At 39.4% G+C, this 57,671-nt stretch carries 48 protein-coding genes, 1 tRNA gene, 1 pseudogene and 1 CRISPR repeat array (1 of these 51 running past the window's edge); of the genes and pseudogenes, 20 read left to right on the plus strand and 30 right to left on the minus strand.

Features of this window, described 5'->3' with window-relative positions; all coding sequences use genetic code 11:
• Positions 1–227: 227 nt before the first annotated feature.
• Positions 228–301: transfer RNA gene (locus RM553_RS14415), tRNA-Met, on the minus strand.
• 178 nt (positions 302–479) lie between these two features.
• Here RM553_RS14415 and RM553_RS14420 point away from each other — a divergent pair.
• Together RM553_RS14420 and RM553_RS14425 are read left to right on the plus strand one after the other, a co-directional pair.
• On the plus strand, positions 480–866 hold the full coding sequence (locus RM553_RS14420; RefSeq protein ID WP_311535649.1) for an START-like domain-containing protein: 387 nt from the start codon (positions 480–482) through the stop codon (positions 864–866).
• Between the two features lie 50 nt (positions 867–916).
• Positions 917–1,762 (plus strand): aminotransferase class IV, encoded by an 846-nt coding sequence (locus RM553_RS14425; RefSeq protein WP_311535650.1) that lies wholly within the window; start codon positions 917–919, stop codon positions 1,760–1,762.
• Here RM553_RS14425 and RM553_RS14430 read toward each other — a convergent pair.
• The 5 genes from RM553_RS14430 to RM553_RS14450 form a co-directional block, all read right to left on the minus strand.
• Positions 1,759–2,319: a YqgE/AlgH family protein gene (locus RM553_RS14430; protein WP_311535651.1), complete on the minus strand. Its 561-nt coding sequence runs from the start codon at positions 2,317–2,319 to the stop codon at positions 1,759–1,761. The two genes, RM553_RS14425 and RM553_RS14430, sit on opposite strands and share 4 nt — an antisense overlap.
• Before the next feature lie 121 nt (positions 2,320–2,440).
• Entirely contained in the window at positions 2,441–2,713 is a 273-nt protein-coding gene (locus RM553_RS14435; RefSeq protein ID WP_311503165.1) for an HU family DNA-binding protein, read from the minus strand.
• Between the two features lie 186 nt (positions 2,714–2,899).
• On the minus strand, positions 2,900–3,847 hold the full coding sequence (gene fmt / locus RM553_RS14440; protein ID WP_311535652.1) for a methionyl-tRNA formyltransferase: 948 nt from the start codon (positions 3,845–3,847) through the stop codon (positions 2,900–2,902).
• Complete coding sequence (locus RM553_RS14445) at positions 3,834–5,747, minus strand: RecQ family ATP-dependent DNA helicase (RefSeq protein WP_311535653.1); 1,914 nt, start codon at positions 5,745–5,747, stop codon at positions 3,834–3,836. The genes fmt and RM553_RS14445 overlap by 14 nt, the downstream gene beginning before the upstream one ends.
• A 2-nt stretch (positions 5,748–5,749) precedes the next feature.
• The gene (locus RM553_RS14450) at positions 5,750–6,289 is read right to left on the minus strand and encodes an AAA family ATPase (RefSeq protein ID WP_311535654.1); all 540 of its coding nucleotides are present in this window, start codon (positions 6,287–6,289) and stop codon (positions 5,750–5,752) included.
• A gap of 82 nt (positions 6,290–6,371) precedes the next feature.
• Here RM553_RS14450 and RM553_RS14455 point away from each other — a divergent pair, with 82 nt between their 5' ends.
• The 3 genes from RM553_RS14455 to murA all read left to right on the plus strand — a co-directional run bounded on the left by RM553_RS14455 (position 6,372) and on the right by murA (position 8,741).
• Positions 6,372–6,665, plus strand: coding sequence for a DUF493 family protein (locus RM553_RS14455; RefSeq protein WP_311535655.1), 294 nt, complete (start codon positions 6,372–6,374; stop codon positions 6,663–6,665).
• A gap of 111 nt (positions 6,666–6,776) precedes the next feature.
• Positions 6,777–7,409 carry a DUF4290 domain-containing protein gene (locus RM553_RS14460; RefSeq protein WP_311535656.1) on the plus strand — a complete coding sequence of 211 codons (633 nt, stop codon included), beginning with the start codon at positions 6,777–6,779 and terminating at the stop codon, positions 7,407–7,409.
• 15 nt (positions 7,410–7,424) lie between these two features.
• Entirely contained in the window at positions 7,425–8,741 is a 1,317-nt protein-coding gene (gene murA, locus RM553_RS14465; RefSeq protein ID WP_311535657.1) for a UDP-N-acetylglucosamine 1-carboxyvinyltransferase, read from the plus strand.
• Between the two features lie 79 nt (positions 8,742–8,820).
• On the opposite strand, the gene RM553_RS14470 is transcribed toward murA, so the two are convergent.
• The gene (locus tag RM553_RS14470) at positions 8,821–10,296 is read right to left on the minus strand and encodes a TonB-dependent receptor (RefSeq protein WP_311535658.1); all 1,476 of its coding nucleotides are present in this window, start codon (positions 10,294–10,296) and stop codon (positions 8,821–8,823) included.
• Between the two features lie 101 nt (positions 10,297–10,397).
• Between RM553_RS14470 and RM553_RS14475 the strand changes: the two genes are divergently transcribed.
• The gene (locus tag RM553_RS14475; RefSeq protein ID WP_311535659.1) at positions 10,398–11,159 is read left to right on the plus strand and encodes an MBL fold metallo-hydrolase; all 762 of its coding nucleotides are present in this window, start codon (positions 10,398–10,400) and stop codon (positions 11,157–11,159) included.
• A 1-nt stretch (position 11,160) separates the two neighbouring features.
• Entirely contained in the window at positions 11,161–11,658 is a 498-nt protein-coding gene (locus RM553_RS14480; RefSeq protein WP_311535660.1) for a hypothetical protein, read from the plus strand.
• On the opposite strand, the gene RM553_RS14485 is transcribed toward RM553_RS14480, so the two are convergent.
• The 7 genes from RM553_RS14485 to RM553_RS14515 form a co-directional block, all read right to left on the minus strand.
• On the minus strand, positions 11,655–12,314 hold the full coding sequence (locus RM553_RS14485) for an alpha/beta hydrolase (RefSeq protein WP_311535661.1): 660 nt from the start codon (positions 12,312–12,314) through the stop codon (positions 11,655–11,657). The two genes, RM553_RS14480 and RM553_RS14485, sit on opposite strands and share 4 nt — an antisense overlap.
• Complete coding sequence (locus tag RM553_RS14490; protein ID WP_311535662.1) at positions 12,315–12,629, minus strand: magnetosome magnetite crystal formation protein family; 315 nt, start codon at positions 12,627–12,629, stop codon at positions 12,315–12,317.
• A gap of 19 nt (positions 12,630–12,648) precedes the next feature.
• Complete coding sequence (locus tag RM553_RS14495) at positions 12,649–13,899, minus strand: dihydroorotase (protein WP_311535663.1); 1,251 nt, start codon at positions 13,897–13,899, stop codon at positions 12,649–12,651.
• Positions 13,896–15,821: a BatA domain-containing protein gene (locus RM553_RS14500; protein WP_311535664.1), complete on the minus strand. Its 1,926-nt coding sequence runs from the start codon at positions 15,819–15,821 to the stop codon at positions 13,896–13,898. Before RM553_RS14500 ends, RM553_RS14495 begins: the two co-directional genes overlap by 4 nt.
• A gap of 47 nt (positions 15,822–15,868) precedes the next feature.
• Positions 15,869–17,071 (minus strand): sensor histidine kinase, encoded by a 1,203-nt coding sequence (locus RM553_RS14505; RefSeq protein ID WP_311535665.1) that lies wholly within the window; start codon positions 17,069–17,071, stop codon positions 15,869–15,871.
• Between the two features lie 269 nt (positions 17,072–17,340).
• Positions 17,341–18,102 (minus strand): TIGR02757 family protein, encoded by a 762-nt coding sequence (locus RM553_RS14510; protein ID WP_311535666.1) that lies wholly within the window; start codon positions 18,100–18,102, stop codon positions 17,341–17,343.
• A 17-nt stretch (positions 18,103–18,119) separates the two neighbouring features.
• Complete coding sequence (locus RM553_RS14515) at positions 18,120–18,779, minus strand: ABC transporter ATP-binding protein (RefSeq protein WP_311535667.1); 660 nt, start codon at positions 18,777–18,779, stop codon at positions 18,120–18,122.
• A 209-nt stretch (positions 18,780–18,988) separates the two neighbouring features.
• Here RM553_RS14515 and msrA point away from each other — a divergent pair.
• From msrA to RM553_RS14530, 3 genes and pseudogenes are all read left to right on the plus strand, one after another.
• A pseudogene (gene msrA, locus RM553_RS14520) lies at positions 18,989–19,528 on the plus strand (peptide-methionine (S)-S-oxide reductase MsrA); the annotation flags it as partial.
• Between the two features lie 12 nt (positions 19,529–19,540).
• Complete coding sequence (gene folE, locus RM553_RS14525) at positions 19,541–20,137, plus strand: GTP cyclohydrolase I FolE (protein WP_311535711.1); 597 nt, start codon at positions 19,541–19,543, stop codon at positions 20,135–20,137.
• Positions 20,138–20,178: 41 nt separating this feature from the next.
• Positions 20,179–20,484, plus strand: a complete 306-nt coding sequence (locus tag RM553_RS14530) for a hypothetical protein (RefSeq protein WP_311535668.1) — start codon at positions 20,179–20,181, stop codon at positions 20,482–20,484.
• 68 nt (positions 20,485–20,552) lie between these two features.
• Here RM553_RS14530 and RM553_RS14535 read toward each other — a convergent pair whose 3' ends face one another.
• The 7 genes from RM553_RS14535 to RM553_RS14565 form a co-directional block, all read right to left on the minus strand.
• Positions 20,553–22,793: a TonB-dependent receptor gene (locus RM553_RS14535; RefSeq protein ID WP_311535669.1), complete on the minus strand. Its 2,241-nt coding sequence runs from the start codon at positions 22,791–22,793 to the stop codon at positions 20,553–20,555.
• Between the two features lie 379 nt (positions 22,794–23,172).
• Positions 23,173–23,475 carry a DUF6787 family protein gene (locus RM553_RS14540; RefSeq protein WP_311535670.1) on the minus strand — a complete coding sequence of 101 codons (303 nt, stop codon included), beginning with the start codon at positions 23,473–23,475 and terminating at the stop codon, positions 23,173–23,175.
• A gap of 108 nt (positions 23,476–23,583) precedes the next feature.
• Positions 23,584–24,006 carry a DUF6146 family protein gene (locus RM553_RS14545; RefSeq protein WP_311535671.1) on the minus strand — a complete coding sequence of 141 codons (423 nt, stop codon included), beginning with the start codon at positions 24,004–24,006 and terminating at the stop codon, positions 23,584–23,586.
• Between the two features lie 40 nt (positions 24,007–24,046).
• A complete protein-coding gene (locus RM553_RS14550) occupies positions 24,047–24,670 on the minus strand; it encodes a DUF937 domain-containing protein (RefSeq protein ID WP_311535672.1) in 624 nt (207 codons plus the stop codon).
• Positions 24,671–24,761: 91 nt separating this feature from the next.
• Positions 24,762–25,712: an NAD(P)-dependent oxidoreductase gene (locus RM553_RS14555; RefSeq protein ID WP_311535673.1), complete on the minus strand. Its 951-nt coding sequence runs from the start codon at positions 25,710–25,712 to the stop codon at positions 24,762–24,764.
• A 12-nt stretch (positions 25,713–25,724) separates the two neighbouring features.
• Positions 25,725–26,789 carry a 3-phosphoserine/phosphohydroxythreonine transaminase gene (serC, locus tag RM553_RS14560; protein WP_311535674.1) on the minus strand — a complete coding sequence of 355 codons (1,065 nt, stop codon included), beginning with the start codon at positions 26,787–26,789 and terminating at the stop codon, positions 25,725–25,727.
• A 78-nt stretch (positions 26,790–26,867) separates the two neighbouring features.
• Positions 26,868–27,929 (minus strand): acyl-CoA reductase, encoded by a 1,062-nt coding sequence (locus RM553_RS14565; RefSeq protein ID WP_311535675.1) that lies wholly within the window; start codon positions 27,927–27,929, stop codon positions 26,868–26,870.
• 136 nt (positions 27,930–28,065) lie between these two features.
• On the opposite strand from RM553_RS14565, the gene RM553_RS14570 reads away from it, so the two are divergent.
• Positions 28,066–28,416, plus strand: coding sequence for a 4Fe-4S dicluster domain-containing protein (locus RM553_RS14570; RefSeq protein ID WP_311535676.1), 351 nt, complete (start codon positions 28,066–28,068; stop codon positions 28,414–28,416).
• Positions 28,417–28,487: 71 nt separating this feature from the next.
• On the opposite strand, the gene RM553_RS14575 is transcribed toward RM553_RS14570, so the two are convergent.
• Positions 28,488–29,366, minus strand: a complete 879-nt coding sequence (locus tag RM553_RS14575; protein ID WP_311535677.1) for an AraC family transcriptional regulator — start codon at positions 29,364–29,366, stop codon at positions 28,488–28,490.
• A gap of 111 nt (positions 29,367–29,477) precedes the next feature.
• On the opposite strand from RM553_RS14575, the gene RM553_RS14580 reads away from it, so the two are divergent.
• Both RM553_RS14580 and RM553_RS14585 read left to right on the plus strand, forming a co-directional pair.
• Complete coding sequence (locus RM553_RS14580) at positions 29,478–30,176, plus strand: T9SS type A sorting domain-containing protein (RefSeq protein ID WP_311535678.1); 699 nt, start codon at positions 29,478–29,480, stop codon at positions 30,174–30,176.
• Positions 30,177–30,387: 211 nt separating this feature from the next.
• Entirely contained in the window at positions 30,388–31,563 is a 1,176-nt protein-coding gene (locus tag RM553_RS14585) for an aldose epimerase family protein (protein WP_311535679.1), read from the plus strand.
• Between the two features lie 127 nt (positions 31,564–31,690).
• On the opposite strand, the gene glgB is transcribed toward RM553_RS14585, so the two are convergent.
• The gene (glgB, locus tag RM553_RS14590; RefSeq protein WP_311535680.1) at positions 31,691–33,772 is read right to left on the minus strand and encodes a 1,4-alpha-glucan branching protein GlgB; all 2,082 of its coding nucleotides are present in this window, start codon (positions 33,770–33,772) and stop codon (positions 31,691–31,693) included.
• Between the two features lies 1 nt (position 33,773).
• Here glgB and RM553_RS14595 point away from each other — a divergent pair, with 1 nt between their 5' ends.
• Complete coding sequence (locus tag RM553_RS14595) at positions 33,774–34,265, plus strand: hypothetical protein (RefSeq protein WP_311535681.1); 492 nt, start codon at positions 33,774–33,776, stop codon at positions 34,263–34,265.
• Here RM553_RS14595 and treS read toward each other — a convergent pair.
• Positions 34,224–37,550, minus strand: coding sequence for a maltose alpha-D-glucosyltransferase (gene treS / locus RM553_RS14600; RefSeq protein ID WP_311535682.1), 3,327 nt, complete (start codon positions 37,548–37,550; stop codon positions 34,224–34,226). The two genes, RM553_RS14595 and treS, sit on opposite strands and share 42 nt — an antisense overlap.
• 16 nt (positions 37,551–37,566) lie before the next feature.
• Complete coding sequence (locus RM553_RS14605) at positions 37,567–39,543, minus strand: alpha-1,4-glucan--maltose-1-phosphate maltosyltransferase (RefSeq protein ID WP_311535683.1); 1,977 nt, start codon at positions 39,541–39,543, stop codon at positions 37,567–37,569.
• A 181-nt stretch (positions 39,544–39,724) separates the two neighbouring features.
• Between RM553_RS14605 and treZ the strand changes: the two genes are divergently transcribed.
• The 4 genes from treZ (at position 39,725) to malQ (ending at position 48,253) form a co-directional block, all read left to right on the plus strand.
• Positions 39,725–41,527, plus strand: coding sequence for a malto-oligosyltrehalose trehalohydrolase (gene treZ, locus RM553_RS14610; protein ID WP_311535684.1), 1,803 nt, complete (start codon positions 39,725–39,727; stop codon positions 41,525–41,527).
• A gap of 108 nt (positions 41,528–41,635) precedes the next feature.
• Positions 41,636–44,062, plus strand: a complete 2,427-nt coding sequence (locus tag RM553_RS14615) for a DUF3536 domain-containing protein (protein WP_311535685.1) — start codon at positions 41,636–41,638, stop codon at positions 44,060–44,062.
• Positions 44,059–46,710: a malto-oligosyltrehalose synthase gene (treY, locus tag RM553_RS14620; protein WP_311535686.1), complete on the plus strand. Its 2,652-nt coding sequence runs from the start codon at positions 44,059–44,061 to the stop codon at positions 46,708–46,710. Before RM553_RS14615 ends, treY begins: the two co-directional genes overlap by 4 nt.
• Position 46,711: 1 nt before the next feature.
• The gene (malQ, locus tag RM553_RS14625; RefSeq protein ID WP_311535687.1) at positions 46,712–48,253 is read left to right on the plus strand and encodes a 4-alpha-glucanotransferase; all 1,542 of its coding nucleotides are present in this window, start codon (positions 46,712–46,714) and stop codon (positions 48,251–48,253) included.
• Between the two features lie 114 nt (positions 48,254–48,367).
• On the opposite strand, the gene RM553_RS14630 is transcribed toward malQ, so the two are convergent.
• Complete coding sequence (locus tag RM553_RS14630; protein ID WP_311535688.1) at positions 48,368–49,648, minus strand: carboxypeptidase-like regulatory domain-containing protein; 1,281 nt, start codon at positions 49,646–49,648, stop codon at positions 48,368–48,370.
• 303 nt (positions 49,649–49,951) lie between these two features.
• Here RM553_RS14630 and RM553_RS14635 point away from each other — a divergent pair, with 303 nt between their 5' ends.
• Together RM553_RS14635 and RM553_RS14640 are read left to right on the plus strand one after the other, a co-directional pair.
• Positions 49,952–50,380 carry a transporter substrate-binding domain-containing protein gene (locus RM553_RS14635; protein WP_311535689.1) on the plus strand — a complete coding sequence of 143 codons (429 nt, stop codon included), beginning with the start codon at positions 49,952–49,954 and terminating at the stop codon, positions 50,378–50,380.
• Entirely contained in the window at positions 50,377–51,324 is a 948-nt protein-coding gene (locus RM553_RS14640; RefSeq protein ID WP_311535690.1) for a cation diffusion facilitator family transporter, read from the plus strand. The genes RM553_RS14635 and RM553_RS14640 overlap by 4 nt, the downstream gene beginning before the upstream one ends.
• A gap of 49 nt (positions 51,325–51,373) precedes the next feature.
• Positions 51,374–52,027: direct repeats of the CRISPR family, unit length 46 nt; unit sequence GTTGTGAATTGCTTTCAGAATTGTATTTTTAGCTAAGATTCACAGG.
• 141 nt (positions 52,028–52,168) lie between these two features.
• On the opposite strand, the gene cas2 is transcribed toward RM553_RS14640, so the two are convergent.
• From cas2 to cas9, 4 genes are all read right to left on the minus strand, one after another.
• The gene (gene cas2, locus RM553_RS14645) at positions 52,169–52,513 is read right to left on the minus strand and encodes a CRISPR-associated endonuclease Cas2 (RefSeq protein ID WP_311535691.1); all 345 of its coding nucleotides are present in this window, start codon (positions 52,511–52,513) and stop codon (positions 52,169–52,171) included.
• Positions 52,514–52,723: 210 nt separating this feature from the next.
• Positions 52,724–52,972 carry a GIY-YIG nuclease family protein gene (locus RM553_RS19660; protein WP_349254664.1) on the minus strand — a complete coding sequence of 83 codons (249 nt, stop codon included), beginning with the start codon at positions 52,970–52,972 and terminating at the stop codon, positions 52,724–52,726.
• Between the two features lie 227 nt (positions 52,973–53,199).
• Entirely contained in the window at positions 53,200–54,096 is an 897-nt protein-coding gene (cas1, locus tag RM553_RS14655) for a type II CRISPR-associated endonuclease Cas1 (RefSeq protein ID WP_311535693.1), read from the minus strand.
• 11 nt (positions 54,097–54,107) lie between these two features.
• On the minus strand, positions 54,108–57,671 hold the 3' portion of the coding sequence (gene cas9, locus RM553_RS14660; protein WP_311535694.1) for a type II CRISPR RNA-guided endonuclease Cas9. It continues 549 nt past the right edge of the window; the window shows 3,564 of its 4,113 coding nt (coding positions 550–4,113); its start codon lies beyond the right edge, outside the window; it ends in the stop codon at positions 54,108–54,110.

Below are 57,671 nucleotides of genomic sequence, written 5' to 3' on the forward strand. Positions count from 1 at the left end.
CGTTTTTTCTTCACAGATTAACAGGAATATTTGCCTAGTCCACAACTTTTAGGAATGATCCACTTTTTTGAAGAGGTTTTCAAGTGAATTTGCATTAGGTTATGAACAAATGAGTACAAAAACTGGTAATAAATTGGAAATAGAATAAATGAAGAAATGTTGTACCTATGTTGTACCTGAAATAAAAAAGCCGAAAATTAATTTCGGCTTTCCTTAGTGTTTACTAGTAGCGAGACCGAGATTTGAACTCGGGACCTCCGGGTTATGAATCCGACGCTCTAACCAACTGAGCTACCTCGCCAAATTTTCGCAAACCAACATTATACTTGCATTATAGAGTATGACGATCTTTGTAAATGCGGGTGCAAATATAAAAACAATTTGAATTGCCGCAAACATTAAATTCCAAAATATTTAAATCTTTTCTTTTTTATCTTTCCAATTAATATCTATATTGGCGCAAATCAATAAATCAAGAAATGGAAGAAAAGATTAAGTACGAAATGGAGTTTCCTATTCACGCTTCTCCTTCTTTACTATATCAATACATCTCCACACCCTCCGGACTTAGTGAGTGGTATGCCGATAACGTGAATTCCCGCGGTGAGATATTTACATTTATATGGGAAGGAAGTGAAGAAAAAGCCAAGCTGGTTAGTAAGAAAAGCGACGAGCGAATTAAATTCAGGTGGATAGAAGAAGACGATACTTCATATTATTTTGAAATCAGGATACAGGTTGACGATATTACCAAAGATGTTTCCATTATGGTAACCGATTTTGCTGAAGAATCAGAAGTGGAAGAAAGCAAAATGCTTTGGGAGAACATGATTTCAGATTTAAAACAGGTACTTGGTTCGGTTTAATATTCATGATATAAATACTACCTTTGCCCCGCTAAACACGGGGCTTTTTTATGATAAATCTTAACGGAGAAATACTAAAGAAAAAAGACGCCAGTCTTTCAGTTTTCAACAGGGGCTTTGCCTATGGAGATTCGGTATTTGAAACTATAAGAGTAATTAACGGCAAAATAATGTTCTGGGAAGACCATTATTTCAGGTTGATGTCCTCCATGCGTATTATGCGGATGGAAATTCCATCTTCTTTTTCTCCTGAATTCCTGGAAGAAGAAATATCGAATTTGATCGAAGCCAATGAATTATCTAATTCTCCTGCCCGCATACGTTTTGCAGTTTACCGGGAAGAAGGTGGGTATTACACTCCTGCAACAAGAACAATTGGCTACACGATTAGCTGTTCCAAACTGGAAAATGCTTTTTATCTTTTTAATGAAGAGCCTTACGAAATAGAATTATTTAAGGATCATTACATTAACAGCGGGATTCTTTCTACAATTAAGTCGAATAACCGTGCCGTGAATGTGTTGGGAAGTATTTTTGCCAAAGAAAATGATTATCACAACTGCCTGATCCTTAATGAGAAGAAAAGTGTGGTGGAAGCCCTTAACGGAAATATCTTTTTAGTAAAGGGAGATACTATTAAGACACCACCTTTAAGTGACGGGGCTCTAAATGGAATAATCCGAAAACAGCTGAAAGGAATAATTAAAAAGCTGCCGGAGTTTAAGCTGGAAGAAACTTCTATTTCGCCTTTTGAGTTACAAAAGGCAGATGAATTGTTCATCACCAACATAGCCGTGGGAATCCAGCCGGTAACTAAGTACAGGAAAAAGAATTTCAGCAATAAGACCGCGGGACACTTACTGTCTAAGCTTAACGTTAAGGCGCGGTTAGGTTAATTATAGCTGGGATTTTCCGGCGCATTGCACCACAACAAATATTCTCCCCCAAGCTGAAGCATTTTATCTTTCCAAAAGGAATTGTACGGCCGCTCAATAAGGTTTGTTTGATCCTCGTTAGTGGTGACAATCCAGGAATGGGAATCCAGTTCAGCATTTAACTGATTGGCATCCCAGCCGGAGTAGCCAAGGAAAAATTTGATCTGACTTTCCTGAAGAAGATCTTTGGCGATCAATTCCTTCACCGCTTCAAAATTACCACCCCAGTAAATACCGCTGGCAATTTCTATACTGTCCGGTATAAGCTCTGGCACCTTATGTATAAAATAGAGGTTGTCCTGTTCCACAGGACCGCCGTTGTATATTTTGAATGTAACCTGAAGTTCGGGAATCAGGTCTTTGAGAGTAAAATCGAGAACTTTGTTAAGTATAAAACCTACAGATCCGGTTTCGGAATGATTAGCTAACAGCACCACCGAACGGTTGAATGCCACGTCCCCGATAATTGTAGGCTCTGCTACTAGCAGATGCCCTTTGGCTGGTTTTAAAGCTATCATAATGGGTTCTTTTTAACTAATCTACTTATTAATTTAAAAAAAACAAATCATTCTCCCAATTTTTTTAAAAATAAAAGCCTCCCGGAGAGGAGGCTTAAAGATCTTTTACTAATGTAGGATATTAGTTTACAGCTTTTTGTAAATCTGCTCCAGCTTTAAACTTTACCACGTTTTTAGCGGCGATTTTAATAGTTTTTCCAGTTTGAGGATTTCTACCTTCGCGGGCAGCTCTCTTAGATACAGACCAGCTTCCAAATCCTACAAGAGATACTCTATCTCCCTTTTTAAGAGAAGTCTCTATGTTTTCCAGAAAAGACTCCAGGGCTTTTTTTGCTGCAGCTTTAGAAATACCAGCATTCTCAGCCATTGCGTCAATTAAATCAGTTTTGTTCATAATTTGAATTTTAAATTAAGTTGTTGGTTAAACATTCTGTTACATTGCTTTACAAATTTATATGGATTTCCCGGCCACGCAAGTAATATCAAGGGAAAAGCAGGTATTTGTTAATAACTTTAACCTTTTGTTAATAAAGAAGCCTGCAAAAAATTGATTTTTTATAATTTCAGCAACCATAAGGCCTCAGCGCATTTTTGCATCAGAATTAAAGGTATATCCATTTAAAAGTTCCTTTACCTTCATCTTTCGTTTTCCTGGCAACTGAATTTCTTCTACCACAATAAATCCATCCTTTGCCGCAACAATCATCTTTTTATCTTCAATCATAATTTGACCTGTTTCTAATTTATGACTGATTTTTTTCTTTTTAGTCCCAAAGATTTTCACTTTTTTCTCTTCGGAATTGTTCTTCAAAAAGCACCACGCAGCAGGATAAGGATTTAAACCTCTTATAAGATTATGAATTTCATCAACAGGTTTTTCCCAGTCGATTTTAGTATTCTCCCTGTCTAGCTTTGGAGCGGCTTTTAAAGTTTCGCTCTCTTCCTGAAGCCTGGTTCTAACCTGGCCATTCTCTATAAGTTGAAGGGTTTTTACTACCAGGCTGGAACCTGTTTCCATTAACCTGTCATGCAGCAGGCCCACGTTTTCATCTTCTCCAATACTTATTTTCTCCTGAAGGATCATGGCGCCAGTGTCTATTTTCTCATCAATAAAAAAAGTGGAAACGCCAGTTTCGGTATCCCCGTTTATGATGCTCCAGTTTATTGGTGCCGCGCCGCGATACTGGGGAAGGAGGGAGGCATGCAGGTTAAAAGTACCAAATTCGGGTAAAGCCCAAACGGTTTGGGGTAACATTCGGAAAGCCACCACTACCTGTACATTTGGTTCCAGGGCTTTTAATTCATTCTGAAAATCTTCAGATTTAAGATTTACAGGCTGTAATACTTTTAAATTTTGTTCCAGCGCATATTTTTTTACATCGCTTTGCTGAAGTTTTCTCCCCCTTCCGGCAGGTTTATCCGGAGCGGTGATTACGCCCACAACATTGTACCCGGCGCTAAGAATTGCTTTCAGGCTTTGCACGGCAAACTCCGGCGTGCCCATAAATACTATTCTAAGATCTTTCATTTTTGCTTATTTTATACTGATTGGTGGCGGTACGGCTAATTATCCTCTTTTCTATCAATAGCTGTAGCACTTTTAAAATATGTTGTTCAGGAAAAGAAATCTTTTCCACCAGTTCCCTGGAAGACATCTCCCGGTTCTTCAGGAGAGCTTCAATTTCTTTATAAATAGTGTTCATTCCAGTTCTGTCCAGGGGAATATTGCTTTCCAGGCATACTGAACAAATTCCACATGGGTTTTCGGGATTTTCCCCAAAATATTTCAGCAGCTGTAAACTCCGGCAGGTTTTGTTGTTGCTTATATAATCTAAAACGGATTCAATTTTATCTTTTTTATTCTGCTTATGTAATTTAATAAAAGTAGCAACGGGATTTATGCTTGTTTCATCTTCCCGCGGAACCAGAAAAGTTACAGAGGCATCATGTTTGGAGTGGGTGAAGTCTATTACCTCGTCCCTCTCCATAGCTTTCAAGATTTCCAGGGCTTTCTCTTCACTAATATTTGCCTTTTTGCATATCGCACTCAAATTGATATTGATCTTGTTTTCAAAAATTCCACCATAGGTTCTCAGGATCGCTTTCACAAGCTTATCACTGGCAGAGTTGTCACGTAAATAATAAGAAAGCTGCTTATCTGAAATTATAAACTGCATTTCTGTTTTTCTCTGAAATTGTTGTGACATTCTGATTATGCTACAACGGTCCAGCATCTGCAGGGCATTGTAGGTTTTAATAGCATTAAGGTCATACTGATTGCAAAATTCAGAGAAATTAAAGTCGTAGTTCTCATTTTCCCCTTCGCTGTATGCCACCCTGAAGTACGAATTTAGCTTTTTATAAACCACTTTTACGTCCTCCACATCCGGAAGATTTATCAAAAACTGATTTTTAAGAATGGGTATATCTCCCGGGTTGGTAATAATTGTTGAAATTGCAGGTCTACCGTCCCGACCAGCCCTTCCGGCCTCCTGAAAGTAACTTTCCAGGCTTTCCGGAAGGTTAAGGTGAATCACCTGGCGCACATCCGGCTTGTCTATTCCCATTCCAAATGCGGTTGTCGCCACCATTATATTAAAGTTATTCTGAAGCCATTTTTCAAGTTTATCTGCTTTTTCTTCATTTTTCAATCCCCCGTGGAAAGCTTCGGCGCTGTGCCCGTTCTTCTTCAAAAAAGTGGTCGTTTCAATAGTGGCATTTCTGCTACGAACATAAATAATGGCACTTTCCCCTTTATTCTTCAGCAGTTGCAATAGACGATACTGCTTATCTTCCGCAGATAGGACGTTATAGGCGATATTTTCCCTTTCAAAGGAACGTTTTATCAGCAGGGAATCGGGCATTTCAAGTTCTGTTCGCATATCTTCCACCACCTCTGCAGTGGCAGTGGCAGTAAGGGCAACAAAAGGAACTTCTGGTTTGAGGTTCCGAAGCAGGGAAATATTGCGATAGGCAGGACGAAAATCGTGGCCCCATTGCGAGATACAATGTGCTTCATCTATGGCTATTAAATTCACATTCATTTGCTTTATTCGCTCCTGTACAAGGTCTTGTTGCAAACGCTCGGGAGAGAGGTAAAGGAATTTATAATTACCGTAAATGCAATTATCCAGGTTTTTATCCAAATCTTCATAGTGCATGCCCCCTGTAAGCGCCATGGCTTTAATATTTTTTTGCTGAAGCGTATCTACCTGGTCTTTCATTAAGGCAATCAATGGGGAAATTACAATGCAAATTCCCTCCTGAAGAAGCGCCGGAATCTGGAAACAGACCGATTTACCGCCTCCTGTGGGTAGAAGGGCTATCACATCTTTTTTCTCAAGAAGCGCCTCAATTATTGGCCATTGCTGCGGCCTGAATTGGGAATGTCCCCAATGGCGTTGTAGTATGTGAAGTGCTTGCTGCAAATTTAGAACCCAATCTTGTTGAGTATAAAGTTAGCTCTTTCTTCCACACTGGCCTCGGGGACCACTATAGGATCATAACCGTAGTGCTTATAAGTATTTTCCAGATATTCTGAAATCTTCGTGGCTTCCTCAAAAGTTTCGTAACGTTCATTATCACTTTTATAGATCGCTTCCCAGGGAGGAAGAATAAAAATCATTTCATAGCGGTGATCTTTACACGGGAGAATGAAGTCTTCAGCATAACTGGTATTAAAAAAGTCCATATACGCCACCACATCTGGAATTCCGCGGTCTATAAAAATATGGTCTGAAGGAAAATCTTCAGCCTCATGGAACTGTTTAATCCTTCCTTCAAGTAACTTTCTGCTAAATAAAAGCGGGTCCTCTAAAAAAAGCTGTTCAATTCCCTCCAATTGCGCCTCGCGTATTACTTCCCTTGAAACTTCGTGAAGACAATCATGGCCCTTTTCTTCCAGTTTATGAATTACAGAAGATTTTCCGGTACCGGGGCCGCCGGTAATAACTATTTTATTCTTTTTCACGCGGCAAATTTCGGGATTTGAAATTGATTATAAAAATGAAAGCATTCCTTGTATCTTTGCAATCTAAAATGAATGAAAAGTTATGAGTGAAGCGGAAAACAGAGAAGAATTTTACGAAAAACTGAAAAAACAATTGCAGGATACTGCCATGTGGCCTTCAGAATACCTTTATAAATTTATTGTGCCTACCAGCAAAAAGGAAATTGATCAAATAGAAAAGATTTTTGATAATATGGGTGCGGTAATTAATACCAAGAAATCCAAGAATGGCAAGTACACAAGCGTTTCTATCAACGTAAGGATGAAAAATCCGGACGCCGTTATAAATAAGTATAAAGAAATAGGAAAGGAAGTAAAAGGGGTAATTTCGCTTTAAGCCGTTAGAAGGAATAAAAGCCACGCTATTCTTATTTTCTTTAATTTATATTTGCTATTTTGCGACGGTTATTAACTTCTACACTCAAGTATCACCTTATAAATTTAAAATTTGACGAACGCATTAGAATATAATTCTGAAAGGAGCCAGTTAATTATTCCTGAATATGGCAGGCATCTGCAAAAAATGGTAGAGCACGCCGTAAGTATTGAAGATGATAAAGAGCGAAATAAAGTAGCCCATTCTATTATTGCGGTAATGGGCAATATGAATCCGCATCTTAGGGATGTGCCAGATTTTCAGCATAAATTATGGGACCAGTTGTTTATTATAAGCGACTTTAAGCTAAATGTGGAATCTCCTTTTCCGAAGCCCTCCAGGGAACAGCTGGAAGAAAGGCCGGAACCGCTTGCTTATCCCCAGAATTTCCCGAAATACCGTTTCTATGGAAACAACATAAAACGAATGATTGATGAGGCCAAACAATATGATGAAGGGCCTTTAAAAGAGGCATTGGTGTACACTATTGCCAATCACATGAAAAAATCTTTCCTTAACTGGAACAGGGACACGGTAGATGACAAGGTGATTTTCGATCATTTGAAGGAGCTGAGCAATGGGGAATTAAACATGAAAAATTCTGATGAAGACTTAAGCGATTCTTCTAATTTGCTTAGGGGCCGGAAAAAGCATACGAAAAGCAACACGAAAAAATCAGGCAGAAAAAGCCGTAAGCGTTATTAAAATTTAAAGTACTTTATGGGAACTTTCCAGATTGAGGGAGGGCATCGCTTAAGTGGGGAAATTCAACCGCAGGGAGCGAAAAATGAGGCCCTTCAAATACTTTGTGCCGTACTTTTAACTTCAGAAAAAATCAGAATTACCAATATCCCAGATATTCTTGATGTAAATAAGCTCATAAGGCTTTTAAAGAATTTAGGGGTTAAGGTAAATCATGAAGATAAAGGAAGTTACACTTTCCAGAGTGATGAGCTGGACCTGGATTATCTTAGCAGTGAACAGTTTAAAATAGATGGCAGCGGCCTGCGCGGTTCTATTATGATAGTTGGCCCTTTACTGGCAAGATTTGGGAAAGGATATATCCCTCGTCCCGGTGGAGATAAAATTGGGCGTCGCCGGTTAGATACTCATTTTGAAGGTTTTATAAAACTCGGCGCGAAATTCAGATATAATAAAGAAGAGCGTTTTTATGGAGTAGAAGCTCCTGCCGAAGGCCTTAAAGGGGATTATATGCTTCTGGAAGAAGCATCGGTTACCGGAACAGCCAACATTGTTATGGCTGCTGTGCTGGCGAAAGGTACCACTACTATTTATAATGCTGCCTGCGAACCTTATTTGCAGCAATTATGCAAGATGCTGAATTCCATGGGGGCGAAGATCAGCGGGGTTGGTTCTAACCTGCTAACTATAGAAGGCGTGAGCGAACTTGGTGGATGTGAGCACAGGGTTTTACCAGATATGGTTGAAATTGGCTCATGGATTGGCCTGGCTGCAATGACCAGGAGTGAAATTACTATCAAAAATGTAAACTGGGAAATGCTTGGCTTAATCCCCAATACCTTCAGGAAACTGGGAATTACTGTCGAAAAAAGCGGGGACGACATTCACATTCCTGCTCATACTGAAGGCTACGAAGTGCAGAACTTTATTGATGGTTCTATTATGAATATAAGTGACGCTCCCTGGCCTGGTTTTACACCAGATTTGCTGAGCATTATCCTCGTAGTGGCCACGCAGGCAAGGGGAAGTATCCTGGTACATCAAAAAATGTTTGAGAGCCGTTTATTCTTTGTAGATAAGCTTATAGACATGGGGGCCAAGATCATTCTTTGTGACCCTCATCGCGCTACAGTAATAGGGCATGATTTTAAATCTAAGCTGAAAGCCACAACCATGAGTTCTCCCGATATAAGGGCAGGAATTTCATTGCTTATAGCAGCTCTGTCAGCAAAAGGTACTTCTGTAATCCATAATATTGAGCAAATTGACAGGGGATATGAAGATATTGATAAACGATTGAAAGCAATAGGTGCAAAAATTGAAAGAATAGCCTAGTTACTATAGAGATCAGAACAATAAAAAAGGTCCTTGAATTTTTTCAGGACCTTTTTTATTTACCAGAATCTATAAAAAGCTAATGTTTAATTTCAACTTTTTCAGTTTCGGCTTTTTTCTTGTTCTCCTTATAATGGAAAAGGTTCAGGTCTTTAATCATCGCTGTGGTTTTTTCAGGTAGCATATCTTCCCATCCATCTTTACCTTCGCTAATCATTTGTAGTACCTCACGGGAATAGATGTCCAGGATTTCAGGATTATAATTTTCTATATCTTCAACCCTGCCATTATATTTAAAGAACTTGTAAAGTTCTTTCATCCTTGGATGAACTTTCAGGTTATCGCTGGTAGTAATTTCGCCTGTTTCAGGATCCTTAAGGGGATACAGGTAAACCTTAAGGTCTTTAAAGAACAGTTTTCCGAAGGCTTCCAGAATTCCACCGCTAAGGTGTCTGTAATACTTTTCATCGAAAACATCAACAAGGTTATTTACGCCCATCGCGAGTCCCATACGCTGCTTGGAATATCTTGAGAAATACTCCACAACCTTATAGTATTCCTGGAAGTTAGATATCATAACTGTTTGACCCAGAGAGCATAACAATTCAGCGCGATCCATAAAATCACGTTCGTCAATTTCACCTTCTGCCCTCAGGTTGGAGAGCGTAATTTCAAAAATAACTTCGGTACTGTCTTTATCAACTTTATTTTCTTTCAGGAACAATTCCAGGGACCGTTCATACATATCCATATTCACCTTTGTTACCGGGCGGAAACTTCCCCTAAGGGCGAGAATATTCTTTTTATAAAGAATTTTCGCCGGTAAAACATTATGGCCATCTGGTGCGAACATCACAGCATCGGTCATACCGTTTTTAACGAGCTGCAGGCTCATCAGCCTGTTATCAACATTTTCAAAACGTGGCCCGGAAAAATTTATGGTATCTATTTCAATCTGGTCCTTGTCTATATGGTCATAAAGATAACGGAGTAATTTTTTGGGATTATCATATTTGTAATACGCTCCGTAGATAAGGTTTACCCCAAGTATTCCCAAAGTATTTTGCTGGTGCCTCGCGTCGTTTTCGTGAAACCTAACGTGAAGGCTTATTTCGTTATAATCTTCATCTGGTTTTACCTGGTATTTTATCCCTACCCAACCGTGGCCTTTGTACTTTTTAGCAAAATCTATGGTAGCAACAGTATTGGCGTAGGTAAAGAACAATTTGTCTGGGTGCTTTTCACGGGAAATCCTTTGTTCTATAAGATTAATTTCGTGGCTAAGCATTCGTTTAAGGCGGGCTTCAGTAACATACCTGCGGTCATCTTCAACTCCATATATCGCGTCACTAAAATCTTTGTCGTAGGCACTCATAGCTTTTGCTATGGTTCCGGAGCCACCCCCGGCGCGAAAAAAATTCCTTACCGTTTCCTGCCCGGCGCCAATTTCCGAAAAAGTTCCGTAAATATTCGCATTCAAATTAATGCGCAGCGCTTTGCTTTTAATAGAAGGAACGTTCTCGAATTCCTTGTCGCCCATTATGGTAATTGGCATAATTTTTCTTTTAAATGAATTTCATTTTTGCGTTATCAAAGGTACTAAAACACCTAGCTAAACAAAAAAATATATTTACTTTTGTGATAAATTTACACTTATTGAAAATCACATTTTTAGGCACCGGAACCTCCCAGGGAATCCCTATTATTGGTAGTGATCATCCTGTTTGTTTAAGTAATAACCCAAAAGATAAAAGGCTGCGTGTTTCTGTTTTGGTGGAATGGAGCGGGTACAATATTCTTATTGATTGCGGTCCCGATTTCAGGGCGCAAATGCTGGCGAATAATGTAAAAAAACTGGACGCCATTTTTTACACTCACGAGCATAATGACCATACTGCGGGACTCGATGATATCCGTCCATTTTTTTTCCGCCAGGGTGACATTCCCATTTTTGCGCATAAGAGGGTTTTAAAGGCACTTAGAAGCCGCTTCGACTATATTTTTACCACGGAAAATAAATATCCCGGCGCACCAGGAGTAAAGGAGCATGAAATAGAAAACAGGCCTTTTGAATTTGAAGGCCTTGAAGTTGTTCCGGTTAGTTTCTGGCATGGGCGGCTAAATGTATTTGGGTTTAGAATGGAAGATTTTGCCTATCTCACCGATCTTAAGAAGATTGAAGACGAAGAGGTCGAAAAGCTGAAAGGGCTTAAGGTTTTGGTGGTAAATGCACTTCGCAGGGAACCACATCATTCCCATTTTAATCTGGAAGAAGCACTGGCATTTATAAAAAGGGTTAATCCGGAAAGGGCGTATTTAACCCATATAAGCCATTTACTGGGCTTTCATGATGAAGTTGAAGAGGAACTCCCAAAAAATGTTTTTCTTGCTTATGATAACTTAAAAATTGAGGTTTAGTATGCGCGGCAGGATCCTGATGTATTTGTTTATTTTCACTCTTTTGTTTGCTATTTTTATTTATGTAAACGATAAAAAAATTCTTGATGCTCAAACTGAAGAAATAAGCAGCCTGGAAAACCAGCTTGAACAGGTTCAGGTTGAATTAGACTCAGTTAGCAGCAATAAAGATAGTGGAGAATATTTTTCCCTGGAAGGGAATGAAGCTGCTATTACTTATCTTGAAAAGCACGGTTTTTCTGCTGAAGAAATTACTGCCGCTATCCAGGATAAACTCATAAGCGCAAATAGATCACAGGAAGACAATCCTTATGTTCCCTATGAAGGAATGCAGGGGGAGATGAGGATAAATAAGATTGAAGTACTCAACCATAAATGGGTGCTGACCGATTTTACCGATGGTACCTATTGGGGAGAAATATTCTTCAGTTATTTTATTGAAAAAGACGGTGAAATTAGCCTGACTCCTGAAAAATCCTTCTTATACCCGATAGATTAGATCCTTTTCTTCAGCCATTCTTTGAGTTCGAAAAAATTCTGTGGCGCCACGCCATGTCCAACAGGGAATTCAGAATATGAATTCTCTATGCTCAGCTTGTCCAGAAACGGCTTTGTTTTACGTGCCCATTCCACAGGAATTACCTGGTCCTGCGAACCATGGGAACAATAAAAAGACAGGTTGGAAAAATCGTTCTTTTCATAGCCTTCTTTAATAATATCCTGATTTACGTATCCGCTGAGAGCAATTACATTCTTTACTTTTTCAGGATAAGATAAACTTACGGCATAGCTCAAAATACTCCCCTGGCTGAAGCCCACCAGCGTCACATTATCTGGATCTACGGGATAAGCCGCGATAACTTCGTCAATAAAATCTGAAATTTTCTCGCGGGATTCACGGGCCTGATTATCGTCACTAAATTTTCCATTAATATCGTTCCAGTGGATTGCATACCACGCATTTCCATAAGGCTGCATTGGAAGAGGCGCCCTTACCGAAATGATAAAGAGCTCTTCCGGCAGCTCGCCCGCAAAGGAAAAAAGATCTTCTTCATTGCTGCCATAGCCGTGCAACATGATCAGTAATGGTGCTTTTTCCTGTTTTTTAACGGGTTCTTTTATAAGATGATATAACGATAAATCTAAAGTGTTCATTTACGTAATGCTTTTAAATATTTTCTGAAAGAAATTGCCCAAAAGAGGAATTTCCTTGCGTTCTCCCTGTATGGCTGTCACCAGCCCATAAATCCATAAAACCAGTACAAAAATGTAGAAGGTTGTCGGGATCATGTAACCGGTAAACATAGAGGCCAGGATGCCCATCAGGTAAAACAGGATGTGTATTCCAAGTGCCTGCCTAATATGGAAACTGGCAATCTTATGTTTCTCATCGAGGTTCATAAAGTAAGCAATAATGGTGCCTACAAAAGTGATATAGGCAATAATTGCCGCAGATTTTCCTTGTTTCATTTCTCCGGATTATTGGAAGCTATTGTGTAATGAAATTTTCGTCAGCCACTATTCCAAAAGCCTTGCCTTTTAATTTGTGGCCAAGAAAAATGCTGTTTTGGGATGAGGAGAAAATGTTCTCCTGAGAAAATCTGAATTTTTCTCCCGGAATAAATAAGCTGATGTTTGCCTTTTCGCCCTCTCTAAGCGGGTAATCCTCAATGCCAAACCTGGCTTTGCCGGAAGTAAGGAATTTAATGGTTTCTTCCGTAGAAAAGATCGTAGCCAAAGCGCCAAATGCCGACTCCAGTCCTATGGTGCCATAACTGGCATTTTCAAACTCTACTTTTTTATGCTCAATATCTATAGGGCGGTGGTCGCTAGTTACCATATCTATAACTCCCTCTTTTAGTCCTTTGCGCAAGGCTTTAATGTCCTTTCCTGTACGCAACGGGGGCAGTACTTTCGCATTGGTATCAAATTCCTGCAGGCGTTCATCAGTAAAAATAAGGTTGTGGATGGCCACACTACAGGTAACATTTAATCCCTTCTTCTTGGCTTCTTTAATAAGGCTAACCGATTTTTCTGTAGAAATAGTGGGAATATGTAATTTGCCGCCGGTATATTCCAGGATGTAAAGGTCACGCGTAATTTGCAATTCCTCTGCAAGGTTCGGAATTCCTTTTAAGCCCAGGGAGGTGCTGTAATAATGTTCATTTACCTGCCCGTTGCCGGCAATTTTATTTTCCTGCGGAAAAGACTGCACAAGGCCTTTAAAATTCTGCGCATATTGCAGGGCAATCTTTAGCAGGTTTGGGTTTTTTACAGCATGCTTATAGTCTCCAAATGAAGCCGCCCCGGCATTTTGCATATCAAATATCTCTGCCAGGTCCACGCCTTCACTTTTTACCGTTAACGCTCCTGTTGGCTTAAGCTTTACCGCATGGCCCCGGGCTGCAGAAATTAATGCTCCAACTGCGCTCCTGGTATCTGTAACCGGGAGCGTATCCGGGTTTAGGCAAATAGTGGTAAAGCCGCTCTTTGCAGCAGTATCCAATCCGTTTTGGAGGGTTTCACGTTCTTCATATCCCGGCTCCCCAAAACTCACACTACTGTCAAACCAGCCCCGGGAGACATGAAGGTTTTTTATCTGAATCTCTTTATCTGCCTTTTCTTCCAGGGATGGGCCAATTTTTTTAATGATCCCATCCTCTATAGATATATCCACTTCTTTGTTGTGAAAATCTGATTGGGTATCGGTGATCTGTACCGATTTTAAGAGTAGCTTCATTTAAGGAATTTTAAGAGGAGCATTTCCAGTAGTAAAAAGACTAATGCAAAAATAACAAACCATTTCCAAAGCGCATGGATTTCAGAAAGGGCATTTTCATTTTCAAAATAAGTATCTAAACCATCAATAACATCTGCGTTTTCCAGAGTTTCCATATTTATATACTGCAGCTCGCTTTCGCTCCTGTTATAGTTATAGCTTAGTTGTTCTATTGTTTCATCACGATACAGAACCTGGTAATTCCCTGCTGTTTCAGGTAAATCATCTGTGGTGATCTGTATCTTTTCTGAAAATGACTGTTGTTGCGGAATAAAATTCTCTTCTTCGGAAGAAATCGTTAAAACTTCATCTTTTGCTGAAGAAACCGGGATATCAATCACATTATTCTTATTAAGCTGATAATATAGTTTTAGCCGCTGAAGTGCCATTCTGCCAATGTTGTAGAAGGTGGGAACCACTAAAGGGGAGTTTCTGAAATTCGAATTTTCGACATTCAGCGCGGCGGTAAAAAGAAAAAGCTGGCCTTGCTGCGTAAGAAAAGCATCATTATTTTGATACTGCAGTGCCATGCTTCCCGGGGAGTTGAGCTTGTAATAAGTATTTACCTTAGGGTACTGGAAATTGTTCACTTCTTCTTCAAAAACAGCATTAAATAAGGGATGGCCAAAGCGAATGCCGGTAACCAGCCTTTCCTGTGCAACCAGGTTTGTGTAGTGTGGTGCCTGTGTGTCCGCTAAAAAAGAATTATAGGAATTAATGTTGCCACTCATGGAAGGTAGCAGAACTACCACCGCACCTTCTTCCATTCTTTTTCCAAGGATTTCTGAAAGGGAAACGGGAATAGATTCCGGTTCTTCAAGAATAATTAATCCTGCCTGGGATAAGGAGTTATAATCTATTCCTGAAAATGAAAAAGTGCTAAGGCTGAATTCCGGCTCAGTATAAATTCTCTTCAGGAATGAATTCCCTTTTTCGGAAAGAAGTACGGTTTGAATAGCAGGGGAGGAGGCAATGTTAAAAAAGAGCTGGTTGTCATACTCCAGCCCATTATCTTCAATTTGAATAATGCCATTGGCAATAAGCTCGCTGGAAAGGCTGAAGCTTAGACTGGCGGTGTCTTTTTCAGCAAAATTAACAGCCGATTTTCCCAGAAGAGTCTTTCCGTTAGAAACGGAAACCGAAATTTGTTCCTCAACATTTCCTGTAGCCGAAAGCAAAACCTGGAGCTTAATTTTATCAGGATCCCTTTCGGCTATAAAGGCAGAATCAAGGCTTATATTTTGAACATTTTCCGGTTGAAGAGGAACAAGCTTTATATCCGCTTCATTCACAAGATCCTCGTCAATTCCCGAACTCTGCTGAAAATCGGAAATCAAGATAAAATTATGATTATCTGCAGGATTATTTTCAAAAAAACCGGCGGCTCTCAGCTTCAGGTTATCAAAATTCATTGCCGTAGCACTATAGTCTATTTCCTGTAGAATATTCCGTATCTCGGCCACATTGGTATTCAGGAAGCTGTCATCATTGGTGAGCAGGTTAAACTTTCCCTCTTCCGGGATATTTTTGAGCAAGCCCTGCACTGCGGCAGGCAACAGTTCCCCGTTTTTCCCAGAAGCCTGCATACTAAAAGAATTATCAAGATAAAACAAGGTACTTTTAGACTGCAATGCTTTTTCAGAAGAAGGGAAATAGGGTTGGGCAAAAGCCAGAATAATGCATGCAAGGGTAAGGCAACGAACAAGAAGGATAAGCCATTTTTTGAGGTGGGAACTTTTACGGGTCTGCCTGCTGATTTTCTTCAGAAATTTTACATTCGTAAAGTCTTCTTTCTGGAAGCGACGGAGCTGGAAAAGATGTACAATAAATGGAATTATCAGTAAAAAAAGTGCATACAGAAGTTCCGGATATTTGAAATACATTCTCGGCGTGAAAGTTTGTCAAATATAGGAAATGAAAACTATTTCCTCTACAGCCGCTTTATTTTAAATTGAAAGGTGCTGCCATGGCCCGGATGGGAAGTCACGTTAATTTCGCCATCCATATTTTCCACCAGTTTTTTTACAGTCGCAAGGCCAATCCCGCTTCCGGGATTACCGTCCCTATCGTTCGCGTCCAGAGTAGTGAAAAGGTCGAAAATTTTGTGCAGATTTTCATCAGAGATCCCATTACCATTGTCTGCTACGGTAAAGCAATAAAATAATTCGGTTTCCCTGAAGCCGATCTCTATTTTTCGTTGATCTTTCTCATTGTACTTAAGGGCATTGCTGATAAGGTTCATGAAAACCTGTGTGAGAGCCGCTTTGTTAACCCGGTGCAAGAGAACATTTTCTGGGTAGGATATCTCAACATCATCGGAAACCTGGTAAAGATCTGCGACCTTTTTAAGCAATTCTTCCAGGCTCACTTCCTCAAGGTCTCGCCGGATGATATGGTCGCTGCGGTAGTAACTAAGAATACCATCTACATAATTTCTAAGGGAATAGGATGATTCTACAAGAAACTGCAGGTATTTTTCTGTATCCTCGTCAAATTTCCCCTGGTTTTCATCTTTAAGAAGCTCTGCAAGAGAGATAATATTGGCTAAAGGTGACTTAATATCGTGAGAAACCACGCTGGTAAACCTTTCCAGTTCTTTATATTTTGATTTCAGTTTGTTCTGAACCTTGTAAAGCCTGTTTTTTTGTTTCCTGAACTCTAACAGGTTCATCGCCTGGTTGGCCAGAGCATGTAAGGCCCTTTCCTGAAAAGGTGTTAATACCCTTGGAACAGTATCCAGGATGCAAAAAACTGCAATAGCATGTCCTCCTTTGTTTAGAAGAGGGATTCCCGCATAAAACTGTAAATTTTTCTTGTAATGCCTGTTTGCTTCTTCAAACTCCTCCAAAGCTTCCTCTTTAGACACAATAAGGTGTTTTTTCTGTTGAAGGACTGATAACTGGCAAAGGGAATCTTTTCTTGGAATTTCCTTTAGATCACTGCCATAAATAGATTTAAACCATATGTTATTTTTATCTATTATGCTTATTTGGGCAATTGGGACATCGCATATCTCGGCTGCAAGAAAAGTAAGTTCATCATAATCGCTGTCTGCCTCAGTATGAACAATGTCATACTCAGAAAGAGCAGCAAGCCGCAAATTTTCATTGGCTGGATAAACTTCAAAATTCATGCGATAAAATCCCTTTTATTTAGATATCTTTTAATTTATGGACATTTAGCTACAAAAACGAAAGATATTTCCGGATATTCAGATTTTTTTTCAAAGTAAAAATACTTTATTTTTTCATCAAAACTTTCGTCAAACCAGAAACTGTGATGTAAATTATTATTAATTTAACAAAAAAAAATCAAACTATCAATTTCATCGCATTTTTGTGTATTAAGCGGGATTTTTTTTGGAATATTGTGTGCTATTTCCGCTTCAAATAAAAAGGCGTTTTAATAGTTTTCGAAGACACCAAGTCCAAAAAGCGCAAAATCATACTTTACAGGATCTGCTTTATCCATTCTTCTTAATGATGAATCCAATTCTTTTAGTGCTTTAGCATCATTGGCCTTTCTCTTAAGCAGGTTTAATTTTCTGGCTACATTTCCGGAGTGTACATCCAGGGGGCAGGAAAGTTGTGAAGGAGAAATATTTTTCCAAATTCCAAAATCCACACTTCCAGCATCGCGCACCATCCATCGTAAAAACATATTAATCCTTTTTGCGGCGGAATTCTTCAGAGGGTCGCTAACATGTTTCTCTGTTCTGGAAAGATGGGGCAATTCAAAAAATATCTTTTTGAACTCGTGGATTGCCGGCTGTAGGGTATCTTTTTCAGCATATCGGGTAAAAACTGGTTCCAAACCCCCGTGGTTAAGATAAATATTTTGAAGTGCTTTTATAAAAAATTTAGCATCATAACCGTTAAAGGTGCGATGTACAAACGGTGAGAATTTTTCAAGCTCACTATCGCTGTGTTTCAGGACAAAATCATGAGGAGCCCGCTCCAGAAGGTCCATTAATTTATTGGCATTGTTGAGAATGCTCTTACGATTTCCCCAGGCGATGGTGGCTGTAAGAAAACCAGCAATTTCAATATCTTCTTTTTTACTGAACTGGTGTGGGATCTGTACCGGATCTGTCTCAATAAATTCAGGAGAATTATATTGTTCTGCTTTAAAATCCAGGAAAGATTTTAGTTCGCTTTTTTTCAAAAATTGGGGTTTTTGATTTAAACAATTTCACCGTCTACCATCGTGAGTTTACGGTCGGCCATATTGGCCAGTTCTTCATTATGGGTTACAATCACAAAAGTTTGGTTGAATTCATCCCGGAGTCGAAAGAAGAGTTTATGCAAATTTTCGGCTGATTCACTGTCCAGGTTGCCTGAAGGTTCATCTGCAAAAATTACCGCGGGATTGTTAATCAGGGCCCTCGCCACTGCAATCCTCTGCTGTTCTCCACCACTTAGCTCACCAGGTTTATGATTTGCCCTGTGCTCCAGGCCAAGAAACTGCAACAGTTCATAGGCGCGTTTTTCAGCTTCTCCCTTGGGTTTATTTTGAATAAAAGCCGGGATGCAAATATTTTCCAGGGCAGTGAATTCAGGAAGCAGCTGGTGAAACTGGAAAATAAATCCGATATGCTGATTTCGAAAACGGGAAAGCTCCCTTGAAGACAGGCCATCTATGTTGGTTCCATTAATTGTTAATTCTGAACCCCTTTCTTTCTCCGGGCGGTCAAGTGTACCTAGAATTTGTAGTAACGTGGTTTTTCCTGCTCCCGAAGCGCCAACTATAGAAACAATTTCCCCTTTTTGAATATGGAGCTTAACCCCTTTGAGTACATGAAGCTCACCATAGAACTTATGAATATTATCAGCTAAAATCATGAATTTTTCTTTGTGGCCCGAAAATTACCCAAATTGTAAGGAACCGGCAATATTAACAACTGAAAGTTAATTAAGGATTCATTATAATCTTCAAAGCAGAAAGGTACAGCATTTGCCAGTTATTACACCATTGATATTATTAATCATTAACTCAGCCGCATTGACTATTAATCAACTAGTTTTGACGAAGAAAAAATACTTTTGAAAATATGGAAGGGAAAAATTTAGAAATTGCAATATTGGCAGGAGGATGTTTCTGGTGCACAGAAGCTGTCTTTCAGCGATTGGAAGGGGTAGAGGAGGTAATTTCCGGCTTTACCGGCGGGACTATTAAAAATCCTGCCTACCGTGAAATTGTCACCGGAAGAACCGGCCATGCAGAGGCTATCGAAATAAAATTTAATCCTGAAAAAATCTCTTTTGAAGAGTTATTGCTGGTTTTTTTCGGCACACATGACCCTACAACCTTAAACAGGCAACAAAATGATGTGGGTACGCAGTACAGGAGTGGCATATTTTATACTTCGGAAGAACAAAAAGAAACCGCTGAAAAAGTAATTGCCTCCCTGGAAAAAGAAGGCGTTTTTAAAGATCCAATAGTTACCGAAGTTACAGAAGCTTCCCCATTTTATACTGCGGAAGTTGAGCACCAGGATTTTTACAACCAGCACCGGCAGCAACCTTACTGCCAGTTTATTATAGACCCTAAAATTTCCAAACTGAAAAAACTTTTTTCAGAAAAACTTAAAAAATTAGATCCAATGTCTTACCGGTATTTTGAAGAATATGACATAGATGTTACTGAAAACCTCAGGAAGAATTTCAAAGAAATTATTGCAGGAGTGGAAGAAGATCCCGGGCGTGAGGGAATAGTAAAAACTCCTGAAAGAGCTGCCAAAGCAATGCAGTACCTTACACAGGGATATGCCATGGATGCGGAAAAAATCCTTACGGAAGCCTTGTTTACTGAAAGTTATGACGAAATGGTGGTGGTAAAGGATATTGAAATTTATTCCCTGTGCGAGCACCATATGCTGCCTTTTTTTGGAAAAGCACATATTGCTTATATCCCAAACGGGAAAATAGTTGGATTGAGCAAATTACCCAGGATTGTAGATGTTTTTGCGAGAAGGTTACAGGTGCAGGAGCGGCTTACACATGATATCCTGGAATGTTTAAACAAAGTACTACAACCCCAGGGGGTAGCAGTGGTAATAGAAGCGCAGCACATGTGCATGATGATGCGGGGTGTACAAAAGCAGAACAGCGCAACCACTACTTCTGGTTTTCGCGGGCAGTTTGAAAAAATTGAAACCCGTTCTGAATTTCTTAAATTAATAAGCTCAGACCTTCAGTAGAAAATGGCATCTTATTTGATTTGAATAAATAAACTGGAAAAATGAAAATTCACAATAAAAGATTATTTATAAAAGGACTCCTTTATGATGCCATTGGTATGGTAAGCGTGGCCATCCCTCTAATTGGCCCTTTTCTTGATATAATCTGGGCACCTTATGCCGCCAGTAAAATGAGTGAAATGTATCCTGGTAAAAAAGGGAAAGTAGCTTCAGTACTGGTGTTTTTAGAGGAGATTTTACCGGGAACAGATGTTATTCCATCTTTTACATTAATGTACCTGTACACTTATGTATGGAAGAAAAATAAAGCTCCGCAACCCAGAGTTATTGAGGTTGAGAGTTATTAAAGTTTGATTTAATTAGTTAGTTTGAAAAGCTGCCTGTGTGTCTTCAGGCAGCTTTTTTTACGATAGCTTTAAATATTCCAGAGCAGGGAGAAGACAATATTCCTTCCAATATTGGAAATCCCGTCCGTTTTTAAACGGGATAAATGAGAGATATAATCTTTGTTAAGCAGGTTATTTCCGCTTATATTAATTTCAACCACCGAATTTCCCAGGTCCAGGCTACCCCCAAGGCCGGCTCCCAACAGGTTGTAACCTTCAGTATCCGTTTCAAAAATGCTAACCCTGTTTTTGTCCATTACACTCTTCAGCCTTAGAAAAGCATATTTATTCTGAAGAAGTTTATCCTGCCCAAATTCAAACCTAAAGGTGTTGGTAAAGGAATTAGCAGGAATGAGGGGTAAATATTCATTTTCAGAAAGTTTCCCGGTCACGGTCTCAAAACTGCTTTCAAAATGAAGCCAGTCCAAAGGATGAGGGTGAAGGTGAAAACCTATTTCACCGCCGTAAAGCCTTGCATTATCCTGAGTATAATAATATACCTGCTCATTGTCTACAATATCAGGGGAGGGGCTTATATAGATATAATCATTTACAGAATTGTGGAAAGCGTTGGCGAAAGCTTCAAAATGTTTGTTTCTCCATTCCAGCGAGAGATCTACCTGGAAATTTTGTTCATTGCTCAAATTGGCATTTCCAACTTCATAGCGGTTTGCGCCGTTGTGGGAGCCGTTAGAAGTTAATTCTGCCAGGTTTGGGGCACGAAATCCGCTGGCAAGGTTAAGGCGGGCAGCAAATTTTCTTAGTGGCTGAAATTTTATGCCGAAAGCACCGTTTATACTGTTGTAATTTTTATCAATTGCGGGCACAGCTCCTTCTTCAGCTATAAAAGACTCGCTTTCAATGCTTCTTTTATCAAAGCGAACCCCTCCCTGGAAATCCCACTTTTCAAGGTGGTAATGAGTGGTTCCAAAGATACCGAAATCAACAGTTTCAGCATTCGGAATTAAGATTTCCTCTCCAAAATTCGAATTGGTCTGCTGCATTCCCTGTATGCCAAAAATTGTTTCGAAATTACCTGTTTTAGGTAGGTTATATTTTAGGTTATAGCTCAGGGTTTGGAGGTGCATTTCCAGGGCAGGATGTTCCCCTGGCGTTTCCTCTTCCTGTTCTTCCTCATCGCCATGGTGATGTTCCTCAAATTCCTTCCTGTTATTAAACTGGTAGCCGATTTTTAAATCGAGACTGGAATTTGCCAAAAACAGCCGGTTATCCAGGCTTACCACGTGATTATCGATTTTCTGAAAAGGTAGCATCAGGTCCTTACTGGTATTCTGCACACCAATTTCTTCAGGAATTCCAATATTGGACCGGTTGTAATTGTAGCGCAGGTCAGCTTTGTATTTGGAATCCTGGTAACCAACTCCCGCTTTTAAATCTTTTTCATTAAACCGGGTGTTGGTGACTTTTAAACCATTTCCGGTTTCATAATCGCTATGGTAGGCAGTGCTTCCACGAAGCAAAAATTTTAGCTTGTTGCCCGAGGTCTGCGCCATAACACTCCCCTGATAGCCAAGGGTATTATTGAAATAATCCCCGCTGGCTTCGGCATGTGTTTCGTTGGCGGCAGCATAAGTTTCAGGATTGAGGTACAGCACGCCACCAATGGCATCGCTCCCGTAGAGCAGCGAAGCAGGACCTTTTATAACCTCTACGCTTCCTATACCTTTTGAGCTGATGCCCAGCCCGTGTTCATCCCCAAACTGCTGGTTTTCCAGCCGTACACCCTGTGTATAAACCAGCACACGATTGGAACTTAAACCCCTTATTACCGGTTTGCCAATTCCAACACCTGTGGTCAGGCTTTCCACTCCGGCCATTTGAGTAATTCCGTCAGCCAGCGTCACCGCTCCTTTTCGGTTTAATTCTGAAACGCTTTCGCGTTCAACCTTCATTACATTTTCACTCTGAAGCTGGTGGAAAGGTGTGGAAACAATAACTTCTTCCATCTCTATTGCCGAAGGTGAAAGCTGAAGTTCTATGGCTTCAGAAGGAATATCTATATTTTTAGAAAAAGAAGTGTATCCTATAGAAGAGACCAGGAGCTGGTAACTTCCTTCCGGAAGATTTTTAAAGCTGAAGTTCCCGTCCAGATCTGTAACTGTACCTTTTTCCAGTTGTGGAAAATATACAGTTGCGCTGAATACGGGCTCTCCGGTTTCTGCATCTGTTACGGAACCGGAAAATTGATTTTGTGAATGCACAAGTGGTGTCACTGCCAATAGCAGCACCAATAAAATTTTAAATTTCATATAATGTTTTTAAATGATTATGTATAAACCTTCCTTTAAAAAAGAAGTGATGCGGATTTATACATTGCACGGTGGACCCCGCAGCTCAAAAGGAAGCTTTTGATAATCACTTAAAAATTGGTAAGAATTAAATACTTTTTTCTCCTGGACCTGGACATCTACAGGTTCAAAACATAAAAATTCCAGTTGCAAAGCAGCTGTTTTGTGAAACTTATAAAGTTTACAATCCAGGGGTTTGGCGTGGTAGTGGTTTTCAGCATAATGATCGCATAAACCATGATCATGACCCATAAAAACATGAAGAAAATTTGCAGTGGAAGGCAGCAGGATTAGAAATGCTGAGGTTATTATTAATATGTTCTTTGCCGCCTTCAATTTATTACCTAAGCAGTTTACCAAGCCCCATCCTGTAAAGCATCTTTTTTTCAAAAGCCCAGAAGAAATTAAATTGGCCAAACAGCCATCCAAAACCTACTAAAAGCACCTGATATATAGGGAAAATAATGAGAATTCTTAGGGTCCAGTATAGAAGCCAATGAGAAGATTCCCGGTAAAGTCCCAGCAACTCCACCAGAGGGCCGGCTAACCTGGCAGATGTGGATCCTGTTACAGCAAAAACCAGGAATATTGCCAGCATTTGCCAATTAGAACTAATATCCCACCGTTCTTTCAGTTTCTTCATGCTGCAAATATATTAAAAATCAGATAGAAGACCTTGCATAGTACCCATATCCAATAGCCAGAAGATGAAATGAATTAATTACTGGATAGAAAAAACCTCAAAGATAATTTAGATTCTTGTAGGGACACTAAATCTCTGGTTGTACTGCCGACTGAAATAAACAAAGTAATTATAAAGGAGATAATTAACCTCGTATCCATAATCAATCTGCGGCTCATAATTGATTTCGTTTACGTATAAATTGGGGTTATAAATTTGAGGCTGGCGAACCCTGCTGTTGTATTCGGATACCAGGAACTGATTTTTGTTTTCCAGATATTGTTGGGAGTAGTAACCTTCAGGCTTCGCGACGGAATTTATAAAAAGGTTAAAACCGGGTTCAATAATTATAATTTCATATTCCAGGCTATCATTAGCAATGCGCACCGTATCATTTTTGGCATTTGCAATCCTGTCTGAACGCAGGTTTCTACTTCCGCCACAGCTATAAATAAAAGCGGCTAACAAAAAAATATAAATCAAGTTTTTCATTAATATTCTTTACGTTTCTTATTTCAAAAAATATTCCAATTCATTTTCCGCCTGTAAAGCCTTTCAGAATACTGTCTCCCTTTTTTTTATTTTTTCCGCCACCTAAAATCATACCGCTAACGTCATCTATTACATTTCCGTCATCATCTTTATCTAATAAACTTTGAACAAAAGAATGATCATGAGCAGCACTGGATCCTAAAACAGAACCGATAAGAGAGGAAAGCCCAGATCCGGAAACATTGTCTTTGCGCTTTTGGCTGCCTAAAAGATTCATAATTACAGGCGCGGCTAATTTAATGATTGTTCCTATGGTGCCCTTTTCCAGCCCAAGAGTAGTGGAGAGGGCAGATTCTATTCCGCTTCTTTTATCACCTAAAATATGATCCAGGATTTTGTTGCCTTCATTATCTACTTCATCCGTATCGGCTTCTGAAAGGTTATTAAGGAGGTGGCCGTTGTGCTTATCAGCTTCCAGGGCGTTGTTCAATTTTTCTGAACCTTTGTCGTCTTCAGCGTTTTTCTTTAAAGCACCAAGGATCATGGGCATTGCCATTCCCAACGCTGTAGTTGCTTTTTCTTTGTCGAGACCGGTCTTTTCGGTAATTTTTCCGATTAATTGATCACCGGTTTTTGTATTTAAAATATCCAGAATAGAAGCCATGATAAAATTTTTATAAGTTAAGACTTCAATTTAGAGCTTTATGATTAAACACAGCGTTAAAGAAATGCTACAGGAAAAATAAACTTTATCCTCATTGCAGGGCGCGAATAATTTTTTCAGCAAGTTCCACACCAGTCCTTTCCCTTGCATCCAAAGTAGCTGTACCAATGCGGGGACTTAAGGATACTTTTTCATTCATAAGGACTTTTATATGGGGAGCAGGCTCGTTCTCAAAAGCATCCAGGCCGGCGAAAGAGATTTTTCCGTTTTCCAGCCCGTCCAGCAGGGCTTTTTCATCAATCACTCCTCCACGGGAGGTATTAATTATGCCCACATCGTCCTTCATGGCGTTAATTTCAACTTCGCCAATAAGAGGTTCTTTTTGCGCGGGAACATGTATACTAATAAAATCGGACCATTTAATGAGCTGATGCAAAGGTTCTGTGCTTACGGGAATGCTAATACTTTGGTGGTTAAAGAAATCCAGCTCAATATTTTCCTCTCTTATCGTTTTGTCACTGGCTATAACTTTCATTCCTAATCCCAGGGCTATCTTTGCGACTTCCTGTCCAGTCTTACCAAAACCAATAATGCCAAGCGTTTTACCTCTTAATTCCCGGCCACCAGCATAGGTTTTTCTTAGTTCCTTAAACCTGGTTTCTCCTTCCAAAGGCATATTCCTATTAGAATCATGTAGGAAGCGTACACCACCAAAAAGATGCGCGAACACCAGTTCTGCTACGGCGGCAGCAGGTGCTTCTGGTGTATTTACCACCTCAATTCCCTTTTTTTCAGCGTACTTCACTTCGATATTGCCAAGGCTTAAGCCGCTGCGGCCAATAACCTTAAGGCTGGGGCAGGCATCTATGAGTTCTTTATCAATTTTGGTGCTACTGCCAATTATAAGGGCAGCAACTTCATTCTTATTAATAAAATCCTGAAGTTGCTCCTGGGCAACCCTGGTAACCAATACTTCGAATCCTGCCTTTTCCAGAATTTCCACGCCTTTTGTTGAGATGCCTTCACTGGCTAATACTTTCATCTTCTTTTCTTTTTATGCTTTCTTTTCTAAATTCTGCATTACATCTACCAGTACCTGTACGCTTTCCAGAGGAAGCGCGTTGTACATGGAGGCCCTGTATCCTCCAACACTACGATGCCCGCTAAGCCCATTGATGTTTGCCTCTTTCCACATTTCATCAAATTTGTCTTTATTGCTTTCATCTGTTAGATTGAAAGTGGCATTCATGGCAGATCGGTCTTCAACCGCGGCAAAACCTTTGAAAAGCGGGTTCCGGTCAATTTCATCATAAACCAATTTGGCTTTCTGCGCATTTCTTTCTTCTACTGCACTTATTCCGCCCCGGGATTTAAGCCAGCGCAGGGTGAGCAGGGAAACATAAACCGCATAAACCGGCGGAGTGTTAAACATGCTTTCTTTTTCTATATGGACTTTGTAGGACATCATAGAAGGTATTTCCCTTTTTACCTTATCCAGTATTTCCTCTTTAATCACCACCAGGGTTGCCCCGGCAGGTCCCATATTTTTTTGGGCTCCGGCATAAATAAGGTCAAATTGGGAAAAATCCAATACCCGCGAAAAAATATCACTGCTCATATCACAAACTACAGGAACTTCAGTTTGCGGAAAAGATTTCATCTGGGTTCCAAAAATGGTATTATTACTGGTACAGTGAAAATAATCGGCATCTTCAGGGATTGAATAATCAGCCGGGATATAATTAAAATTTTTATCTTTTGAAGAAGCGGCTTCTATCACCTCTCCAAAAAGTTTTGCTTCTTTTATTGCTTTGCTGGACCAGGTTCCCGTGTTAAGATAAGCAGCTTTTTTGTTTAAAAGGTTGTATGCAGTCATTAAAAACTGCATACTGGCTCCTCCTTGTAAAAACAAGGCTTTGTAGCCTTTATTCTGAAGGTTTAGAAGCTCCAGGGCGAGGTTTCTGGCTTCTTCTATAACTTTTACAAACGCGGGGCTGCGATGCGAAATTTCCAGAATGGAAAGGCCAGAATCATTAAAATCCAGCACTGCCTGCGAAGCCTGCTGAAAAACCTCTTGTGGAAGTATGCAGGGGCCTGCACTAAAATTGTGTTTTTTCATAAAATGAAAGGGTTGATCATGCCTCACAAAGATGCTAAAATTTGCAAGGAATAGCTATTAATAAACTTCAAATTTGGGCTACAGCTTCAGGAGAAAATCCATGGTGTCAACATCATCGGCGTAATCCCACAATTCCGGATGTTGCGTTTTGCCAAATTCCACTTCATTTTCAGTAAACCCGCCGGAGACCACACACTGCAATTTTTCTTTTTCCTGCTGAAGCTTATTCCGAAGTTCTTCTTCCGAAGTATATTTTTCATAAAACAGCGTGGCGATAGGGGAGCCAAAACTTTCATCTTCCTTCAGGATCAAAAATCCGTTATCCAGCAGTTTAAATTCGCTCATAAGGTAAACGGCTTTATTATAATCGTAATTATTTGAATATTTCGCCTGATTAATAATGTAATTCCAGTTATACATTGCCTTGAAAAAATCATCAAAATCGTAATTTTCTGGAACATAAAGTTTGGAAACATTCCGGCAACCAAGGCCGTAATATCTAAAGATATCTTCGCTTAGCTCCTGGAGTTGCTTTTTACTTTCCTTACCTGTTAAAACGGCTACGGAATTCCTGTTTTTCCTGATAATGCTTGGTTTATCTTTAAAATAGTATTCGAAGTAGCGGGAAGTATTATTGCTTCCCGTAGCAATTACGGCATCAAAATTTTTCATTCTGTCATCAGTAAACCGGATAAGATCTTTAAATTCAGGATTCAGGAAAATCAGATATTCCACCAAAAGTGGCAATAATTGCTTATCGTTACCAGATTGCTTTATCAGGACTTTATGCCCGGCCATAAGTACACATATAAAGTCATGAAACCCCACCAGCGGAATGTTTCCCGCCATAATTACCGCTACAGTTTTGGGCTCTGACTGACCTATAGTGTCGTACCTGCTCAACCATTTTTCAAGATTATCGGGGGTGAGCGCAATACTCCACTGCCGGAGAGCAAAAATTACATTTTCCCGGGTAAACCAACCGTTATAATGAATTGCAGAATCAATTTTTTGATTCATCCTATTGAAAAATTCTTCTTTTTCAGAATCTATTTCTGGAATTTCTTTAGAAGAAAGCGGGAATTTCCCCATGAATTTTCCAAGTTCTGCAAAATGTGATTTTCTTTCGTGGAATGTCATGCCCTTATTTGGTTATGAATTTGATTGACGTTAAATTTGTGCAGCGAAATTAAAATTTCCAATTGGGAAAAACTATTGAATTTCTGAAAAGCTGTGGAGTTTTGATTTCTATTATAATTTACAAATAAAATGAGCTATGGCAATTGTAATAACTGATGAATGCATAAACTGTGGTGCCTGCGAACCGGAATGTCCAAATACCGCTATTTATGAAGGAGCTGACGACTGGAGGTATGCAGATGGAACCGATCTTGAAGGAGATGTGGTTCTTCCAAATGGAAAAGCTGCGAATGCCGAAGAAGCACAGGAGCCGGTAAGTGATGAGATCTATTATATAGTACCAGATAAATGTACTGAATGTAAAGGTTTTCACGAGGAACCTCAATGTGCTGCGGTATGTCCCGTAGATTGCTGCGTGCCGGATGATGAGCATGTGGAAAGTGAAGAGGAATTATTAGCTAAGCAGCGTTTTATGCACGAAAGCTAGAAGGATATTTACATATCTGCAAGATAAAAAGCCCGTTTCCATGAGAAGCGGGCTTTTTTATTTCTAAGAATTCAGGTTACCGCATATCTTAATTCGGTACGGTATGCAGATGGGGATTTTCCTGTAAATTTCTTGAACTGCTTATTAAAATGGCTGAAATTGTTGAAACCGCACTCAAAGCAAACATCGGTAATGCTCATTTGTTTTTCATGCAGGAGTTTCGCGGCATGTACCAGCCGGTATTCATTTACGAACTGCGTAAACGTCTTTCCTGTAATCCTTTTAAAATAACGACAAAACGCCGGCACCGTCATGCTTACTTTATCGGCTATTTCTTCGAGGCTGATGGGCCGCTTATATTCCTGTTTTACAAAATTAAATACCACATTTATCCGGTCATTATCCTGAAGTTCGGTTTCCAGGAGAAAACCATGAGCATTTAGAACAGTATAATTCTCAGCCTCTTCAAGCATTTTCAAAATATCCAAAAGACCCAAAAGCCTGTAGTAGGTATTCTTTTCTTTAAGAGCTTCAATTTTTTTTCCAATGCCGCGCTTGGTTTCCCCATGAAAGACAATTCCTTTTCGGGAGCGGTCAATAAGCGACTTAATGCCTTTCATTTCAGGAGTGTCGAAAAACCCTTCTCCCATAAAATTTTCTTTAAGCTGAATAACGGTTTCCGCTTCATGAGCGGTAAGGCTGTCAGTAAATCCGCAATGGGGCAGGTGAGGGCCAATTAAGATAAGGTCTCCGTTACGATAATAGGAAAGATGGCTGCCAATCTGCCTTTTTCCTGTTCCTCCATTTACATATACCAGCTCAATTTCCGGATGATAATGCCAAAAGGTATTGCTGTTATTTTGATGATCCTTATTATAGGTCTTATAAGTAATTGAGCTCCCAAAGGCTGGTTCTACTTTCTCAAAAGCCGGTTTAGATAATTTTTCCATAATCCCAATTTTTGTTGAATATAATGTAATTTCATTTTATAACCTATTTATGCACGAAATTAACTACAATATATGCTATTTAAACCTGTTAATTAACCAGAGGTTTAACTAATGGTAATTTTAGACATATTTATGCATATTCAGCATTTATCTGCATTCAAATATCAGCCTATATTTGTTTTAGTAATTATTAGTGAATTAACATTATTAACAATTAAAACTAAAATTATGAAGTATGCATTTAGATTAGTAATCGTTACTCTATTACTAGGTATTAGTTTTAACGTTAAAGCAGCCGATGACCTGGCTGTAAAGGTGAAAGAAAAGACAATTCTTGTAGAAGTAGGAAACTCTTATGAGGAGGGAACATTATCTTTACAGGATGAACAGGGAAGGGTGCTTTTTAAAGATGGCCTTATGGAAGATGGATCTTATTCAAAAGCATTGAACCTTGCTGATGCTCCAATGGGCATTTATTTCCTTCAATTTGAAAACAAGTATCACATTTATACAAAAGTGATTACGAAAAATGAAGAAGGAATACATGTTGAAGACAAAACATCAGAAATTACCTTTAAACCAACTTTTAAGGTAGAAAATAAAAAAGTGATGTTTTCTCTGGCAAATCCTACAGAGGGAGTTGCGAAAGTAAAAATTTACAATTCGCTTGGGCAACTAATGGCCACTACGCAAGGTAAAGGAGCTGTGGTTACAAAAACGATCGATTTTAAGAATGTTCCTGATGGGGAATATAGGATTGAAATCAATACTAAAAAGGATCATTTCTTTAAAACAGTGAATCTTGGCTAATTCTTAGTTTAAAAATGAAATTCCAGAGCGCCCGGCATTGCCGGGCGCTCTTTTTTATAGAATATTTAAAAATTTTGACGATATTGCTTCGAAAGTAACTGAAATAGTAGTTTGATGTAAAGAAAGGCAAATACATTTTTTGTTTAGAACCACTAACAGAATAGGTATCTCTCGTTCTTTTATATTAGATACATCTATTAATTTTAATTTTATGAGACTTAAGCTCAATCTTTCCTGGTTAGCCATTGCCGCCCTGTCGCTGTTTTTTATACAGTGCAGGAATACCAACAAAAGTGAAAATGAACCTGCAGAAGAAACTGCCCAAAACAAAAATGTTGTGATCGAAAAATCTGATTATGGTACCACTCCCGATGGGGAAAAAATAGAAATGTATACACTTTCGAATAGTAATGGGATGGAAGTTCAAATTATTACCTACGGTGGCCGCATTACCAAACTTACCGCGCCCGATTTAAATAACAATTATCAGGATGTGGTTTTGGGTTTTGATTCTATTGGTCAATATTTGGAAGAAAACCCTTATTTTGGAGCAATTATTGGCCGGTATGGGAACCGTATTGCCGGGGGCAAATTTTCCCTGGACGGGGAAGAATACACATTACCACAAAATAATGGAGAGAATACCTTACATGGAGGCGATAAAGGTTTTGATAAAGTAATATGGAAGGCAACACCTTTGGAGGGAAAAAATGCCTTAAAACTGAGTTATACAAGTAAGGATATGGAGCAGGGCTTTCCGGGACAACTCGAAACCACTGTTACTTATGAACTTAAAGATGATAATTCCCTGAACGTGGAATATAAAGCCACTACAGATAAAAAAACCATCGTTAACCTTACGCAACATTCCTATTTTAACCTTTCCGGCGATTTCAGCAAAGACATTCTGGACCATAAGGTTGAAATAAACGCCGATGAATTTATTCCTGTTAATGAAAACCTTATTCCCACAGGTGAGATAAGAGACGTGCAGGGAACTCCCTTCGATTTCAGGGAGGCGCAGGCAATAGGGAAAAATATCGAGGCTGAAAATGAACAAATATTAAGAGGTAATGGTTACGATCATTGCTGGGTCCTGAATGAGCAGGACAGTGGAGTAAGGTATGCTGCTTCAGCGTACGATCCAGATAGCGGCAGATACCTGGAAGTTTATACAGATGAACCCGGTATGCAATTTTATACCGCAAACTTTTTGAATGGAACTTTGCCTGCAAAAGGCGGCGGAACATACGGCAAAAGGACAGGCTTCTGCTTTGAGACACAACATTATCCCGATACTCCTAACCAGGAAGGCTTTCCTACAGTAGTATTAGAACCTGGTGAAACATATACTTCCAATACAAGTTTCAGGTTTTCGGCAAAGTAAATACACCGGTATATACTTGAAAGGAAAGGAGGGAAGGATAATACTTTTTACCAACTTAAATAAAGAAGCCGTCTTTTTACTTGTTAAAGACGGCTTCTTTATTTTCTAAAGCTGGCGAACAATATCCCTATCTTTTCTTCAGGTAAATTACTCCCATAGGAGGCAGGGTTAACGCAAGGGAATGATCTTTCCCGTGAGCCGGCAAGGCTTTTGCCTCTATATCTTCACGGTTTCCAACATTGCTCCCACCAAATTGTTCATCATCGGTATTTAAGATCTCATACCATTTTCCTTCAGAAGCTACACCAATCCTATAGTTTTCCCTTGGTACGGGAGTAAGGTTACAAACCACCATTACATTATCTTTTTCATTTTCTCCTTTTCTGAAGAAACTAATGATACTGTTTTCAGCATCATTAATATCTATCCACTCAAATCCTTCACTTTCAAAAGCTTTTTCGTAAAATGCAGGTTCCTGTTTATAAATATTGTTTAGAGCTTTGAGGGTAGCCTGTATTTTTTTATTCAGTTCATTATCAGTTTCATGCCAGTCCAGGCTGGAGTCATGATTCCATTCTGTTTTTTGTGCAAATTCGGCTCCCATAAACAGCAGTTTTGTTCCGGGATGGGCATACATATAGGCGTACAGGCTTCTTAAATTCGCGTATTTATTCCAGTCGTCCCCGGGCATTTTGTTATAGATCGCCTGTTTTCCATACACAACTTCATCATGTGAAAGCGGAAGCATAAAATTCTCGGTAAACGCGTAATTTGTACTGAAAGTGATCGTATTCTGATGGTGTTTCCTATGTATAGGATCTTTCTGAAAATACTCCAGGGTGTCGTGCATCCAACCCATCATCCACTTCATTCCAAAACCAAGTCCGCCAATATAAGTGGGTTTGGACACCATGGGCCAGGCTGTGGATTCTTCAGCAATGGTCATAATATCTGGATGTTCGCCATATACTACTTCATTGAATTCCTTTAGAAAACTTATCGCCTCCAGGTTTTCATTTCCGCCGAATTCATTAGGCTCCCATTCTCCGTGTTTCCTCGAATAATCGAGGTAGAGCATAGAGGCAACGGCATCTACACGCAATCCATCCGCATGGAATTTATCCAGCCAAAAAAGCGCGTTGCTTATCAGGAAGGAACGAACTTCATTTCTTCCGTAGTTGAAAATATAACTCTGCCAGTCTGGGTGGAATCCTTTGCGGGGATCGGCATGTTCGTAAAGAAATGTCCCATCAAAATAATGCAACCCGTGCAAATCTGAAGGGAAATGCGAAGGTACCCAGTCCAGGATAACTCCAATTCCCGCCTTATGCAGCGATTCTACCAGGAACATAAAATCCTGCGGACTGCCATACCTGCTGGAAGGCGCAAAATAACCCGTTACCTGGTAACCCCAGGAACCAAAAAAAGGATGCTCCATTACCGGCATAAACTCCACATGAGTAAAGCCCATTTCTTTCAAGTAAGCTGGCAGATCTTCAGCAAGTTCACGATAGGATAATGAGCGGTTATCTTCCTCGGGTTTTCTTTTCCAGGAACCTACATGCAATTCATATACTGAAACCGGCTTACTTTTTTGTGCATTTTCGCTGCGCTTGGTCATCCAGTCTTTATCATCCCAGGAATTCTCAATGTCCCATACCACAGATGCTGTTTGAGGGGGAGTTTCCCAGCGGAAGGCGTAAGGATCACCTTTTTCAGCTTCATAACCATTGTTGGATTTTATAAAATATTTGTAAAGGCTTCCCTGTTGAGCTTCCGGTATAAAAACTTCCCATATACCTGAATGGTCAAAGCGTACATTCATGGGATTTTTTCCGCGGTCCCAACCGTTAAAATCTCCTATAACTGAAACCTTCTCTGCATTTGGCGCCCAAACGGAAAAATAAACACCTTCTTTACCGTTGTGATTTACCGGGTGTGCCCCAAATTTTTTGTATAAATGGTAATGTTTTCCTTCCTTAAAAAGATGCACATCATAATCTGAAAATAAAGAAAACCATTCGGGTTCTTCTGCAGGCTTTTCCCCGGTTCCTGCTTCTTCTCTTTCTTCTTTGGGCAGGACATTGTCTACCGCTTTTTTAACAGTCTTCTTTACCTTTTCCTGGTCTGGAAGAATATCTTTTGCTGTATCGGCTATTTTTTTCTGGGTTTCTTCGTCGGGCACTACTTTATCGGCAATCCCTTTCATTGTGGAAGAAATATCACCGGCAGTAGATTTAGTTTCTTTCTTTGAAGCTGTTGTTTTGCTTGTTTTAGCTTTAGCAACTTTTTTAGTTGAAGTGTTCCCGGCTTTCGAAGTTTTCTTTGTAGCAGAAGCTTTAGGCCTGGTTGTTTTCTTAGCTGTTTCTTTTTTTTCTGAAGCTGTTGTTTTTTTGGCTGTTGTCTTTTTAGCCCTGGCCGGTTTTTTATCTCCGGCAGCTTCCTGGGTAGCGCTGGAAGATGCTTTTTTCTTCACCGTCGCTTTCCCGGTGGTTTTATTTTTTGCACCCACCGTTTTTTTTGTACCCGCTGCAGATGTTGGTTTTTTCTCGCCAACTCCTTTTGGCCCTTTTACTTCACCTGAAGTATCTGCGCCTTTAGCAGCCTTAGCTGTTCCGGTTTTAGCTTTTGATGTTATTTTCTTGTCTTTATCTGTAGTTTTATTTTCTTTCTTTGCCATCTCTATACCTCCCTATAATTGATTTTATGCCCCGTAGTGGAATTAGTACCCAGCCGGGACGGTTGTTTAGTTCGTAATTAAGTTCATATACTGCTTTTTCAAGCAGAAAAGTATCCATCAGGATATCATAATCTTCCTGATCTTCAGGGATAAAATTATTTTTCCCCACGTTTTTGGAATATCCCTTTAAATAAAGCCTGGTAACGTAGTAATACCAGGATTCTGCCCAGTCTTCCAGGTCACCCTCTTTTCTTTGCTGATCGAATTCCGGTTCCATTATGGTGCTGTAGGCGGCATAATGGAAAGATCTTACCATTCCTGCGACATCCCGTAATGCAGATCTCTTAAGCCTTCTTTCGCTGAATGCACGGGCAGGCTCTCCTTCAAAATCTATGATTATAAAGTCCTTACCTGTCCAGAGAACCTGGCCCAGGTGATAATCACCATGTGTCCTGATTTTCATTACCGGAATTTTATGCGCGAAAACTCTTTTAAAGCATTTTAGCACATCGCTTTTCATATCCAGCACTTCTTTAGCTTCGGTCTTTACTTCTTCCGGAAGATTTTTCAAATTCTTCTGAAGGTTGGTAAAACTGTTCCTCGTTAAGGATTGTAAAGAAGAAAACAGGGAGCGCTGGTAGTGAAGTGAAAACTCTTCATGCTCAAAATCTTCTTCCTCAGGATGAGCGGCCAGGGCTTTATGCATTTCTGCCGTACGCTGTCCCAGAAGCGAAATACGTTCCGGAAAGATCGCGCCCATTAAATCCTGCATATCCGTTGGAATTTCCTTAAAACTTAACGGAATGGTAAGGTCCTGTTTTGCAGGTAGTAATTTGATTTCTTTAGAACGCGTCATCACGTTCTCGTAATACCTGTTAATGGCATCTTTGGTATAATCCCATGCATCTCCCTGGTTGGGAATTAAGTCCTGCATCATCCCCAGAACAATTACGTTCCTTGCTCCCGATTTAAATTCCAGTGCGCCGCGGAACCTGGAGGCATTTTCATAATCTGTTTTTTCAGAAAGATACCTTGTGATCTCCAGGTCGGGATTAATTGTATTGTCCAGTTTCCGGTAAAGCTTCAGGAAATATTTATTATCAAAAATCAATGAAGTATTGCTTTGTTCAGCGTTAAGAATTTTTGAATTCAACGTGTCCGAATCAATTTTTACTTCTTCATCTCCATGGTAAAAGTTCAGGCTTTTCTTTCCACTGCCGAGACTTTTATTCTTTTTGATATTATTGAAAATGGCATTTCTAAATTCCTCGTTATAAACGGCATCAAATAAAATACCTTCTTCTTTTCCTACTGTTAACCTGGTGATAACTGCCTTTTCAGGAATTTCCCTTATTTCTTCTTCTTTGTGATACGGAACAAATGCCATAGGAAGCTGGTAAACCTCCGGAAGGCCGTCATTATAATTTATTTCAATGGTAATAAGCGTGGCCGGCAAATCTTTTACCGGAATATCTATTTTGTTATTTACAGAAATATTCTGGATAACCCTGGATTTCCCTCCAAACCACCTGCAGGAATTTAGGTAAACAGGCAAGACTTTAGTCTCAAGTTTTGTCTGCACTTTCATTTCCAGCAGTTCACTCCATTCCTTCACTTTTAATGCAGGAACATCGGCTTTTTCGCTTTGCTCCCTGTCTTTCTCAAGAACAAACCAGTAATAGCCGTGAGGCCCCATTGTAAACAGGTAAGGTTTTTCAGAAATTCTGGGGAATTTATTGTGGCTGAAAACTTCAATTGGGGTGTAACCTTCATAATCCTCCAGCTCCAATTCAGCAGCTTGTGGAAACCTGGAAAGGTTACCAAGAATTAGGATGTCTTCATCTTCATACGTACGGGTATAGGCGATAATCTTGGAATTTGAAGGAGATAAAAATTTAATATCCCCGCGCCCAAAGGCTTTAAACCTCTTCCGCATTCCAATAATCCGCTTCATCCACCAGAGCAGGGAAGAGGAGTTCATTTGTTGCGCTTCCACATTTACCGCCTCATATTTATACTCCGGATCTATAATAGCCGGTAAATAAAGTTTTTGTGGGTTTGCTGAAGAAAAACCTGCATTCCTGTCTGCAGTCCATTGCATGGGGGTTCTTACACCATCCCTGTCTCCAAGGTAAAAATTATCTCCCATCCCAATTTCATCTCCATAATAAATTACCGGGGTGCCGGGAAGGGAAAACAGCAACACATTCATCAATTCAATTTTGTTGCGGTTGTTTTCCAGTAAAGGAGCCAGCCTGTGGCGAATTCCAACATTTATTTTCGCCTGTGGATCTTTGGTGTAAACTTTATACATATAGTCCCGCTCCTCATCGGTCACCATTTCCAGCGTTAACTCATCGTGGTTCCTTAGGAAAATTGCCCACTGGCAGGTATTTGGAATGTCGGGAGTCTGGTCTATAATATCGATAATGGGATAGCGGTCTTCCATCTTAACCGCCATAAACATCCTGGGCATGATAGGGAAATGATAATTCATGTGGCATTCATCTCCATCCCCGAAATATGCTGCAGAATCTTCCGGCCACATATTCGCTTCAGCCAATAGAAGTTTATTATCGTAGTTTTTGTCAATATGCGCCCTTAATTTTTTCAGGAACTCATGGGTTTGCGGTAAATTTTCGCAGTTGGTATTTTCCCTTTCAAATAAATAAGGGACGGCGTCCAGCCTAAAGCCATCCACGCCCATTTTACACCAGTAATCCATTATTTTGAAAACCTCTTTTTGCACCTGTGGATTATCAAAATTCAGGTCTGGCTGATGGGAAAAGAAACGGTGCCAAAAATACGCCTTTGCCACGGGATCCCAGGTCCAGTTGGAAGGCTCGGTATCGGTAAATATAATCCTGGCATCTTTATATTTCTGCGGGTCGTCACTCCAAACGTAGTAATCCCGGTAATCGGAATCTGCCGGCGCCCTTCTTGCACGTTGGAACCATGGATGCTGATCTGATGTGTGGTTGATAACAAGCTCCGTTATAATTTTGAGTCCGCGTTTATGGGCTTCTTTTATGAGCTTTTTAAAAACCTTTACATCGCCATAAGAAGGGTTAATGTTGTAGTAATCTGCAATATCATAACCATCATCTTTTAGAGGGGAAGGGTAAAACGGCAAAAGCCATATGGCTGTTACGCCTAAATCTTCAAGATAATCGAGCTTTTGAAGCAGGCCCTGAAAGTCCCCAATTCCGTCACCATCACTGTCATAAAAAGCTTTTATATGTAATTCATATATCACTGCATCTTTATACCAATGCAGGTTATCATCAATATTTATAGGTTCACTCATAACTCTATTTTGGATTTTATCTCTCGTTTATGTTTTCCACGCGCAGGATGTGTGCAGGTTGCGCCTGTGGATGTAATTCTACATAATTCCACTCATTTTGCCAGATGTACCTGGAGGCAGTAAGAAGGTCTACCACGGCAAAAGGCTCGTGTCCCAAAATTTCCAGTTCCCGGAGGGGAACTTTCACCCAGCCGGATTGAGTATGGTCGGGATCCAGGTTTACCACAATTAGCAATTTATTCCCGCTGCGTTTGTCTACTTTTGAATAACAAATGATTTGATCATTATCGGTGTCGGCAAAGCTGATGTTATAAGTAGTTTGCAGGGCGGGATTTTCATTCCTGATACTATTTAACTGGCTGATAATTTCTTTAGTTCTGGTAGGCCTGTACCAGTCCCAATGCTTCACCTCATATTTTTCAGAGCGTGTATATTCTTCTTTTCCGGGATAAGGTTCGTTTAAATTAAATTCGAAAAGAGGGCCGTAAATTCCATAATTTGAAGAAAGGGTGGCGGCGAGTATTATCCTTATCAGGAACGAAGGTTCTCCTTTATGTTCCAGGGAGATTGGTAAAATATCAGGAGTGTTTGGCCAGAAATTAGGCCGGAAATATTCCCTTAATTCCGTCTGGGTTAGTTCGGTAAGATATTCCTGGAATTCCTGTTTTGAATTTCTCCAGGTAAAGTAAGTATAAGATTGAGTGAAGCCTACTTTTCCCAGCTCTTCCATTACCCGAGGCCGTGTAAAAGCTTCTGCCAGGAAAATAATATCATTATTGGTTTTGTTGATTTCCTTTATAAGCCATTCCCAAAAAATGAAAGATTTGGTATGCGGATTGTCTACGCGAAATATCTTTACACCCTTGTCTATCCAGTATTCCACCACGCTCTTTAATTCCTGCCAAAGGTTTTCCCAATCCTCTGTTTCAAAATTCACCGGGAGCACGTCCTGGTACTTCTTCGGCGGATTTTCAGCATACTGCACTGTACCATCCGGCCGCCATTTAAACCATTGTGGATGCTCTTTTACATAAGGATGATCCGGGCTACATTGAATAGCGAAGTCTATGGCGACTTCTATCCCGTTTTTCTCTGCTTTCTTTACAAAAGATGTAAAATCTTCTATGGTTCCCAGTTCGGGATGGATAGCTTTATGACCTCCTTCTTCAGATCCTATGGCCCATGGCGAACCGGGATCTCCGGGTTTAGCTTCTGTGGCATTGTTTATTCCCTTCCGGTGGCTCACTCCAATTGGATGGATAGGAGGAAGATAAATTACATCAAAGCCCATATTTGCAATTTCCGGCAGTATTCTTTCTGAAGTTTTAAAAGTGCCGTGTTCTCCCGGAGTTTCTGAAGTAGAACGTGGAAAGAATTCGTACCAGGCACTAAAAAGCGCTCTTTTTCTTTCCACTTTTACCTGGAGGTTTTTTGAATAACGGGTTGCCCTCTCACGGTGCCTGGTTTGATACATTACCTTTGTCACGGCGTCTTCAAATACCTTGGAAAGTGCTTCCGCCTCTTTATCTTCGTCACGTAAAAGCTTTATCCAGTTGCGCAATTGTTTTTTTTGGGAAGCATTTGCCTCTTCAAGGGCTTTTTCCATTAGTTCGGCTCCAATGAGTATTTCTACCCTTACATTTTGCTGCGCTTCAATTTTCTTTTTAAGATCGCTTTTCCATGTAGAAAAATGGTCAATCCAGGCTTCAATGGTATATTCGTAAATTCCGGGTTGGTTTCCTTCAAAGGCAGAAGACCAGTGGTCGTTCCCTTCATGTATCATCGGGATCTCATCCCATTCCTTCTCGTTTTCACCTTCTTTTGCGGCTTCCCGGTAGAGCAGCACGGCATCAACTTTGTCATGTCCATCCCCAAAAATATCTGCCTCAACTTCTATCCGTTCATTAACGACTCGTTTGATCTGAAATTTACCACATTCAATTTGAGGAGAAACATTTCGAATACTTGCTCTTTTTTGCCCTTCTGACTTCATGAATTATTTTTTCTGATTATATAATCCCATGAGTGCCCATGAGATAAGAATTTTTTAAACAAATCTCTTTTAAAGGTAAAGAAGCATGTTAAAACCGCTAGTTAAATAATTATTAAACATCAATAATTATAATTTATCATTACTAGCTTTGGCTGAGGTTGAATTTATTTCAGAAAGATTTATGGAGAGAAATGTAGGAGCAATTTATAAAGGAAATGATCATTGTGAATTTGCAGTGTGGGCACCTTCAGCTGAAAAAGTTGAAGTGATTTTTGAAGAAAACCACTCTCCTGTTTTACTTAATAAGGAAGAAAAAGGCTACTGGAGTAAAACTGTAGAGAAAATTGAGCCAGGTACATATTATAAATTCCGCCTGGATGGTGAAAAAGAACTTCCCGATCCCGCTTCCCGGTATCAGCCTGAAGGGGTGCATCAATGGTCTCAGGTAATAAATAATACTTCTTATAAATGGAAAGATGAAAACTGGGAAGGACTCAGCATGAATGAACTGATAATTTATGAACTTCATGTGGGTACTTTTACAAAAGAAGGAACTTTCAGGGGAATTCAGGACAAACTTGATTACCTGCTGGAGCTGGGGATAACCGCTATAGAAATAATGCCAATTTCAGCATTTCCTGGTGGAAGAAACTGGGGTTATGATGGGGTTTATCCTTATGCCGTTCAGGAAAGTTATGGTACCAGCGAAGCCTTAAAAGAATTGATTGACGCCTGTCATGAAAAAGGCATTGCGGTAATACTTGATGCCGTTTATAACCACATGGGCCCTGAAGGAAATTATCTCGCTAAATACGGGCCTTATTTTACAGATAAGTATAAAACACCATGGGGAAAAGCTATTAATTTTGATGATGCTTTTTCAGATCACGTGCGTAATTTTTTTCTTGAAAGCGCGATCATGTGGTTAAAAGAATATCATTTTGATGGTTTGCGCCTTGATGCCATTCATGAAATTATAGATCGTGGCGCAAAACATTTACTGAAGGAATTAAGCGAACAGGTTGATAAACTGGAAGAAGAGAGCGGCAGAAAATATGTTCTTATTGCTGAAAGTGACCTGAATGATACCAGGATTATTGACTCTTACGAAAAAGGAGGTTTTGGATTGGAAGCCCAGTGGGTAGATGATTTACACCATTCTTTACATACTTTGCTTACCGGGGAAAACGAAGGCTATTATAAAGACTATGGAAAGCTAAACCAGCTTGCAAAAAGCTTTAGGCAGGCATTTATTTATGATGGCGTGTATTCCGATTTCCGTAAAAGGACCATTGGAAACAGTCCAAAGGAGCTGCCTTCCCACAAATTTGTAGTGTGTATTCAAAATCATGACCAGGTGGGAAACAGGATGCTGGGGGACAGGCTTTCCAGATTGGTTTCTTTTGAAAAGCTGAAGCTTGCCGCAGGTGTGGTTTTAGTTTCTCCTATGGTGCCAATGCTGTTTATGGGAGAGGAGTTTGCCGAAGATCACCCATTTCAATATTTTGTGAGTCATGGTGATCCCGATTTGGTTAAAGCCGTGCAGGAAGGAAGAAAACGGGAATTTGAGTATTTCAATCAAAAAGAAGGGGAATTTCCGGACCCGCAATCTGCAGATACCTTCAATAATTCCAAATTAAACTGGAACTTCAGAAAGGATGAGAAAAAAGAAGTAATCTTCAATTTTTACAAAGAATTAATCCAATTACGAAAAGCGGGAGTTTTCAATGAATTCAGGGAAAATGAAATTCATACTGAAGTAATGGAAGATAAACAGCTCATTTCCGTTTCCGCAGGAAAACTAAACGCTTATTTTAATTTCAGTTCTGAAAATCATGCTTTCAATATTCCGGGAGAGAAGGCACAGATCATTTTGGCTTCTGCAGATAAAAGATGGAATGGTCCTGCGGATTTTTCTTCTAAATCTGATATTTATAAAATTTTAAACATCCCTCCGGAATCTTTGATTATTTGTAAAAGTTAAAAAGCACCAATCGCTTAAATAAATTATCATTATCTTTTAAATGACTCTAAAGCGCCTGAAAGACATTAACTCCAGGGAAGCATGGTCAATTACCTAAAAAATTGAAATATGAAAGAGAAATATATTTGTGTTCACGGTCATTTTTATCAACCGCCCAGAGAGAACCCGTGGTTGAATAAGGTCGAAATCCAGGATTCCGCTTATCCTTATCACGACTGGAACCACAGGATTAATGCCGAATGTTATATTCGGAATTCTTCGTCCCGTATTCTTAATTCCGAAGGGAAAATTGAGGATATTATGAATAACTATGCCGCAATGAGCTTTAACATTGGGCCAACTTTACTGGCATGGATGCAGCATGAGGCTCCTGAAACCTATGAGGGAATTCTCCAGGCAGACAAGGACAGCATGAAACGCTTTTCCGGCCACGGTTCTGCATTGGCACAGGCATATAATCACCTTATTATGCCATTGGCCAATAAAAGGGATAAGGAAACACAGGTAATTTGGGGAATAGAGGATTTTAAATCCAGGTTTGACCGTGATCCTGAAGGAATGTGGCTGGGAGAAACTGCAGCTAACACTGAGACTTTGGAAATACTGGCAAAACACGGTATTAAATTTACCATTCTCTCGCCATACCAGGCAAAAAGGATGCGGAAGATTGGGGAGAAGGAATGGGAAGATGCCACCGATGCTAAGGTCGATCCGCGTAAACCATATATTTGTAATCTCCCTTCAGGTAATAAAATTACTCTATTCTTTTATGATGGGCCTGCTTCCCAGGCCGTGGCATTTGAAGGTTTACTTAATGATGGCGAACGTTTTGCCAACCGCCTGCAGGGGCAGTTTGTGGAAGAAGACGAGGTTCAACTGGTTCATATCGCTACAGATGGTGAAAGTTATGGGCACCACCACAAATTAGGAGAAATGGCCTTGTCTTACTGTCTTGATTATATTGAAAAAAATGAAGAGGCAGAGCTTACTATATATGGAGAATTCCTGGAAAAATTTCCTCCGGAATATGAAGCGGAGATTATTGAAAATACCTCCTGGAGTTGTTATCACGGGGTGGAACGATGGAGAAGTGACTGCGGTTGTAATACAGGAGGCCGTCCTGACTGGAACCAAAAATGGAGGGCACCTTTGCGCGACACTTTTGACTGGGTGAGGGAAGAGTTAATCGAGCTTTATGAAAAAGAGATGAAGCCATATACTTCCACTCCATGGGAAGTAAGGGATAAATATATACAGGTTATCCTGGATCGCAGCGAAAAGAATGTACAGTCATTTTTAAAACAACGTTTTGGCGGCAATTTAAAGGAGGAAGAAAAAGTTAAGCTACTAAAACTGCTGGAAATGCAGTACCATACGATGTTAATGTACACAAGTTGCGGCTGGTTCTTTGATGAGGTTTCCGGCATAGAATCCATGCAGGATATCTTCTATGCCAAACGGGCGGTGCAGTTGGCGGAAGAAATAAGTGGCGAGAATTATGAGGATACTTTTGTAGAATATCTTGATAAAGTGCCCAGTAATATGCCTGAATTTAAGTCGGCCAGAGTAGCTTATGACAAGTATGTGAAACCCATGGCACTGGATATGATTCGTATTGGCGCCCACTACGCGGTTTCTTCACTGTTTGAAGATTTTCCGGATGAGGTTAGCCTTTATAACTTTAGCGCAATTACTAAAGAACAGCACTTTTACGAAGCCGGAAAGCAAAAGCTGGTGGTAGGAAGAACTGAATTCCGCTCCGATATTACCTGGGAAAAAGTAGATATTTCCTATGCTGTCCTGCATATGGGCGATCACCATTTATTTGGAGGAGTGCGGCCTTACATGGGAGCTGAAGCCCTGGAAGAATTACATAATAATGTTGCTGAATTTTTTCAGAAGGGGAACGTGTATGAGATCTTCAATATGATGGACAATTATTTCGGAAATCACAACTATTCCTTCTGGCATTTATTTCGGGACGAGCAGCAAAGCATTATGGAGCTGGTTATGGAAACCAATCTGAAGGGCGCGGAAGGGGCCATTCAACAGGTTTACGAGAACAGTTACCCTCTGTTGCAAACCTTTAAGGAAATTCATATGAAGGTGCCCAACAGGCTCAGGCTGCCTGCAGAACTCGCCTTAAATACTAAATTAGGAAATGTATTACGGGAAGATGATTTTAACCTGAATAATTTCAAGTCTCTTATTCATTCTGCGAAGCAAATTTCTATAAACCTTGATGTTGTTACCCTGAGTTTTCTTAGTGATAAACGCCTAAATTCGCTTATGAGGCAACTTAAGGAAAACCCAAGTGACATAGACCTGATGAACTGCATTAATGAATTTATAGAATTGCTGCACGAAAGTACGCTGGAACCCGAGACCTGGGAAGCACAGAACATTGTCTTCAGGATGCGGGAGGAAGAGCTGGATTCTGCCACGCGGGTAGGGGTCTCGAAAGATTCTAAAAGAGAAGATTGGAAAGAGTCGTTTTTACGCCTTACCAGAAACCTTAACCTTACGGAGGTATGAAAACACCGGTTTCGACATACAGATTACAGATGTCGCCAGATTTTACCTTTGAAGATCTAACCGGCATCCTGGATTACCTGGACCAGTTAGGAGTTTCCACCATTTATTCCGCACCTTTTTTTAAGGCAAGGAAAGGAAGCACCCATGGTTATGATGTGGTAGATCCTTTTACCATAAATCCTGCAATAGGGAAACTTGAGCAGTTTAGGGAAATAACAGAAGAATTACATCAGCGGGGCATGACCTGGCTCCAGGACATTGTTCCCAATCACATGGCTTTTGACAGCAGCAATCCCTGGTTACGCGATATTTTTGAACTAGGGCCAGATTCCCGGTATTACAATTTTTTTGATATTAACTGGGGGTACAAAGGCTGGAATAAAGTAATGGCGCCTTTTCTTGGAGGTCCACTTGAGGAAATACTTAAGGGTAAAGAATTAAAGCTGAAATTAGATGAAGGTGGGCTGGTACTACAATACTATGATCACGTCTACCCTGTTGCAGCACGTTCCTACGAATTTATATTGAAGGAAACTTCTTTGGAAAACTGGTATGAAAAGTTTAAAAATTTTGCGGGTAAAGCTGAATCCTGGCAGGAGTTAAAAACTACATTTTTTAAAGAGGCTAAAAAAGACAGGGAACTGGAAAAAATTATTTCCAGACGGCTTGAAGAAGTTAATGATAATCCTCAAGAACTTAAAAATTTCCTGGAGTTACAATATTTTAAACCTGTACATTGGCAAACTACAGAAAGGGAAATTAACTATCGCAGATTTTTTACAATTAATGACCTTATTTGCCTTAGCATGGAAAATGGGGAGGTTTTTGACAATTATCATTACTTCATCAAAGAAATGTTGGATGCAGGCTTGATAAATGGGCTTCGGGTAGACCATATAGACGGGCTTTTTGACCCTGAAGCTTACACTCAGAAGCTGAGAAATCTGGCCGGTAGGGAGGTTTATCTTATCGTTGAAAAAATCCTTGAAGCTGACGAAAAACTACCTGTGGAATGGCCGGTACAGGGAACCAGCGGTTACGAATTTTTGGCGCAGATAAATCATGTTTTTACAGCATCAGAGAATAAGAAGATTTTTAGTGAACAATATCACAAATTAGCTTCTAAAGTTCCGGAGTATGAGGATATGGTTTATGAGAAAAAACTTTTTATCCTGAAGGAAAGAATGGGAGGGGAGCTTCATAATCTTATGCTTTACCTTAAAGATGAAGCTTTACTGGCTGAAGATTTAGAAGAAGATAATATTAAGGAAGCATTAAGTGAATTTCTGGCCTCTTTTCCCATCTACCGGATTTATCCCAAAGAATATCCATTAAAAAGTTCAGAAATAGAAATTATCGATACTGCCTGCCAGGAAGCCCTGGAAAGGGAAAAAGGACTAGAAAAAGAGCTTCTTTTTCTCAAATCGCTCTTAACAGGTGAAGCCGGTAATAAAGAGAAAAGTCTTTATTTTCTAAAGCGTTGCCAGCAGTTTAGTGGTCCATTGGCGGCCAAAGGGGTGGAAGATACCAGTTTTTACATATACAACCGCCTGATTCTGCATAATGAAGTGGGGGATTCTCCTGAAAACTTTGGAATTTCTGTTGAAGAATTCCATCAAAAGATTTTGGAAAAGCAAACAAATTTTCCTCATGTCATGAATGCCACGGCCACCCACGATACCAAACGCGGGGAGGATAGCCGGATGAGACTGGCCGTGCTGAGTGAATTTCCAAAGGAATGGTTTCAGAAAGTAAAGGAATGGAAGGAAATAAATAAACCTCTCAAAAGCGGGAATGCTCCCGATGATAACGAAGAATATTTTATTTATCAGGCATTAATTGGAGCAATTCCCTTTGGCAGTTATAAGAAAGCAGAATTCTTAAAGCGAACAAAAAATTACCTGCAAAAGGTGATGAGGGAAGCCAAGGTAAATTCCAACTGGTCCAGCCCCAATGAAGAGCATGAAAATGCGGTTTTTGAATTTTTGGAGACGGCAATAGATCATCAGGAATTCAGAAATACATTTGATCCTTTTCAGCAAAAAATAGCTGCTTTTGGTACTGTAAAATCCTGTGCGCAGGTGTGTGTGAAAAATACTGTTCCGGGAGTGCCAGATACTTACCAGGGTACGGAATTATGGGATTTTAGCTACGTTGATCCCGATAACAGGAGACCGGTGGATTATGACGAGCGAAAAGAATATCTAAATGAGGTAAAGAAACTAAAACCTGAAGAAAGTAAAAATTACCTTCAAAAAATTACTTCAGATTTTGGAAGTGGGAAGATCAAATTCTACATTCTGCATAAATTGCTAACTCACAGGAAATCTAATGCTGAATTGTTTGAAAACGGGGAATATATTCCCCTAAAGATTTCAGGGCAGCTTGAAAATAAAATTATTGCTTTTGCCCGAAAATTTGAAAATATATGGAGTGTTACGGTGGCTCCTGTACTTTTAAATGGGCTTTATAACGAAGCCTTTAAACCAAACTATAATGCCTTTAAATCATCTTTTTTACATTTCCCTGAAGATGCACCTGCAATTTTCACTAATATTTTTACCGCTGAAGAATCAGAAGGAAATAGAATTTCTTTAGATGAACTTTTGGGTAATTTTCCTGTGGCGGTTCTAATCAATAAAAACTAATATGGATTTAAAGAGGAGTAGCGGCATTTTACTTCATATAACTTCCCTGCCTTCCGGGTATGGAATTGGGGATATGGGACCTTCAGCCTATAATTTTGTAAATTTCCTTAAAGAGTCCGGGCATCATTACTGGCAGTTATTGCCTTTAAACCCAACCCATTCCGCTTACTACCATTCCCCATACAGCAGTTACTCTGCCTTCGCGGGAAATCCCCTTTTAATAAGTCCGCAGCTGCTGGTGGAACAGGAATTTTTAAATGTAGATGAAGTTTCCAAACCTAAAAAAACTTCCAGTAAAAAGGTCAATTTTAAGGCTGTTGAAGAGTATAAAGTTGGCCTGCTGGAGCAGGCATTCAAAAATTATAAAATCAGTAAAACATCTTCTGCAACATTTAAAAAATTTTGTAATAAACACAGGCAGTGGCTAGAGGATTTTGCCCTTTTTCAGGTTTTTACCAAAGAATTTGGAAGGGGCTGGACAACCTGGCCTTCAGAAATTAAAAGTAGGGAAGACCGGGCCATAAAAAAGGCCTATAAAGATTATGCTGAAGAAATAGAAAAAGAGAAATTCTTCCAGTTCCTGTTCTTTCAGCAGTGGGAAGCCCTGGTGAAATACGCCCATCAGAATAAAATTTCCTTTATTGGCGATATTCCTTTTTACGTAAACCATGAAAGTGCCGATTGCTGGGCGCACACAGAATATTTCAAACTGAACGAGAAAAAAGAACCAACACATGTTTCCGGAGTGCCACCGGATTATTTCAGTGAAACCGGGCAGCTTTGGGGAACCCCTGTTTTCAACTGGAAAATTCTTCAGCAAAATAACTTTGACTGGTGGGTGCAGCGCTTAAAACAGAATTTACTTCTTTTTGATGTGGTAAGATTGGATCATTTTCGTGCTTTTTCTGCCTATTGGGAAGTACCGGCAGAAGAAGAAACCGCCATCAATGGAAAATGGATAAAAACACCTGGTACCCAATTCTTCAGACTCATTAAAAAAGAATTCCCGGAAATGCCATTTATAGCCGAAGATCTTGGGTCTCTGGATGAGCCGGTGTATAAACTGCTGGAAAGGTTTAATTTTCCCGGTATGAATGTACTGCACTTCGCATTTGGTGAAGAAAAAGCGGATAACCCATACCTGCCTTTTAACCATAAACCGCATAGTATTGTCTACACGGGTACTCATGATAATAACACCACACATGGCTGGTATGAGAGTTTAGACAAAACGGCTAAAAAACACCTGAAGCAATACTCAGGAAAGAAAATCAACAAGAAAAGTGTGCATACGGTATTGCATGAGATGGCGTTGAAATCAGTTTCTAAAGTTGCTGTTTTCCCACTGCAGGATCTCATTGGTCTTGGAGAAGAGGCTATTATGAATACGCCCGGCACTGTTAAAAACAACTGGACATGGAGAGTAAAACAGGAGGAAATTCCTGTGGAAAGTGCAAAAGAATTTCGTGAAAAGAATATTCTTTTTGGCAGGTTTAAGGAGCCTGTGGTTAAAAAGAAGAAAAGGAAAAAGAGCCGCTCCTGAAAAATTATTATGGATCCCGGTTCAATAATAGCTTGAAAAGAGCCCTTTATCAGAAGTAAAAAAGCCGCTTTTACCAGAGGTAACAGGCGGCTTTATCCAAATTGAAAAGAAAGGTTATTCTTTATTCATATTCCGCTTGATTTTCTCAATGGCGTTTTGAATTGACTTTTCAGGTTCAATTATATTATTGTTGCCCCAGAATTCCGTGTCATAAAATCCGCTAACATCGTCGGCCATTACCACATAGGGATCAATAATGTCTACATTTTTCTTCCATTCACTGTCACTGTATTTTTCCCAGTCGGTTACAACCATTTCACTGTTAACGGTATAACGGGAATTGAAGATTTTTTTCTTCCAGTTAACCACATATTCCATCGTGGCATTGCCATAAGAAAAATGCCACTTTCCATCTTTCTCGGCATAATCTACTTCATAATACAGATCTACCGGATACACTTTTGAGCCTGCAGGTTTTTTCTTGACAAACATCCTGGTAGCCAAATCACGGTCATCAACATCCATTTTGTATTTTGCCCTAACGAGGGTGAGGCTTTCCGCATCAATAAATAATTGCCCGTAATACCAGGGAGTGGATTTATCCATTTCTTCAAAATTCACCACGTAGATATAACGGTCGTCAATTTTTGTAGGATCATCAAAACTAAATTCATATGTTTCCAGCATTTGAGGTTTAAGGACATATTCGGTATACTTTATCAGGTCCAGGTAAAGGCTGTTGAAAGGCCCTCCTCTAAGTTTAAGGGCCAATGTATCCAATCTGTCATAATCGGTACTTTTCCTGGCTTTGTAGATTGAAACAAGATCTTTTTTCCTGGAGTTATGTGGCGTTTTATAGATTTTGACTACTGCTTCAGACAGAGAAACATTGGTGCGGCGTCTTTTAATAATTTCCCGGTAAAAAGCAGTCATTAAAGTTTGCTCCGTAATATAATTATCATCCTTCTGAGCGAGCATTTTCTGCACCAGGGACCGGGCATTTTTTGCATCAAAAATATTCACTTCTGAAAGCTTTTCAACAGATTCCATTAATTCCACCCGGTTGTTTTCTTTAAAATAACTCAATGGCAGGTTCTTACTGGTAAAACCGAGGTAAGAAACATTTACAGTTACCGGAACAAGGCTGTCCGGAACCTTCAAAACAAATTCCCCGGCGGCATTTGTAATGGTGGAAATATTGCTCCGGTTAACGGAAATTAAAGCGGATGCAATAGGATCGTCGTTATCACTATTCACCACCATACCCTTATACTCGGTATAATTTTTTTGGTTTTCCTGTTGGAAAGCGAAAGAAAAGACTGGCGAAAAGGAAAAAATCAGAAGCAAAAGTATAATGGTTACGCTCCTGAACGCAGTTGAATTAAGTGTTTTCATAGCTACAGGTATTTAGAGGTGTAATCTCTCTAATATAGCAAATTAGAATGTTGTATTAACATTATATTAGTTAAAATTTTCAGGTATTGTTAATTATGTAGTTACAGATGACGGATATGCTATTTTACCAGCTTAGTTCTAGAAATATTAACCATCTTAAATTATTGTAAAATGAACGTTTTGTTAAGAAAATAAAAGAAAAATTTAGAAGAGGTTCTGGTAAAGCAGGTAAGGTGTTGCATTTAGGGAAATTTTAACCTGCAACAGCAGGAGCAGCAGAAAGCTTTTTGTAATTTTAAGTTTATGAAAAAGCTATATTTTCTATTATTTGTGACTTTTGCGGGATGCAATTATCCTAAAGATCCACATCATTCCTTCGAAAAAGCAAAGGAAAACAGGCTGAGGGTTGGTGCGATAGTTAATCCGCCGTTTGTCACCCGGGAAGATGGTTCTATTGGTGGAAGTGAAATAAAAATCATAAAAGATTTCGCAAAGGGAGAAAACCTTAAACTGAAAATTGAAGAGGGTTCTGAAAGTGACCTTGTGGAGAAACTGGAAAAATATGAAGTTGACATTATTGCCGGGGGCTTCGATAAAAAAAGTATCTGGAAAAAGAAAGCGGGATTAACTACCCCGTATGATAAGAAGCACGTTTTTTTTATTCCAAAAGGAGAAAACCGACTGCTGCAACAACTGGAGAGTTTTATTTTGGAAAAAGTAGATAAACCATGAGAAGTATAAAGGATTATCATCTTCCCAAAGAACTTGAAGACGATCTTAGGTCTGCCAAAAAAATAGAATGGATAACGGTAATATATTTAATTTCCGTGGTGGTTGTAATGTACCTGGTAATGGGGTCTTCTCAGGCCATGAAATCTGCCTGGCTGGAAGACGTGCTTGGGCTGGTGCCTTCAGTGGCATTTCTTATTTCCACACATATAAACAGCAAAGCGCCCAATGACAGGTTTCGGTATGGCTACCATAGAGTGTTTTCTATCTCGTTCCTTATAGGTGCCGCGGCATTGTTGGGCATGGGGATTTTTATGATTTACGATTCCTCTATGTCATTAATAAAAACTGAACACCCTACAATAGGTAACCGCATTATCTTTGGTGAACGCATATGGATGGGATGGGTGATGATAGTTGCACTTATATACAGCTCTGTGCCCTCCATGATTCTTGGGTTCAAAAAACTTCCTAAAGCCAAAACCCTTCATAATAAAGTTCTATACACCGACGCGAAAGCCCAAAAGGCAGATTATATGACTGCTTTCGCGGCTATTGTGGGAATTATAGGAGTAGGAGGAGGCTGGTGGTGGGCAGACTCTGTGGCAGCTTTGTTTATTTCTATTTCGGTCTTAAAAGATGGAATTAACTACGTTTCCACAGCGGTAACAGATTTGATGGACCGCAGCCCGGTTACCTTGAAGGAAGAAAAAGAAGTGCCTTTAATAAATGAAATAAAAGACCTTGTACTTTCCTGGGACTGGGTAAAGGACGCAAATGTAAGGTTTAGGGAAGACGGCCAGGTATTTATGGGAGAAATCGCAGTGGTGCCAAAAACCACTGTGGATACGGAAAAACTTGAAGAAGCATACGAAAAAATTTATGACTACTCCTGGAAAATTAGTGACGTGGTTATTGGGCCGGTAAAGAAGTTGCCAAAGTGGTAGTAGAATGGTGATTCACAGGACTCATTGCCACTTTGAACTATTTAGTAACGTTGTGAATTGCTTTCAGAATTGTATTTTTAGCTAAGATTCACAGGTCTATTATGAGAAAGTATTATCTTCACCGGGTTGTGAATTGCTTTCAGAATTGTATTTTTAGCTAAGATTCACAGGTTATGAAGCGGAAAAGATGAAGCTCTATAAGTTGTGAATTGCTTTCAGAATTGTATTTTTAGCTAAGATTCACAGGCCCCGGCTTCACAAATTTCACAATAAGCACGTTGTGAATTGCTTTCAGAATTGTATTTTTAGCTAAGATTCACAGGGATTAATAATTACGATGAACCTCTTAAGTAGTTGTGAATTGCTTTCAGAATTGTATTTTTAGCTAAGATTCACAGGATGAGCAATTGGATTGACAAGCTTTTAGGCGTTGTGAATTGCTTTCAGAATTGTATTTTTAGCTAAGATTCACAGGTCGGCAAATACATGCCCGGCGTCCACCTGCGTTGTGAATTGCTTTCAGAATTGTATTTTTAGCTAAGATTCACAGGGCTGGCGATCCATTCGGCTTCAGTTCCCTGGTTGTGAATTGCTTTCAGAATTGTATTTTTAGCTAAGATTCACAGGAGCAACTTTTGCCAATGCCGTATGTACGTTGTTGTGAATTGCTTTCAGAATTGTATTTTTAGCTAAGATTCACAGGATACCCGCCATAAAAAGCTGGTATCCTGTTTTTTAGGTGTTATGTCAGGATTAAAAAATAAAGAAGAAAAATGAGGACTCAACTTTGCTCGACCTCATAATTTTTATCCTGGACAACATGATTCTACGGCATTACTTACTCTTAAAAAAGTTCCAGTTGCTGGACAGGTTGTTCCGCTACTGTTTCTTCCTGCCCGTGGTATAACTGCATCATTCCAAATTGTTTATCGGTAATTTGCATAATACATATCTTACCTTTTTTTGGCAGCGCTCGTTGTGTTCTTTTTATATGCACTTCCGCGTTTTCCCTGCTTGGGCAAAAGCGGGTGTAAATTGAGAACTGGAACATCCCGAAACCGTCATCCAGAAGATTTTTTCTAAAACGGGTTGCAGCCTTCCTTTCTTTACGAGTTTCAGTTGGCAAATCAAAAAATACAAGTACCCACATGCTTCTGTATTGGTTTAAACGTGAAAATCGATCTTTCATGTTAATGTTTTATGTAATAAAAATTCCAGTTCCGGTGGCTTCGGTACGATTTTCTACCGAAAATCACTCACAGCCACCTGGCACAGGTCCCAATGTTATCGGCATAATTTTGTACCTAGGATCATTCAGCCACCTTAGGGTGGTCGTTGAATAGCCGTCTGAGCGGCTTTATCGAAACCACCTTCCCTAATTGAAAGTTCCACTATATATTTAATCTTTCTTTGAAAATACTTTTTTGGCCAGTTTGGGCAGCAATTCAGTTTCTCCCCTCATCAATGCTTCCTTTTCCTTTCTACTCCAGCCCTGTATTTGTTTTTCACGGCAAAAAGCTTCGTCTATCCTGCAATATTCTTCATAATATAATAATTCAACTGGTAATCTTTTAGCTGTATGTCGTGCTCCTGTTCCGTTATTATGTTGTAACCTTTTTTCAAGAATTTGGTACTCCCTGTGTAATATGAACCATCACTACATACCACTATGTACATATATCCTTTAGCCATTTTGATAATTTATCAATAACTATTTATTCCGGTGGCTTCGGTACGATTTTCTGCCGAAAATCACTCAGCCACCTTAGCTTAGTCGCTGAGTGGCCGCCGAAGCGGCTGTATCGAAACGACAGTTTCTATCTCCCCATCTCAATTGGTCGGTAAATGGCCGCCTTAAAGGCTGTAACTAAGCACTTAATCATATACCGGATATAAAATCTTCCGGCTCATTCCTGCAAAACATTCCTGCAGTGAATTGGTGGTGCGGCTCATGGCCACCATAAGCGGACTCATCTTATCATCGATTACCACATCCATTGCAGGGATTTGTAAAAGCTGGCTTTTTAGAAAAGTGTTCAATTCTTCAATGTCTTCACCAGTACTCACAATTTCATACACCAGGTCGTCAACGTAGATGCGGTAAGGCTCCATAATATCATCGGCCAGGGCAAAGGCGTTATATTTGTTATGATGAAAAATGCCAACCCCAGGCAACATGCCAGAACTAATTAAGGCTCTTGCCGTTACTGCCCTTAAGATCGCATATCCGTAATTTAGCAGGTTGTTGGGTGGAATGCCATTGCGATACCGGCTAAAACCTTCAATCTCAAATAAGTTTTGCCAGTAGTGAGCCGCGGCTATGGCCTCATGATTTTCATTATCGCCACTTCTAACTTCATTCGCCCATCTTGCCAATTTTTTATGATTTTTGCCACGACGGAACAGGTGATTGGCCTGGTTAGCAATCTTAGCACTTACGGTTTGTTGCCAGAGGTTCTTCTTTAGCGGTAGGCTGGCATTTAACTGGTTGGCAAAACGTTCCGTTTGTTCGGTATGGCCTACGAGGGGCTGAAGCAGGGAACAGGGAAGGTGTTGCTTGTCGCAATTCACAACAGCCGTTTTGTTCTGTATCAATTTAGTAATCAGTCCATTGGTAAGGGTGATCTGCGGGTTTTCGAGGACCAGCATTCCTATATCTTCTATTGGCTCGGTTTTATCTTCTTTTTCCTCTTCCGGAAAGGAAATAACCAGTTGCTCATTCTTTGTGCTGAGGTAAGCCGGATTGCCGAAAAAGAGGGTGCGTTTGATCATTTTTTAGACTTTTAATATTCTCCAACTCTAACAATATCACCCACATGATTTAGTCGTACTTTTAATATATTTTGGATTGAATTTGGATTTCTCATTCTATAATATGTAACATTTCGAAGGCTATTCTCATCTTTTAATTGTGTTTCCAAATGATGTCTAAACCAATAGTCTTTTGTCCCAAATTTTTGCACTCTAAATAAATGCTTGCTTATTTCTGATTTATTGTCAGGATCCAGCAAATCAATTTCTTCCGGATTAAAATCTTCTGAAGGGAAAACAAACATTTCATTTTGCTTCATAGTAAATAAAAATTTCCAACCTTTAGGGTGTTCTTTTTGAATAATTGTCAATCCTTGATTTTTACGAATCACAGCTTCATAAAATGAAACGACCTCCTCTTGGAGATTCCCTTTTTTATCCTGGTAGATTGCCACGTGATGATTATTTCCGGTGCTTACATAATCAACCGGAATAGTATTCCCGTTATCATCTGTGATCTCATTTCCTAAGTGATCTTTAGCGGTATGTAATGCCTCTGCGTTGTTTATTCCTGAAATAGTCACACTTTTTAAAGGAATTTGCTTTTCTTCATTTAACCAGATAGGATTTTCATCAAGATCTGAAAAAGCTTCTTTAGCATTTCCGTTAAATTTCTTTAATCGCTTTTGAAGCACTTTTTGTACACCAACATTAATAACTTTATCAATTTTTAAATCAGGTGTAATTTCTTTTCGAATCGTATATTGATTTTCCAACTGAACAGTTTTTACTTTTTCAGGCACTACAGCTCCTTTATCACTAAGTGGGATTGGATTTTTAGCTAAAATATTTTTTCCGGTAAAAGCTTTTTTTGGGTTATTCTCAAATTCAGCTAAACGCTTCTGTAATGCTTCCCGGTATTTCTTTTTTGCTACGGTTGCAATTTTATCCTGATCAAAACTTCCGCCTATTTTTTCAAGTTTAGTACTATATTTTTTAGCATTTCCATAAATAGTTTCTTTGTGTAACTGACCTCTTGGCGTAAGCTCTGTCTTAATTTTAAAATTGCCTTTCCCTTTTATTTTTATTTTATTCTTGTTTTTAGTAACGACCTTGTTTTTAGCTTTGTGAGAGACCAATATAGATTCTAAATGTCTCTTAGCTTCTTCTCTGATGTTTTCAAATGGTTTTACAAATCGTCTTCCGCCTTCTTTAGCCCGATAGGTATATTTTTCTTTGATTCCATAAAAGGAACCTTCTTTTATGCTTTCCGCATTCATATTATTTAAATATTGAATAAATACCGGGCGGGTAAAAGCTACGGTTATGGCATCCATTGCGTGGTGCCGGTGGTCATTCCGCTTTGTCCATTCTGCAATACGGGTCAATTCTTTGCCGTGGCGATTTTCTATTGAATAAGTAAGGCCTAAAGTTTTGTATTTTTCAAAGTTCAATTCTTTAAGTACATCGATCAATTCCCAATCTTCACGAAGTTTTGAGGTAATGGTTCCTGAAGTGAGGGTAATATGACGTGTAATTTCCAAAAGAATTTGCGCAGATTTGCGGGCGATATAGGCAGAATTCCCCAAATCCCGATTTAAAAATCCATCGGGGATTTCCGCTTTAGTCATCAAAAGCTTTTTGCGGTTCATATATTTTATATCCCCTACAGAATAAACTTCTTCTACGCGCTTTTTAAAGTCGTTTAGCCATCCTTTACGTTCACAATAATCATAGGCAGTTTCATTTCCTTTTTCTAGGTTTATATCGCGTAGTTCCAACGTTTTGTTAGAAAAAGAATCATCAAATAATAGCGACTGTGGAATAATATGTTCTACATCAAATTTATTGGTAAAAAGTTCTTCCGGTTTTACATAAGTGCCTGAATAGAGCGTTTTATATCCAGTGGCTTTTAATTCTTTGTATAACCTGTATTTGATTAAATCTTTGCGACTTACGTAAGGAAGCCCAAATTCCTTTTTCAGTAAAGCTCGTATCGCTTCATATTCTTTAGTGACTTTACCTATCTGTTTAGTCATTTCGTTACGTTGCTGAGCAGTCTTTTTTAACTCACGTGCCAGTTCTATCCGTATTTCATCAGGTTTGCCTAATTGAGGATCTTTTAGAATGGTATTTACTAAATTGATCATCTGGTTTAGAATCTTCTCAACTACCGGATTGCGCAGACTGTTTTTCTTGAGAATTTCCAATTCTGATTTTAATTTGCGCTCTGCATTCTCTGGTTTTGTAATGGAATTGGAATGATTATATCCGGCTTTTGAACATGCTTCATCATATAATGCCCCGTCTTTTAAATAAGGAAGCATTTTTCGCATTGCACGTACACTAAGGTTTCCATAATCCTTTTGAAAAGTTACTCTGGCAAGTAAACGGGAGTGTTTTTCCTGAAATCCAAATTTCTCCTGAAGCTTTTCAAGTAAAGAATCTGTACCATTTGGAGAATTATCATCTTCATAAGAATAGAGCAAATGCCAAAGTTCATAAGATGGTTGCTTAACGAAATCATTTCCGGGCAATTCATTATTAAAATCAAGAATGTCCTGATTGATTCCGATAACTTTAAAACAGTCTTTTATATTTTGAATGGTTTCTGAAGAAGATAATTTCTTAAGATCAATTTCATGGCCTTCATTTACTACTATTTTTTTATAAACTTCCAGTAAGGCCGCATTGGTTCGATTACCTTCCAAGTGTTTAAAATTGAGTTTCCAATCTTTTGGATTGTTTTCAGAATTTTTAAACACCCATTTTAAAAACTGATTATCGGTCATTTTATCTATCCAGTCCAGTTCTTCAAAAAGTAACTGTTTGGTGTCTTCATCTAATTCATATGCTTCTAAATAGCTATTCTTCTTGGTTATGCGAATAGCATTGATATTTTGCCAAATCTTAAATTCCTGAAAAACAGGTGAAGATTTGGGAGCTACGCGTGGTCCAATCAATTTTTTCTTCAATTCTCCGTCAATATTTACCACCCTTTCTATTCCTTCAAATTCACAAATATTAATTAAGCCTTTTTGAGATTTTAAACGACGTTGATAAAAGATGGTGATATTCCTTAATTCTTCACGTATTGTTTCAGTCAATTCAGGATAATGCCTGGCTTGTTCTTTCCATATCGCATCAAATTCATCCATATAATCCTGACGGTAAAAAACCTGATTTTTTAAAGATGCGTGAGGATTTTCTCTAAGTTGATTGTATAAATATTGCCCAACGGTAAGATCATTAAAAAATAATTCTTTACTACGGTCACTTATCGCTCCCAGATAACCACTGGATTGATTAATTTGATTATTAATTTCGGTAAGAATAAAAGCAATTTCGGTAATGTCTAATTTTTCAGCTATAGCGTTATTTCTCCACTCATAATGCTGTAGTCTTTTGTCTGTGCCTTTATTTTCGGCACGAGCAATACCTAAATTTTTTTCAAAATAATTTGAGGTAGCCGTTTTGTTTTTCCCTTTTAATTCTTCTAATTGTATTTCTGTTAAAATTTCTGGATAAAACTGTTTTTGATATTCCCAAATTTTGTCAAATTCATCTTGAAGATCGGAGCGATAATAATCAGGTAA

The organism is Autumnicola tepida (genome assembly GCF_031846485.1).
GTDB classification, from domain to species: Bacteria; Bacteroidota; Bacteroidia; order Flavobacteriales; family Flavobacteriaceae; genus Autumnicola; species Autumnicola tepida.

Coding starts and splice junctions, on each gene's coding strand:
- RM553_RS14420 (WP_311535649.1), top strand. CDS start 480: ATGGAAGAAAAGATTAAGTACGAAATGGAGTTTCCTATTCACGCTTCT.
- RM553_RS14425 (WP_311535650.1), top strand. CDS start 917: ATGATAAATCTTAACGGAGAAATACTAAAGAAAAAAGACGCCAGTCTT.
- RM553_RS14430 (WP_311535651.1), bottom strand. CDS start 2,319: ATGATAGCTTTAAAACCAGCCAAAGGGCATCTGCTAGTAGCAGAGCCT.
- RM553_RS14435 (WP_311503165.1), bottom strand. CDS start 2,713: ATGAACAAAACTGATTTAATTGACGCAATGGCTGAGAATGCTGGTATT.
- fmt (WP_311535652.1), bottom strand. CDS start 3,847: ATGAAAGATCTTAGAATAGTATTTATGGGCACGCCGGAGTTTGCCGTG.
- RM553_RS14455 (WP_311535655.1), top strand. CDS start 6,372: ATGAGTGAAGCGGAAAACAGAGAAGAATTTTACGAAAAACTGAAAAAA.
- murA (WP_311535657.1), top strand. CDS start 7,425: ATGGGAACTTTCCAGATTGAGGGAGGGCATCGCTTAAGTGGGGAAATT.
- RM553_RS14470 (WP_311535658.1), bottom strand. CDS start 10,296: ATGCCAATTACCATAATGGGCGACAAGGAATTCGAGAACGTTCCTTCT.
- RM553_RS14480 (WP_311535660.1), top strand. CDS start 11,161: ATGCGCGGCAGGATCCTGATGTATTTGTTTATTTTCACTCTTTTGTTT.
- RM553_RS14485 (WP_311535661.1), bottom strand. CDS start 12,314: ATGAACACTTTAGATTTATCGTTATATCATCTTATAAAAGAACCCGTT.
- RM553_RS14490 (WP_311535662.1), bottom strand. CDS start 12,629: ATGAAACAAGGAAAATCTGCGGCAATTATTGCCTATATCACTTTTGTA.
- RM553_RS14495 (WP_311535663.1), bottom strand. CDS start 13,899: ATGAAGCTACTCTTAAAATCGGTACAGATCACCGATACCCAATCAGAT.
- RM553_RS14500 (WP_311535664.1), bottom strand. CDS start 15,821: ATGTATTTCAAATATCCGGAACTTCTGTATGCACTTTTTTTACTGATA.
- RM553_RS14505 (WP_311535665.1), bottom strand. CDS start 17,071: ATGAATTTTGAAGTTTATCCAGCCAATGAAAATTTGCGGCTTGCTGCT.
- RM553_RS14515 (WP_311535667.1), bottom strand. CDS start 18,779: ATGATTTTAGCTGATAATATTCATAAGTTCTATGGTGAGCTTCATGTA.
- folE (WP_311535711.1), top strand. CDS start 19,541: ATGTCTTACCGGTATTTTGAAGAATATGACATAGATGTTACTGAAAAC.
- RM553_RS14530 (WP_311535668.1), top strand. CDS start 20,179: ATGAAAATTCACAATAAAAGATTATTTATAAAAGGACTCCTTTATGAT.
- RM553_RS14535 (WP_311535669.1), bottom strand. CDS start 22,793: ATGAAATTTAAAATTTTATTGGTGCTGCTATTGGCAGTGACACCACTT.
- RM553_RS14540 (WP_311535670.1), bottom strand. CDS start 23,475: ATGAAGAAACTGAAAGAACGGTGGGATATTAGTTCTAATTGGCAAATG.
- RM553_RS14545 (WP_311535671.1), bottom strand. CDS start 24,006: ATGAAAAACTTGATTTATATTTTTTTGTTAGCCGCTTTTATTTATAGC.
- RM553_RS14550 (WP_311535672.1), bottom strand. CDS start 24,670: ATGGCTTCTATTCTGGATATTTTAAATACAAAAACCGGTGATCAATTA.
- RM553_RS14555 (WP_311535673.1), bottom strand. CDS start 25,712: ATGAAAGTATTAGCCAGTGAAGGCATCTCAACAAAAGGCGTGGAAATT.
- serC (WP_311535674.1), bottom strand. CDS start 26,789: ATGAAAAAACACAATTTTAGTGCAGGCCCCTGCATACTTCCACAAGAG.
- RM553_RS14565 (WP_311535675.1), bottom strand. CDS start 27,929: ATGACATTCCACGAAAGAAAATCACATTTTGCAGAACTTGGAAAATTC.
- RM553_RS14570 (WP_311535676.1), top strand. CDS start 28,066: ATGGCAATTGTAATAACTGATGAATGCATAAACTGTGGTGCCTGCGAA.
- RM553_RS14575 (WP_311535677.1), bottom strand. CDS start 29,366: ATGGAAAAATTATCTAAACCGGCTTTTGAGAAAGTAGAACCAGCCTTT.
- RM553_RS14580 (WP_311535678.1), top strand. CDS start 29,478: ATGGTAATTTTAGACATATTTATGCATATTCAGCATTTATCTGCATTC.
- RM553_RS14585 (WP_311535679.1), top strand. CDS start 30,388: ATGAGACTTAAGCTCAATCTTTCCTGGTTAGCCATTGCCGCCCTGTCG.
- glgB (WP_311535680.1), bottom strand. CDS start 33,772: ATGAAAGGGATTGCCGATAAAGTAGTGCCCGACGAAGAAACCCAGAAA.
- treS (WP_311535682.1), bottom strand. CDS start 37,550: ATGAGTGAACCTATAAATATTGATGATAACCTGCATTGGTATAAAGAT.
- RM553_RS14605 (WP_311535683.1), bottom strand. CDS start 39,543: ATGAAGTCAGAAGGGCAAAAAAGAGCAAGTATTCGAAATGTTTCTCCT.
- treZ (WP_311535684.1), top strand. CDS start 39,725: ATGGAGAGAAATGTAGGAGCAATTTATAAAGGAAATGATCATTGTGAA.
- RM553_RS14615 (WP_311535685.1), top strand. CDS start 41,636: ATGAAAGAGAAATATATTTGTGTTCACGGTCATTTTTATCAACCGCCC.
- treY (WP_311535686.1), top strand. CDS start 44,059: ATGAAAACACCGGTTTCGACATACAGATTACAGATGTCGCCAGATTTT.
- malQ (WP_311535687.1), top strand. CDS start 46,712: ATGGATTTAAAGAGGAGTAGCGGCATTTTACTTCATATAACTTCCCTG.
- RM553_RS14630 (WP_311535688.1), bottom strand. CDS start 49,648: ATGAAAACACTTAATTCAACTGCGTTCAGGAGCGTAACCATTATACTT.
- RM553_RS14635 (WP_311535689.1), top strand. CDS start 49,952: ATGAAAAAGCTATATTTTCTATTATTTGTGACTTTTGCGGGATGCAAT.
- RM553_RS14640 (WP_311535690.1), top strand. CDS start 50,377: ATGAGAAGTATAAAGGATTATCATCTTCCCAAAGAACTTGAAGACGAT.
- cas2 (WP_311535691.1), bottom strand. CDS start 52,513: ATGAAAGATCGATTTTCACGTTTAAACCAATACAGAAGCATGTGGGTA.
- cas1 (WP_311535693.1), bottom strand. CDS start 54,096: ATGATCAAACGCACCCTCTTTTTCGGCAATCCGGCTTACCTCAGCACA.